We start from the raw sequence: 57268 nt of genomic DNA, 5'->3' as shown, positions 1-57268 counted from the left end.
TGCAGACACCCGTAGCCCACGAGGCCGACCCTGCCCCGCGCAGCGGAATCCGGGCAGTCTTCACCCGGTACCGCCGGGCCTGGCTGATCGCCGCCGGTGCTCTCGTCTTCGTGCTACTGGGCAGTGGAGCCGTCTTCGCCGGAACCCAGACCGGCGCCGCCGAACCGGCAGCGGCATTCGTTGCGTCGTCGCCCGCGGCCACGCCGCTTCCCACTCCCACCATCGATCCGGCTCGACCGGTGCCCGCCGAAGCGACAGCGGCCAGCCGGTTGCGTACCTGCTCGGTTGCCGCGCTCGCCGCCGACGCCCGCCTCGCCGATTTTCAGGCGCAGGTCGTCAATGCCAACACCGGTGAGGTATTGTTCGACCGCGGCGGCACGACGTCGTCGCGCACCGCGAGCGTCATGAAGGTGCTCACCTCGGCCGCTGCCCTCAACGTGCTCGGCAGCGACTACCGGGCTACGACCCGCGTAGTAAAGGGCGCGGAACCCGGTCAGGTCGTGCTCGTCGGCGGGGGAGACCTGACCCTGTCGCGGCTACCCACCGGTCAGGAACCGTTCTACACCGGCGCCGCCCACCTCGACGACCTTGCCACCCAGACCAGGGTCGCCTGGGCCGCCGACCCGACCAATCCGCCGATCACCTCGCTCGTACTCGACGCCTCGTATTTTTCCGGCCCTGACTGGGACGAGGGCTGGGCCCGCACCGAGCTCGGCCTCGGCGCCATGCCCGAGATCACCGCGCTGATGGTCGACGGTGACCGCGACGACCCGACCCGCAGCACATCGGCGCGCAGCGAAGACCCGATTGCCCGGGCCGGCCAGGCCTTCGCCGACGCGCTCGGCGGCGGCCTCAGCATCAATCAGGCCACCGCCCCGGCCGGAACCGCCCAACTCGGTGCCGTACAGTCCGCGCCGGTGTCTACGCTCATTCAGCAGTCCCTGATCGTGAGTGACAACACCATCGCCGAGATGCTCGCCCGCCTCGTGGCCATCGAAAACGGCGCGGGCAACTCTTTCTCCGCTCTGCAACAGGGCATCGTCGGTGGCCTCGCCGCCTACGGCATCGACACCACCGGCATGATCATCAAGGACGGCTCGGGACTCAGCCCCCACAATGCTGTTTCGCCGGCGTACCTGACGGCCCTGTTCCTCAAGGTCAACGCCCGCGAGGGCAACCTCGGCGTGCTCTTCGACGGCCTGCCGATCGCCGGCGGACCGCGCGGTTCCCTCTCCTACAGCGACCGTTTCGCCGGTGCGAATTCTGCCGCCGACGGCGCAGTGTTCGCCAAGACCGGCTGGATCGACACCGGCTACACACTCGCCGGGGTCATTCGCGCCGCCGACGGCACCCCGCTCACCTTCGCCATCTACGCCATCGGCAACGTGAGCTCAAACGCTAAAATCGCCATCGACACCTTGACCACCGGCTTCTTTCACTGCGGTGACAATTTGACGAACAACTAACCCTTTGCAAGGAGACCTCGTGACCCGCGCACTGTTCATCATCGACGTTCAGAATGATTTCACCGAGGGCGGAGTGCTCGGCGTTGACGGTGGGGCAGCGGTCGCGGCGGGTGTGAGTGCGCTGCTGGCCGAGCATCCGCTTGCCTATGAATATGTCTTCGCCTCGCGTGACTGGCACGATATCGGCAATGACAACGGTGGCCACTTCGCGCGCGATGCGGCGCCCGACTACGTCACAACCTGGCCGGTGCACTGCGTGGCCGGCACGACGGGCGCCGAGTACCACAAAGCTCTGACAACGGATGCCGTGACCTTCCACATTCGCAAGGGCCAGGGCCGGCCCGCATATTCCCTCTTCGAGGGCGCCACCGAGGCCGGGCAGACGGTGACGGAGTTGCTGAGCGAGCACGGCGTGACCGAGGTCGACATCGTCGGCCTCGCAACGGACCACTGCGTGCGAGCCTCCGTTCTCGACGCGCTCGAACACGGCCAGCGCGTGCGGGTGCTGACCGATCTCGTTGCCGGTGTCGCCGCGGAATCCACGTTGACCGCCCTCGCTGAGATGGCGCACGCCGGCGCGGTGTTTGCCGTGAGCGACGCCGTCGAGTGACCTTATTCGCAAAAAGACTCGACGGCGTACGTATTGCCTGTGATGCCGCTCCCGGGGAGCGACCGGTTCTGCTCGTGCACGGTTTCGCGTCGACCGCGGCGGTCACCTGGATTGGCTCGGGGTGGGTGCGGGCGCTGGGGGAAGTCGGGCGGGGCGCGATCACGCCCGACCTGCGCGGGCACGGGCGCAGCGACAGGCCGCATCACTGTGCCGACTACCTACCGAGGCAGCTCGCCGCTGACCTCGTGGCGGTGCTCGACACGCTGCAACTTGAGCGGGTCGACGTAATCGGTTATTCCCTGGGGTCGCGGGTCGTGGCCGCCCTGGCCAGGCTGGCTCCTGAACGCGTGCGCAGCCTCGTGCTCGGCGGGGCAGGGCCGCTCGAACTATTCGACACCTGGGATCAGGGCGAGGTCAACCGGTTCCTGCTCTCTGGCGACCTTCCTTCCGACCCGACCATTGCCGCCGTACTCGGGCCGGCGATCACTGCCGGTGCCGACCGGGAGGCGCTATGGGCGTGCGTGCAGGGAATGGCGGGATGCACCCTGGACGTGCCAGTGGGTATCCCGCAATTGTTTGTGGCGGGCGGCGCCGACCAGATTCCGGCGGGGGTAGCCGTGCTCGCGGCCGAACGCGGTGCCGGGTACGTCGAACTGCCCGGCCGCACCCACCTCAGCGCGCTGACCGCCCGCGAGTTCAAGCAAGCCGCCCTGGAGTTCTTGAACTGAGCCGCTGGCTCGTAGCCCGAGCGCAGGGAGCATGAAGTAACCGTGCCGCCGAAGTGTTAATCCGAGCGGCACGGTTGTGATCTACGACAGTTACTCGTGCGTGCTGATGCCCAGCGCAACCCCGCGCGTCTCTTTCACAAGGGTCACCGCGACGAAGGATATCGCGGCGAGCGCCATGAGGTAAATGCCGATCGAGATGGACTGTCCGGTCTGATCGAGCAACAGTTGCGCGATGAGCGGGGCGAACGCGCCACCGAGAATCGCGCCGAGCGCGTAGCCGATCGAAACGCCGGAGTAGCGCACCTGGGCCGGGAACATTTCGGCGTAGAGCGCGGCCTGCGGGCCGTAGGAGAAGCCGAGCCCGCTCGCCAGGATGATGAGCGAGAGCGCAAACCAGACGATGTCGCCGGTGTCGATGAGCAGGAACATGGGGATCGCCCAGATGAAGAGGAACGCGTAGCCGAGCTGGAAGGTGCGCACGCGGCCGATTTTGTCGGAGAGGATTCCACCGAGCATGGTCGACGCGAGCCAGAACGCGGCGGCGACGGTGCTGGCGATGAGCACCGGGGTGCGCTCCATGCCGAGTCCGCCAGCTTCAGCGGGCTTGGTGGCGTACGAGCCGAAGAAAGCGATGAGCATATAACCGGCCGCGTTGTTGGCGATGAAGATCAGTGCGGTTAGGATGACCTGACGCGAGTGGTTCTGGAAGAGTTGCTTGAGCGGGGCGGCAGATTCCCTCTTGCGGGTCTGCATCTCTTTGAAGACCGGGCTTTCGGCGACCGCGCGGCGGATGACCCAACCGACGACGATGAGCAGCACAGAGACGAGGAACGGAATACGCCAACCCCAGCTGAGGAATGCTTTGTCGCTCATCGAGGTGGTCACGATGATCATGACACCGGTGGCGAGAATGAGGCCGACCGGAACCCCGATCTGCGGGTAGGCACCAAAGAATCCGCGCTTGTTGATCGGTGCGTGCTCGACGCTCATGAGCGCCGCGCCGCCCCATTCGCCGCCGGCCGAGAAGCCTTGCAGGATGCGAAGCACGATCAGCAGGATCGGTGCCGAGACGCCGATCTGGTCGAAGGTCGGCAACAGGCCGATGAGGGCAGTGGCCGCGCCCATCATGACGAGTGTGAAGACCAGCATCGCCTTCCGACCGATGCGGTCGCCGAGGTGCCCGGCGACGATGGCGCCGAGCGGGCGGAATAGGAAGCTGATGCCGAGTGACGCCCAGGCGATCAGCTGGGCGAGCGGCTCGTTTTCGCCGGCGAGCGGGGCGAAGAACAGGCCGGCCAGTACGAGGCCGGCGGCCTGGGCGTAGATGAAGAAGTCGTACCACTCGATTGTGGTGCCCACCATCGTGCCGGCGAGGACCCGCCGTTCTTCATTCCGTTTGGCGCTGATTGCCTGCGTGCGCTCGGTCGTTAAGGCCATGGAATACTACCTTGTATCTCACTGCGGTGCTGGGTCGGGTACTGCTGCAAAGTGTGGGTATCGTGCGGAGAAAACCGGCACGGGGGCAGTATGGCAGCAAAACCAAAGATTACCTACCTATTGGTCAGTATTGTGTGGGATCGTTACTTGTGCGGGATGTGGAGCATGATCGCACCTTGCACGCACGATTGACGCGCAGTGGCGCGTGTAACGCGCAGAGCGGGTCAACTGAGCTCGGCGACGATCGTGCGCGCAGCCTCGGTGAGGGCTGCACCGATGTCGGTGGGGGAGTGCGGGCTCGAGATATAGACGACGGCGATGGCGGCAGGCGAATCCCCGGGCACGGGCAGCGGCACGGCGATCGACGACAGGCCGGGAATGACTTCGTCGTGGCTGGAGGCATAGCCGACAGTGGAGACCTCACCGGCCTCGCTCCGGCGGGTTTCGGTGAGACCGAGCGCGGCCCACTGCTCGGCGTTCAGCGCGGACTGGATGGCGATCCCTGGTGCCCCCACGTGCAGCGGATGCCGTGTGCCGGGCCGCTGCACCACCGTCGCGTGGGGCTGGCGCGATTCGATGCTCACGAGCGTGACCACCTCGCCCTGGTCAAGCACGGCGACGAACGCGGTCATGCCGAGCTCGTGGGCAATGCGGGTGAGCACGGGCAGTGCCGCGGCCTGCAGGTCGCGGGACACCCCGCGGGCCAGGGCGGCCAGGCGGGGGCCGAGCCGCACCAGTCCGGCCGGGTCCCGTACGACGAGGCCGTGATCTTCCAGGGTGCGGAGGATGCGATAGGCGATCGAACGGTGCACGTCGAGGGCGGCGGCGAGTTGGAGGATACTCATCGGTTCGTCGGATTCAGCGAGAATCTCCAATATGCGAATGCCGCGCGACAGGGTTTGCGAGTGCGCGGCGGGCGCCGAGGCGGGGCTGCCGGAGGTCTCGGCGAATTCGGGGATCGACACCCTCTCATTCTCGCATTCGGCCTGGGCGCTCAGTAACTCGGCCGTGGGACGGCATCGACGGCAGGGCCCGTGGTGCCGGGTTTGATGAACGTCGCGGCGAGTTTCTCCGAGGCCCGGGCGAGAACGGCCACGTCGGCACCGACGAGCACGAAGCGGGCGCCCGCCGCGAGGTAACGCTCGGCGGTTGCGGGTTCGAAGGCATTGACGCCGGCGGGTTTGCCGAGCGCCGACACCGTGCGGATACACTGCTCGACCGAGGCGACGACGTCGGGGTGGTCCTGCTGGCCGAGCAGGCCCATCGACGCGGCGAGGTCGGAGGGGCCGATGAACAAGCCGTCGATGCCGTCGACGGCGGCGATCTGGGCGATGTTGGCCACGGCATCCGTCGTCTCGATCTGCACGAACAGTGAGATCGTGTCGTCGGCGCGGGCCAGGTAGTCGTCGATACGGTTCCACCGGGACGCCCGGGCGAGGGCGCTGCCGACGCCGCGAACGCCGAGCGGCGCGTAGCGCACCGCGGCGGCCATCTCGCGGGCCTGCTCGGCGGTGTCGATCATGGGGATCAACAGGTTCTGAGCGCCGAGGTCCAACAATTGCTTCACGATGACGCGCTCGCCAGCTGGTACGCGTACCAACGGCACGATCGGGTAGCCGTGCACGGCCTGAAGCTGGTTCAAAGTTGACTCGAGGCCGTTCGGGCTGTGCTCGGTATCGATCAACAGCCAGTCGAGACCGCTGCCGGCGCAGATTTCGGCCACCAGCGCGCTGCCGGAGCACACCCACATTCCTATCTGGGCACGTGCGGTGCCGGCGAGAACGTCGCGGAAGGTCGGCTCTGCTGCTACTCGAATCGGCATGTGATTGCTCCCAATGGTCCGTAGTCGGCGTGCACCGTGTCGCCCTGTTCCACCCACATCGGGCGGGTGAACGAGCCGGCCAGGATGATCTCGCCGGCCTCGAGCCTGGTTTCGTGCTGGGCGAGCTTGTTCGCCAGCCAGTAGACGCCGGCAGCGGGGTGGCCCAGCACGGCCGCGGCCACGCCGGATTCCTCGATGGTCTGGTTGCGGTAGAGCAGCGCCGACACCCAGCGCAAGTCGATGTCGCCGACTTTCACCGGCGTACCGCCCAACACCATTCCGCCCATCGCCGCGTTGTCGGAGATGGTGTCGACGATGGTACGGCCGGCCATTTCGATGCGTGAGCTGAGGATTTCCAGCGCCGGAACGACGTAGTCCGTGGCATCGAGCACGTCGAACAGGGTGCAGTTCGGGCCGGACAGTGACCTGCCGAGCACGAACGCGAGTTCGACTTCGATTCGCACGTTCGAGAAGCTGTCGAAACGGATGCTCGCGCCATTCTCATAGACCTCGTCAGCGAAGATCACACCGTAATCGGGTTCGGTGATGCCGGTGGCGTTCTGCATGACCTTGGAGGTCAGGCCGATCTTGTGGCCGACGAGACGGCGGCCGGCCGCGATACCGCGCTCCCTCCATAGGCTCTGCACGGCGTAGGCATCGTCGACGGTCATGCCGGGGTAGCGGGCGGTGAGGAGGGAGACCGTCGACCGGGTTCGGCCGGCCGCGACGAGTTCGTCGGCGATCTCTTCGATGACGCAGTGATCAAGCATGGGCGCTGCTCCTAGAGGGTGGTGCCGAGTTTGAAGCCGGTCAGCTCGTCGTCTTTGCGCGTGTACGAGAAGCCGTCGGCGCCGACGGTCACGGCCATTTCGCTCGACTCGGTGCGCTCGATTACCGGCTGGGGGTTGCCGTCGAGGTCGAGCACGAGCGAGGCATCCGTGTACCAGCTGGGGACAACGGGGTTGCCCCACCAGTCGCGCCGCTGGTTGTCGTGCACGTTCCAGGTGACAACAGGGTTGTCGGGGTCGCCGGTGTAGTAATCCTGCGTGTAGATCTCGACGCGGTGGCCGTCGGGGTCACGCAGATACAGGTAGAACGCGTTCGAGACGCCGTGACGACCGGGTCCGCGCTCGATCAGATCGCTCTTGCGCAACGCGCCGAGTTTGTCGCAGATATAGATAATGTTGTGCTTCTCGTGCGTGGCGAAGGCGATGTGGTGCATACGCGGCCCGGTGCCGCCGGTGAGGGCGGTGTCGTGCACGGTGTCCTTGCGGCGCATCCACGCCGCGTAGGTGACGCCGTCTTCGTCTTTGATGTCTTCTGTGACACGAAAGCCGAGATCTTCGAGGTATCCACGGCCGCGGCCGACGTCGGGGGTGACCTGGTTGAAGTGGTCGAGGCGCACGAGCGCGCCCGGACCCTGCAGGTCGTAGCGCCAGGCGAGTCGTTCTACGTGGGTGGTCGCATAGAAGAATTCATAGGGAAAGCCAAGCGGGTCTTCGACGCGTACGCTGTCACCGATGCCCGTCACGAAGCCATCGGTGCGGCGTTCGGTGCGGCAGCCGAGCTCCTGATAGTAGGACTCGGCGAGGTCGACGTCTTCGGGGCTGCGCACCCGAAAGGCCATCGCGGCGACGGCGGCGATGGGCCCCTGGCGCAGTACCAGGTTGTGGTGGATGAATTCCTCGAAGCTGCGCAGGTAGATCTCGGTGCCGCTCTCCTCGGTGACAACGAGGCCGAGAATATCGACGTAGAACTCGCGTGACTTAGCCAGGTCGGTCACGACGATGTCCATGTAGGCGCAGCGGAGGATGTCGGGCGGGGGGTTGGTGGGGGTGGGAATGGGATTGGTCATGGGGTTCTCCTCGTTGAGATAACGGATGCGTGGGGCGGAGTCTTGACACAGCCAGCGTTGGTCGAATGGCTGGTGCCGACCCCACCCGGGAGCGGGGCTAGTTGCCGCCGAAGCGGGGCGTGTGCACCGGGGCGAGCGTGATGTGCACGGCCTGCGAGTCGGTATAGAAGTCGATCGATCGGTAGCCGCCCTCGTGGCCGAGGCCGGAGGCCTTGACTCCGCCGAACGGGGTGCGGAGGTCCCGCACGTTGTGCGAGTTCAACCAGACCATCCCGGCATCAACAGACTGGGCGAAGTTGTGCGCGCGACTGAGATCGGTGGTCCAGATGTAGGCCGCCAACCCGTACTTCACACCATTGGCCAGGGCGAGGGCTTCGGCATCCGTTTCGAAGGGGGTGATGGTCACGACCGGGCCGAAGATCTCCTCCTGAAAGATGCGGGCGGTCGGGGCGACGTCGGCGAACACCGTGGGGGAGACGTAGTTGCCCCGTGCCAACCGTTCGGGAAGTCCGGCGGGGCGACCGCCGCCGGAGAGCAGACGTCCCTCGGTCTTTCCGATCTCGACGTAGCTCATGACCTTGGCGTAGTGCTCGGGGTGCACGAGCGCGCCGACCTCGGTCCCGGGGTCGTGCGGGTCTCCGACGACGATGCACGCTGCGCGGGCCGCGTAGCGTGCGCAGAAGTCATCGTAGATAGAGCGCTCCACCAGGATGCGGCTCGACGCGGTGCACCGCTCGCCATTCAGCGAGAACACACCGAACAGGGTCGAGTCGATCGCGGCGTCGAGGTCGGCGTCGGCGAAGACGACGGCTGGTGATTTACCGCCGAGTTCCATGGACATGCCCTTGAGGTTCGCGGCGCAGTTGCGGTAGATGGTCTGGCCCGTGGTGGTTTCGCCGGTGAAGGAGATGAGCGGCACGTCGGGATGCTTGACCAGCGCATCGCCGGCCTCCTCGCCGATGCCGTTGACCAGGTTGAACACGCCGTCGGGAACGCCCGCGGTGCGAAAGATCTCGGCCCAGAGGCTTGCTGACAGCGGCGTGAATTCGGCCGGTTTCAGCACCACGGTGCAGCCGGAGGCGAGCGCGGGCGCGAGCTTCCAGCTTTCAAGCATGAATGGGGTGTTCCACGGGGTGATCAGCCCGGCAACCCCGACCGGCTTGCGGTTGACGTAGTTGATCTGCTTGCCGGGTACCTTGTAGGTGTCGTCGGCCTGCGCCACGATCAGGTCGGCGAAGAAGCGAAAGTTCTCGGCCGCCCGTTGCGCCTGGCCGAGCGCCTGCGTGATCGGCAGCCCGGTATCGAAGGTTTCCAACTCGGCGAGCCGGGCATCCTGCGCCTCGACGGCGTCGGCGATGCGGTTCAGCACCCGGGCGCGGGCGCGGGGCAGCATGCGCGGCCACGGTCCGTTGTCGAAGGCGTCCTTCGCGGCCGCGACAGCCAGATCAATGTCCGCCTGCTGGCCGGCGGCCGCGGTGGCATAGGTCTGGTTCGACACCGGGTCGAGCACGTCAAACGTTTCGCCGCCGACGCTGTCGACGAATTCTCCACCGATGAAATGACGGATGCTGGTGGGCAGGTCGGCCGGTACGTAGTGTGCGGTCTGGGCAGACGTCTGTGTCATTGGTCAGGCTCTCTTTCTCGGGACGGGTCGGATGCCGGCTGGGGGTGCTGCGACTTCTGGTACACGAGGAAGGCGTCCAGTGTGCCGGTGCGGTGGGCGCGCGCGGCCAATTCGAGCGTGAGCGCGTCGGCGCCCGACTCGATCAGCTGCAGCAGGTTGTCGTGCTCCGCTACTGAGTCGCGGGCGCGGCCGGGCACGAAGCTGAAAGTGGAGTCGCGCAGCACCTTCATGCGGTTCCAGCCGCGGTGCACCAGATCGAGGATGTGCGGGTTCGGGCAGCTCTCGAACAGGATCGAGTGGAATTCGAGGTTGAGTTCGGTGAACCGGTGCGGGTTGAGGTCTTCGAGGGAGGTGATCATGGCCTGGTTGACCGTGCGGGCGCGTTGGATGTCAGCGGTGGTGATGAATGGCGCCGACAGGGCCGTCGCGACGCCCTCGACCACGCTCAGCGTTTGCATCGTATAGAGATATTCGGTCTCTTCGAGCATGGCGACCTGCGCCCCGACGTTGCGCTCGAAGGTGACCAGCCCCTCCGCTTCGAGGCGACGGATCGCCTCGCGCACCGGTACGACGCTCACGCCCAGATCCTTACCGATCGCGCCGAGTACTAAACGGTAGCCCGGCGTGAAGGTTCCGTCGGAGATGCGCGCCGTGATCCATTGGTAGGCGAGTTGGGACTTGCTCACGCCGATGGGCGGGAGCGTCACTGGGGCAACCATTTTTGGTACCGCCCTTTCCACGTGGCGTTCATCGGGTATAGCCCGTCGATGCCCTCGCCCGCGGCAACCATCTCGGCGATGAAGGTCTCCTCACGCTCCTGCTCGATCGCGTCGGTGACGACCTCCTCGATCAGGTGCGGCGGAATCACCAGGACGCCGTCGGCGTCTCCCACGATCACATCGCCGGGTTGCACGGCCGCACCACCGCAGGCGATGGTGAGGTCCGTGTCCCACGGCACGTGACGACGGCCGAGAACGGCCGGATGCGCGTTGGCGAAGTACGTGGGCATCTCGAGGGCGGCCACGGCGGTCACGTCGCGCACCCCGCCATCCGTCACCAGACCGGCTGCGCCGTTGACCTGCGCGCGAAGGGCGAGGATGTCCCCGACGGTGCCGGTGCCGGTCTCGCCGCGAGCCTCGATCACGAGCACATCATCGGGGCGGAGCGAATCGAAGGCGCGCTTTTGCGCGTTGTAGCCGCCGCCGTGGGCGATGAAGAGGTCCTCCCGGTTGGGAATGAATCGCAGGGTTCGGGCGAGCCCCACCAGACGTTTGGTGGGACGAGTGGACTGGAGTCCGTCGATCGAGACGTTGTTCAGGCCGCGTTTGCGCAGTTGAGAGCTGAGCGTGGCCGTTCCGACCGAGTTAATCTTCGCTTTGAGTTCGTCGGTCAGAACGCTGGCTGAGCTGGCCGAAGCTGTCAGCCCGGCCGCTTGGGATGAACCCCACGCCTCAGCTCGCTGCAGATCGTCGATCTTCGGGCTGGCGCCGTATTCGGCCATCGCGACCGTACCGGCGATGACCGGGGTGACCAGTCGCCCGCTGCTCGGCGCGCCCGGCGCAGTCGGGGCATCCACTTCGACCTCGACCACGTCGCCGGGCTGCACCACGGAGGACCCAGCGGGGGTTCCGGTGAGAATCACGTCGCCCGGCTCGAGCGTCATCAGCTGGGAGAGATCGGCGACCAGACGGCCGAACGGGAAGACCACGTGCGCAGTGGTGTCTTCCTGCACCAACTCGCCGTTGACCCAGGTGCGCACCCGCAGGGCATCGGGTTCAACGCCTCTGGCGTTGATCACGTTCGGGCCGAGAGGGGTGAAGCCGTCTCCGCCCTTGGACTTCAGATTCGACCCCTTGTCGGCGTAGCGCAAATCGTAGACGCCGAAGTCGTTTGCGGCGGTGACGCCAGAGACGGCCGCCCAGCCCTGTTCCGGGCTCACTCGACGGACCCTGTGGCCGATGATCAGGGCGATCTCGCCCTCGAAGGCGAGCAGTTCGGTGCCGGCCGGGCGGTCAATCGGGGTGCCGGACGCGCTCACCGAGGTGCCAGGCTTCAGAAAGTAGGAGGGCTGCTCCGGTACCCGGCCGCGCTGGGCAATGCGCGAGGGATAGTTGAGGTGCAGGGCGATCACCTTGCCGGGGGTACCGGTGAATGATGTGGGCTTCTGCATAGAACGGCCTCTCGCAGCGCTGCGTGTGTATTTGAAATAATATACGATCACGCGAAAGGCGCAACCCCGCAGAAACACGAGCGACCCTGTCGGTGGGCGCCGTTAGGCTACTAGCGTCAGATCGACGGGCAGACACAAGCATGGGAGATGCAATGACAGTTGTTACCGACGCGCCAACGAACGAATCTGAGCTGCTCGCTCGAGTGCCGGGCCAGCTTTACATCAACGGGCAGTGGGTCGCTGCGACCGGCGGGCGCACCCTCGATGTCACCGACCCGGCGACCGGTCGTGTCATCAAAACCATCGCTGACGCGAGCGTGGCCGATGGCGCCGCCGCCCTCGACGCCGCCGACGCCGCCCAGGCCGGCTGGGCCGCGACTCCCGCCCGCGTGAGGGGTGAAATTCTGCGCCGCGCCTTCGACCTGCTGCAGGAACGCGAGCACGAGTTCGCGCTGCTCATGACCATCGAAATGGGCAAGCCACTGCCCGAGGCACTCGGCGAGGTCGCCTACGGCGGCGAGTTTTTGCGCTGGTTCAGCGAAGAAGCCGTGCGCATCAGTGGCCGTTACGGCGCCAACCCCGAGGGCACCGGGCGCATGATCGTCACCCAGCACCCGGTCGGTCCCTGCTTCTTGATCACCCCCTGGAACTTTCCGCTGGCCATGGCGACCCGCAAGATCGCCCCGGCACTCGCCGCCGGCTGCACCGTCGTCGTCAAGCCGGCCGCGCTCACTCCGCTGACCACCCTGCACTTCGTGGCTCTGCTCGAAGAGGTCGGCCTGCCAGCCGGGGTCGTCAACGTCATTACGACATCACAGTCCGGCGCGGTCTCCGAGCCGATCATCACCGACCCGCGCCTCCGCAAGCTCAGTTTCACCGGGTCGACCGCGGTCGGCAAATCCCTCATCAAGCTGTCCGCCGAAAACGTGCTGCGCACCTCGATGGAACTCGGTGGCAACGCCCCCTTCGTCGTCTTCGCCGATGCCGACCTCGATCAGGCCGTTGATGGAGCCATCATCGCAAAGTTCCGCAACATCGGCCAGGCCTGCACTGCAGCCAACCGCTTCATCGTGCACGAGTCCGTCGCCGCCGAATTCACCCGCCGGATCACCGAAAAAGTCGCGGCGTTCCAGATCGGGCGTGGCACCGAGACCGGCATCACCATCGGCCCGCTCATCGACGGCAAAGCCGTCGCCAAGGCAAATTCGCTCGTGCAGGACGCCCTCACCCGCGGTGCGACCCTGATAACCGGCGGCGCTGCAATCGAGCGCGAGGGGTCCTTCTACGCGCCCACCGTACTCACCGATATCCAGCCGGGTAGCGACATTCTGCGCGACGAAATCTTCGGTCCGGTGCTCGCGATCAGCACCTTCACCGACGAAGCGGACGCTGTGCGCCTTGCCAACGACACCGAGTTCGGCCTGATCAGCTACGTATACACGACCGACCTCGCCCGCGGCCAGCGCATGATCGACACGTTGCAGACCGGCATGATGGGCCTGAACACCGGCGTCGTCTCGAACGCGGCCGCACCCTTCGGCGGCGTGAAGCAGTCCGGCCTGGGGCGTGAGGGAGGGCTCGAGGGTATCCAGGAATACCTCTCGACGAAGTACACGCTCACGCCTGTTCCCTAACCTGCTGTTCTTCGGTGGCTGGTCAATCTGCGGCAGGGTGCATCCGTCTTGCTCTCAATGAGAGAACTTAGGGAGTAACTAGTTCCCACCCCGGGAGGGTCACAGTACGCGGCGTCGGGCATGCTGCTGTGGCCCTCTTTGTGCGGCTGCGAAGTCCTGCCTGAGATGAAGAAAACTCACTAAGCTGGTGCGCGCGAGTGTTGATTCCCGAGGGTTCGCGTCTCGCGCCCCTGTCCAGTTTGTGTTTTGACCCCGAGGATCCGCCCCGACGTGAGTGCACCCACCGACGATGACGAGGCCGTGGCCCGCGCGTTTTGCGACGGCGACGAGCGCGCGTTGACCGCAGCATACGCACGCTGGTCACCGCTGGTGTTCACGATCGCCGTACGTTCGCTCGCCAATGCGACCGATGCCGAGGACGTCACCCAGAAGGTGTTCATCGCGGCCTGGCGCGGGCGCGTGGGGTTCGACCCGGCGCGCTCCCGGCTGCCGGCCTGGCTGATCGGCATCGCCCGGCACATGATCGCGGATGCCCACGAGGTGCGCAGGCGACAGCGGCGGCTCGAGGAATGCCTCGCCGCAACCATCCCATCACACCATTCCGATGACAGTGTCAGCGTCGTCAACCGGGTGCTGGTCGGCGACGAAATCAACCGTCTGGAGCCTGTACCCCGCCAGGTAGTGCGGCTGGCCTTCTTCGACGATCTCACCCAGGTGCAGATCGCCAGGATCCTCGGGCTGCCGCTCGGCACGGTCAAGAGCCATATGCGCCGCAGCCTGACGCGCTTGCGCACCCGGCTGGAGGTGTCCGATGACTCCTATTGATGCCGGGCATATAGCTGCGGACGACCTGCACCTCATGGCTCTCGCCGAACTCGATACGCGCGCGGTGAGCTGCACTTGCTCTAGCATCGAAAAACTTTCCGACGGTGCATCCAAAACCCGGTGGGGCAGGGAAGTTGTTAACAGGAAGGCGAAGCCGCCTGCCGTAACGACCCAATGGAGGTAGCAATGCGCAAGTCCATCGCCGTCGGAATATCCGCCGGCCTCCTCGTCGCCCTTGCCGGGTTCGCGCCGGCGCAGGCGGCCGTGCCCGCGGCATCCGCGGCACCGGGCACCGCCTCGGTGTCGGTGCTACACGCCATTCCCGGACTGATCCTCGACATTTCGGTGGACGGCCGTGTCGTTGTCGATGACTTCACGCCGGGAACACTGCTCGGCCCGCTGAAACTTGCAGCCGGCACGCACACCGTCAAGATTTCCGCCATGGATCCCCTCGTGCTCGGCGGCAGTGCCAACGGCAAGCCGACGGTCGACATCGCACTCAGCGGTTCGACCACCGTGACCCTGACGGCTGGCCGCAGCTTCACGGCCGTCGCCCACCTCGGCGACACCGGTATTCCCACCGCCACCCTGTTCAACGACGACACCACGCCGCTAGCTGCCGGGCAGGGCCGTCTCACGGTGCGCCACGTTGCGGCCGCTCCCGCCGTCGACGTTCTCGCGAACGGTGCGGTGGCCGTCGCCGGCTTGACCAACCCGTCGCAGGCCATGCTCGACCTGCCGGTCGGCACGATCAGTGCTGTCGTCGCCGCCGCCGGAACCACGGCGCCGCTGCTCGGCCCGGCCGACGTCACGATCGCCCCGCGCACCAACACCATCGTGTACGCCTGGGGTAGCCTCGCCAAGGGAACCCTTGCCCTGTTCGTACAGACGGTACGCACTCGGGCCGCCGCGCCGGCATCCGTTTCGGTGCTGCACGCGATCCCCGGCGTCGTGGTTGACGTGTATGTCGACAACAAGCTGGTCATCGACAACTTCGAACCCGGCACCCTCACGAAGACGTTCCGTATTGCGGCCGGCAGCTACACCCTCGCCATCACCGCAGCGGATGCCGCCGACGCGAGTGCTCCTGTGATCGGTCCGGTCGACCTCACGGTCGCATCCGGCTTGAACTACACGGCCGTAGCCCACCTCAGTGAAACCGGAGTACCGACCGCAGCCTTGTTCACGAACGACACTTCCGCGCCCGGCGACGGCCAGGGCCGCCTGACCGTGCGCCACGTTGCTGCCGCCCCCGCCGTCGACGTGCTCGCCAACGGAGCCCCGGCCATTTCCGGCCTGACCAACCCGAACGAGTCCGTGCTCGTGCTACCGGTCGGTACCATTTCAGCAGCGGTCACCGCTGCCGGAACCACCGAGGCCCTCATCGGTCCCGCCGACGTCGACATCGCCTCGAGCACGAACACCATCGTGTATGCCTGGGGCAGCCTGGCCGACGGCACGCTCGCCCTGGCCGTGCAGACGGTGTCCACCAAGTAGATCCAGCCTGACTCGGGGCATAACTCCTGCAATTTGATTCGTGTTCCTGTGTGTGCCGGGGAATTCCGGGGCCCGCACGCAGGCCGTCTTGAAACTGCAGGAGTTATGCCGTCGAAGGGGCCGAGGTGGCCGCTCGTTAGACTTTGCGGATGCCCCTGATCGCTATCGATGACCTGAGCGACCCACGACTGGTCGACTACGCCCACCTCACCGACGTGGCCTTGAAGAAGGCCCGCGGCACCGAACACGGGCTGTACATCGCCGAGTCGGCCCTCGTGCTCGAGCGGGCCCTCCGCGCCGGGCATGCTCCGCGATCGGTGCTCGCTCTCGGCAATACGGCCGACGAGGCACTCACGGTGCTCGGCGACTACGCCGCCGAAATTCCGGTGTTCGTCGGTCCTGGCGACCTGCTCGCCGATCTCACCGGGTATGTTCTGCATCGCGGTGTGATCGCAGCGATGAACCGGCCAGAACTGCCGGACGCCGATGCCCTGCTGGCCGGAGCGCGCCGCATCGTCATCCTCGAAAACGTGTCGGACCCGACCAACGTCGGCGCCATCTTTCGCTCGGCCGGGGCCATCGGGGCGGATGCGATCCTGGTCACGCCCCGCTGCTCCGACCCGTTCTACCGCCGGGCCATTCGCGTGTCCATGGGTACCGTGCTGCAGGTGCCGTGGACCCGGGTCGGCGACTGGATGGAGACCCGCGCCCTGCTCACCCGGCACGGGTTTCACATGGCCGCCCTCGCCCTCACCCCCGACGCGGTCAGCCTGCGCGATTTCGATGGCACCGGGCATGAGCACCTGGCCCTGCTGCTCGGCGCCGAGGGAGAGGGGCTCACGCCCGAGGCGCTCGCCGCATCGGACAGCGTCGTGCAGATTCCGATGAAGCACGGCATCGACTCGCTCAACGTGGCCGCGGCGAGTGCCGTCGCGATGTGGGCGCTGTCCCAGTAGTCGAATGCCGCCTGCCTGCTGTTGTCTCCCCGGCGGGCCTAGGCTGGGGTCATGAGCAATGAAGCTGTCATCGTGGACGTTCTGCGCACCCCGTCGGGCCGGGGCAAGCCCGGGGGAGCTCTCGATGGTATTCATCCGGCCGACCTTCTGGCCACCGTGCTGCGCGAACTGGTCAGCCGCAACAACCTCGACCCGGCGCTCGTTGACGACGTGATCGGCGGCTGCGTCAGCCAGGTCGGCGAACAGAGCAACAACATCACCCGCACCGCTCTACTGAGCGCCGGGTTTCCCGACACCGTTCCCGGCACTACGATCGACCGGCAGTGCGGGTCCAGCCAGCAAGCTACCGCCTTCGCCGCCCAGGCCGTCATGAGCGGCAGCGCTGACGTCGTCATCGCCTGCGGCGTCGAGTCTATGAGTCGCGTTCCGCTCGGGTCATCGGCCAGCTCCCAAGACCCATTTGGCACGCTCATGCATGAGCGCTATCCCGACGAACTGGTGAACCAGGGCGTCTCCGCCGAGCTCATCAACCAAAAATGGAACCTCGGCCGCGACGCCCTCGACAACTACGCGGCCCGCTCCCACCGGCGCGCAGCAGCGACGGCCGAACGGGGAGATTTCTCCGGCGAAATCGTGACCGTCACCCGGCCGGATGGCAGCGTGGTCAGCGAGGACGAGACCATTCGCGCCGGCACGTCGCACGCCTCGCTGGTGGGCCTGCTGCCCGCCTTTCGTACCGATGCCCTCGCGGCCCGGTTTCCGAAGCTTGGCTGGCATGTCACGGCCGGCAACTCCTCGCCGCTGACCGACGGCGCCTCGGCGACCCTGATCATGAGCGCCAAGCGGGCCGACCAGCTCGGCCTCAACGCCCGCGCCCGCTTTCACAGTTTCACCGTGGTGGGAAGTGACCCGTTGCTCATGCTGACCGGCGTGATTCCGGCGACCCAGCGCATCCTCTCGCGGGCCGGACTGAGTATCGACGACATCGACGCGTATGAAATCAACGAGGCCTTCGCGAGCGTGCCGCTGGCGTGGCTACACGAGCTTCACGCCGACCCTGATTGCCTCAACCCGCGTGGCGGCGCCATCGCCCTGGGCCACGCGCTCGGTTCCTCGGGTACCCGCCTGCTGGGGACCCTGCTCAATCACCTCGAAATGACCGGTGGTCGATGGGGCCTGCAGGCCATGTGCGAGGGCGGCGGCATGGCCAACGCCACCCTGATCGAGAGGCTCTGATGCACGCCGTCAATGTGCTCAATAGCGGATGCTCCGCGCTCATCACCGGAGGCGCCTCCGGCCTCGGCCTGGCCTGCGTTCGCACCCTGCACGAAGCCGGGGCATCCGTGGTGTTGCTGGATCTGCCCGGTGCCCCCGGCGAGGAGATCGCCGCCTCCCTTGGCGACCGGGCCCGGTTCGTCGCCGGCGATGTGACGAGCGCCGGCGATGTGCAGTCCGCCGTCGACGCCGCGGTGGCCCAGGGTCCGCTGCGCATCGTGGTCAATTGCGCCGGCATCGCGCCGGGCGCTCGCACGGTCGGCCGCGATGGGCCGCTGCCGCTCGAAGACTTCGAACGCGCCATTCGCATCAACCTCGTGGGTACGTTCAACGTCGTGCGACTGGCCGCCGCGGCGATGCAGCGCACCGAACCCGTCGGTGACCCGGACCGCCAGGGCGGCGCCGAACGCGGCGTCATCGTGAACACGGCATCGGTCGCCGCGTTTGACGGGCAGATCGGGCAGGCGGCCTACGCTGCCTCCAAGGGTGGCGTCGCCGCGATGACCCTTCCGCTGGCCCGCGAGTTCGCGCAAAGCCTGATTCGGGTCATGTCGATTGCGCCTGGAATCTTCGATACTCCCATGCTGCAGGGGCTGCCGCAGCCGGTGCGGGACTCCCTGGGCGCCCAGGTGCCGCACCCGTCCCGACTCGGCGACCCCGACGAATTTGCATTCCTGGTGCGGCATATCATCGAAAATCCCATGCTCAACGGAGAAACCATCCGTCTCGACGGGGCGATTCGGATGCAGCCGAAGTAGTCATTGGCGGCCTGGCCGCCCTCGCACATAGGCCTGCTGGTTTTCGGCGTTTCGCTCATGCACAAAGAGTGGGGTGATTCGGCGTATCTGATTGTCGGGATCGTCCCCGTTTTGCCACTTATCTTCGCCCTGTGGCGCAATGGGCGTCTGCCGGCTGACGCCTGATCAGGCCGTCCCGGAGCGGCTGGCATCCGCTTTGAAAATTCTGGCGGCCCGCACGTTCCCGGGGTGCTTGCTGAGGGTGAGTTCGGGCAGAAAGACGATTCGGGCACTGGCCTCGGCGGCCAGGCGGATGCCCTCGGCCAGCTCAGCCCGCAGCGTCGCCTCGTCGGCGTGCCAGCGCTGCTGCACGAGGCCGACGCACAGTGGGAGGCGGTCGGGCGCCTGCACCCGCGTGGGCGAGGATGGGCACGACGGGGCCGTAATCAGACGCATGTTGTTCCCCAGAGATTCTGAGCGATCAACTACCGATTTCACACTAAAGGGCGCCGCTACGCCGCTACTTCGCCACGCCGCTACTTCGCCACTCCGCTACTCCGCCGCGTGTGCCTCGAGGAACGCGTACACCTCGGAGTCGTCAACGCCTGGAAAAGTTCCGGACGGCAACGGCGACAACACGTGCGCGTGCAGCCGGGCGCTCGGCCAGGCCCGCCCAGCCCAGCGGGCGGCGGCATCCGAATCGGGCCGACGGCAGCATGACTCGTCTGGGCAGCGCGATACCGTGCGCTGCGTGGTCTCCCGCCCGCGAAACCACTTGGCCTGCGCAAACGGAACGCCGACGCTGATCGAGAACTCGCCGGCATCCGTTGACCCGGTCTGCGTCGCCGACCAGTACGTGCCGGCCGGGGTGTCGGTGTACTGGTAATACTCGGTGGTGCGGTTGGTGTGGGTGAAGGCGCTGCGGGCGCTCCACTGCTTGCAGACGTACTGCCCTTCGATCGACCCGGTGACGTCCACCGGAAACGGCAGGTCGTCGTTCTCGTACCCCTTCTGCAGGGCGCCGTCGCCGTTGACCCGCAGAAAATGCAGCGTCATGTCGAGGTGGGACGTGGCGAGGTTGGTCAATCGCAACGCCGCCGCCTCATGGGTCACGCCGAAGGCGTCGCGAAAGTCTTCCACGGCCAACTCCCGCTCCTGCTTGGCATGTGCAAGAAAGGCAACGGACGCTTCGCGCGGCATCAAACACGCCGCCGCGAAGTAGTTGATCTCGAGTCGCTGCCAGAGGAACTCGGCGTAGCTGACGGGCCGTTCGTGCCCGAGCAGCCGGTGGCCCATCGCCTGCAACGCCATCGAACGCAGGCCGTGCCCGCCGGGAATCGAGGCCGGCGGCAGGTAGATGCGACCGTTGGCGAGGTCGGTGACCGACCGGGTGGAGCCCGGCAGGTCATTGACATAGATCAGGCTGAAGCCGAGCTGATCGGCCATGACACTGACCTCGCGGTGGGTGAGGGCGCCCGAGGTATGCCCGCTGGCGCGCACCCGCTCCTCCACGAGCTCCTCGATCTCGGGCATGTAGTTGCCCTGCTCGCGCATCCGTTCGCGCAATTCGGTGTTCGCGCGGCGCGCCTCCTCCGGCGTTGCGATGGCTTCGCTGGCCCGGCGCGACAGCTCCCGGTGCAGGCCGAGAAGCGACTCGATGGCCGGCAGCGGCATCCCCTTCGTAACTTTGACCATTGGCAGTCCCAGCGCCCCGTAAAGCGGATTCTTCTGCGCCCGATCCAGTTCGATCTCCAGCGCCGCACGGTTATTGGGCGCTTCCCGGCGCAGCAGCTCGGCCAGATCGACCGACAACGCGGTCGCGAGGTCCTGCAGGGTCGACAGTTTCGGTTCGCGGCGGCCATTCTCGATCAGGGACAGCTGGCTGCCGGCGAGGCGGACCCGCTCACCGAGCTGGTCGAGCGTCAGACCGCGCTCACCGCGAAAATGGCGGATGCGATGGCCGAGGGTGATCAGATCGGAACCTTGAGGCGACATTCCTTAACGATATCTAAAGAATGACGATTCTTAACTCGCAATATCGCGGTTTCTCATTGGGAGGAAGGCCACTCTGAAGTTGTGGCCAAAATTCTGGCCGTACGCAGCGTCATTCACGCAACGCAGCCCGGCGTTCCACAACTTTGCACCTACCCGAGTAGTACAGAAAGGCCAGACGATGACCCTCACCCATTCCCGCCAGAGCACCGGGGACGCCGACCCGAGTCGCACGGGTAGCACCGACCCCAACCTGCAAGCCTGGGTCGACGAGATTGCGCGCCTGACCGAACCCGACGCGATCGTCTGGTGCGACGGCTCCAAGCGCGAGGCCAATGACCTGTCCAAACTGCTCGTCGCCTCCGGCCAACTCATCCGGCTGAACCCGGAATGGCGCCCCAACAGCTTTCTTGCTCGCACCAATCCGAAGGACGTCGCCCGCGTCGAGAACCGCACTTTCATCTGCTCCAACGATGAAGCGGATGCCGGCCCCACCAACAACTGGGCCGAACCGTCCGCCATGCGCGCCGAACTGCGCGGGGTCTTCGCCGGCTGCATGCGCGGTCGCACCATGTACATCGTGCCGTTCTCGATGGGCCCGCTTGGCGGGCCTATCTCGCAGCTCGGCGTCGAGATCACCGACTCTCCCTACGTCGTCCTCAACATGGGCATCATGACGCGCATGGGTGAGACCGTGCTGACCATGATCGAAGCCGGCGAACCGTGGGTGCACACCGTGCACAGCGTCGGCTACCCGCTCATCGACCAGTCGGGCATCACTCGCCCCGAGGTGGAGTGGCCCTGCAACGACGACAAGTACATCGTGCAGTTTCCTGACACCCGGGAGGTCTGGTCCTACGGTTCCGGCTACGGCGGAAACGCCCTGCTGTCGAAGAAGTCCTTCGCTCTGCGCATCGCGTCGGTCATGGGCCGAGACGAGGGCTGGCTCGCCGAGCACATGCTGCTCATCAAGCTGATCTCCCCCGAGGGCGGCGTGTTCCACATGGCGGCCGCGTTCCCATCGGCCTGCGGCAAGACAAACCTGTCGATGTTGCGCCCGACCATCCCCGGTTGGAAGGTCGAGACCATCGGCGACGACATCGCCTGGCTGCGCCAGGGCGAAGACGGTCGCCTGTGGGCGATCAATCCAGAGGCCGGCTTCTTCGGCGTCGCCCCCGGCACCGGTGAAACCACCAACCCGACCGCCGTCTCCACCATGTGGGGCAACACCATCTTCACCAACGTCGCTTTGCGCGACGATGGCGACGTCTGGTGGGAAGGCCTCACCGACAAGGCTCCCGACCACCTGATCGACTGGCAGGGCAAGGACTGGACGCCCGATTCCGGCCGCACCGCCGCCCACCCGAACTCTCGCTTCACCGTTGCGGCCGCCCAGTGCCCATCGATCGCCGACGACTGGGAAGCCGCCGGTGGCGTACCGATCGACGCCATCGTGTTCGGTGGCCGCCGGGCGACGAACGTTCCGCTGGTTGCGCAGGCGCGCAGCTGGAAACACGGCGTGTTTATGGGAGCCACCATTTCGTCTGAGAAGACCGCAGCCGCTGACGGCATCGTTGGCGAGCTGCGCCGCGACCCGTTCGCCATGCTCCCGTTCTGTGGCTACAACATGGCCGACTACTGGGGCCACTGGCTCAAGGTCGGCAAGGAACTCGGCACCAACGCCCCGGCAATCTTCCAGGTCAACTGGTTCCGCAAGGGCCCGGACGGCGCTTTCATCTGGCCCGGTTTCGGCGAGAACTCGCGGGTACTCGAATGGATGATTCGCCGCATCCAAGGCACCGCCGACGCCATCGATACCCCGATCGGCCTGCTTCCGGCCGAGGACGGCCTGAATCTCGACGGTCTCGACCTGTCGAAGGAAGCCGTCGACCAGTTGTTCGCGATCGACCAAAACAGCTGGCTCGCCGAGTGTGACCTGACCGAGGAATACTTCGACAAGTTCGGTGACAAGGTTCCGCCGGCGCTCCGGGCCGAGCTCGCGAGCGTGCGGTACCACCTGAAGGACTAGTTTCTGCAGCAGAAACAGCCCTGTCGCCTCACGCGGCAGGGCTGTTTCGTGCTTTCAGTCCGACTCCGGTAGCTGAGACAAGCCGATACCGGTTTGAAGCATCCTGACGGCGCGGCTGGCTAGACCAGAAGCTGGTGCTTGGCGAGATCCCGGTACAGGGGCGTCGAGACGACGAGTTCGGAGTGCGTGCCGACGCCGACGACCTGGCCATGATCGAGCACCACGATCTGGTCGCTGTCAACGACGGTCGACAAACGGTGCGCGATGACGATGAGCGTGCGGTCGGCCGCAACGGCATCGATGGCTTCGCGCATCATCTGCTCATTTTTACCGTCGAGGCTCGACGTCGACTCGTCGAGTAACAGAATCGGTGGCGCCGCGAGCAGCGCCCGCGCGATGGCGAGTCGCTGGCGTTCGCCACCGGAGAGTTTGACTCCCGATTCCCCGACCGCGGCGCCGAGCCCCGCCGGGTCGCGCTCGAGCACCTCACCGAGATTGACGGCGTGAAGCACGGCGATGCACTCGTCATCGGTGGCGTCGGGAGTTGCCAGAGTGAGGTTGTCCCGCAGCGATCCGGCGAGTACCGGGGCGTCCTGTTCCACATAGCCGATCTGGGCGCGCAGCGCGGTGCGGTCCAGCGAGCGGATGTCCAGCCCGCCGAGTCGCACGGTGCCATCCGTGACGTCGTAGAACCGCTCGATCAGGGCGAGAATCGTGCTTTTGCCGGCGCCGCTGGGCCCGACGAGCGCCGTGCGCAGGCCGCGCGGTGCGTTGAACGAGACTCCCGTGAGCACGGGACGGGGTTTTGTGGAGGCGGGAGCATCGGTCGGGGATGCCGGGACTGTGTCATCGGGGGCAACGGCAGGGCCAACCAGACCGGCGGCATCCATGGCATCTGTGGCCTCGGTGCTGCCCGGGTCGGACTCAACCGGGGCGACCGAGTAGCCGAAGTGCACATTCTCGAAGCTGATTGCAGCGGCCTCGGGGCGTACCTTTTCGTTCGCGGCACCAACGGTCATCGCGAGCGGGGCGATGTCGCGATCGAACTGGTCCTCAGCGGGCAGATCGATGATTTCCTGGATGCGGCCCAGCGCGCCGAGCGCGGAATTGACCGAGGTGATCGCGCCGAAGAACTGCCCGAGCGGCATGATCATCATGAAGAGAAAGAGAATGAACGCGACCAGATCGGCAATGGTGATGGCGTCGCTGGCGACGCGAAAACCGCCGACGCCGAGCACGACGAGGAACGACACCTGCAGGGCAATCCCGGCGATCGGTACGACGAGGGCGCTGATCTTGGCGACCTTGATACCCATGCGCCAGGCACCGCGGGCGTCCTCGTCGATCACGGCGACTTCACGTTCGGTTGCATTGGCGGCACGAACGGTGCGGATGGCGCTGATCGCCCGTTCGACGCTGGCCGCAAGGTCACCGACCTTGACCTGGGCTGCCGTGCTCGCAGTGCGGATGCGACGCGACAGCAGGATGACGGTGACCACCGATACCGCGATGACGAGCACGGTCAGTCCGAGCAGCACCGGGTCGATGATGAGCATTGCCACGAGTGCACCGATGAAAGTGAGTGATCCGCCGATAGCTTCGACCAGGCCCTGGGTGAGCACCGCGCGCAGCAGGGTGGTGTCGCTGCCGACGCGGGAGACGAGGTCTCCGGTGCGACGCGCGTCGAACTCGCTGATCGGCAGGCGCAGCAGACGCCCGACCAGTTTGCGGCGGCTCGAAAGCACAACCCCCTCACCGGTGCGCTGCAACAGGTAGTGCTGGTAGCCGCTGATCAGGCCCGAAATGACCACGAGGGCGATCAATAGGCCGACGAGGGATCCGAGCGGATCGTTAGCCTGCACGATCGTGATGACCTGGCTGACGAGCAGAGGCTGGGCCAGGCTCGCGGCAGCGCCGAGCACGCTCAGTACGATGACGACGCTGAGCACCTTTTTGTGCTCGAACAGGTAGGGCAGCAACTGGCTGAACGTCGCCCTCGGCCCGCTGGGGGCGGGGCGGCCACGACGGCCGCGCGGCGGCTTCGCTGCGGTTGGCGAAGCGGGGGCAGCGGAGGTTTCGGGCGCACGGCTAGCGGTAGTCACTCATAAATCTTAACCGTCCCGGATGCGAACCATCCCCACCGAAGCGGGGGCGGTCTAGGTTAGAACTGTGCCAGCGACTGTCATTGCCACCCAGAATCTCGTCAAGAGTTATCCGGTCAAAAACTCAAAGGATTTCGTCGCCGTCGACGGCATCAGTTTTGAGGTCGCGCCGGGAGAGTCCTTCGGGCTGCTCGGCCCCAATGGCGCGGGCAAGTCCACGACGATGCGCATGATCGGCGCGGTCTCCACCCGCACGAGCGGTGACCTCGACGTGCTCGGCCTCGACCCGAACCGCTATGGTCCCGAGATTCGCTCGCAGCTCGGCGTCGTGCCGCAGGAGAACAACCTCGACATGGAACTGAAGGTGCGCGAGAACCTGCTGGTCTACGGCCGTTACTTCGGGCTGCCACGCGCCCGCGTCGCCCGCCGCGCCGACGAACTGCTCGAATTCGCCCAGCTCGCCGACAAGGCCGGCGCCAAGGTCGATGACCTCTCTGGGGGCATGAAACGCCGCCTCACCATCGCCAGGGCCCTCATCAACGACCCGCGCATCCTGCTGCTCGACGAACCGACGACCGGCCTCGACCCGCAGGCGCGCCACATTCTGTGGGACCGTCTGTTCCGCCTGAAGGAGCAGGGCACGACGCTGCTTCTCACCACCCATTACATGGACGAGGCTGAACAACTCTGCGACCGCCTCGTCGTGGTCGACAAGGGTCGCATCATGGCCGAGGGCTCCCCGGCCGACCTCATTCGCCGCTATTCCTCCCGTGAAGTACTCGAAGTGCGCTTCGGTTCTACCCAGAACGCTGAGGTCGCCGGTCGCATCCAGAGCTACGGTGAGCGAGTCGACGTGCTGCCCGACCGCATTTTGGTCTACAGCGACAGCGGCGAAAACGAATTAGAGCGGATGACCGCTGCCGGCCTCCGCCCGATCACCAGCCTCGTACGCCGCTCCAGCCTGGAAGACGTATTCCTGCGGCTCACCGGCCGAAACCTGATCGAGTGAGCGGCCCAGTGGACGACATCAGCGACGAAATGCGCGCAGAGACGCGCGCGGCGGCCGTCGCAGCCGCGGCGCGCACCCGACGTTACGGCTCCTGGTATGTGGCCGAGCACCGGTTTCGGGTCATGCGGTCGTATGCCCAGACCGTGCTCTTCACCGCCGTCGGCAGCCCGCTCGTCTACCTGTACGCGATGGGCGTGGGCCTGGCCAGCCTCGTGGACGGCAATCTCGGGGATGACGCCATCGATGGGGTGAGCTACCTCGCCTTTCTGGCGCCGGCGCTGCTGGCAAGCAGCGCGATCGCCGTAGCCTCCGAGGAGTTCACCTACCCGATCATGCTCGGCTTCAAGTGGAACCCTACCTTTTTCGGTATGAATGCGAGCTCCATCCAGCCCGGCCAGATCATCAACGGCCTCGTCATCTCGGTCGCGGCACGCATGCTCGTCACCTGCACTATTTTCTACGTCTTCATGCTCGCCTTCGGGGCGGTGCCCGGCCGGCTCGGGTTCGTCGCCGTGCCGGTGGCGCTTGTGACCGGGCTGGCCTTCGGCGTGCTTGTGATGGCCTACACGGCCACCCTGAAGGACGACACCGGACAGCTGGCCATGGTGCAACGCTTCGTGATTTTGCCGATGACCCTGTTTTCGGGCACGTTCTTTCCGCTCGACGTGCTGCCGCCGTATCTGCAGTGGATCGGCTGGATCTCCCCGCTCTGGCACGGCACGGAGCTTTCTCGCGTCTTTGCGTACGGCCTGCCGGAGCCGATCTGGCTCAGCCTGGTGCACGTGCTTTATCTGGCCGCCCTGCTGGCCATCGGCTGGGTCTGGGCCCGCCGCCTCGCGACCAGACGGCTGAACAAATGACCGGGCCGCAGCTCTCTCCATCGACCGTAGCGGTGTCCGCTGCCTCGCCGCGCCGGTTTGGCAGTCTGTATGCCGGCAACGCGCGCAGCGTGATGGCGCGCGGCTGGCGGGCCACACGCAGCACCAACTCGCTCGTGGTGCTCAGCGGATTCGTCGAGCCCATCTTCTACCTGCTGTCGATGGGCCTCGGCCTCGGAGCCCTGATCGGCCAGGTGCAGACCGCTGACGGCACGCAGATGCCCTACGCGGCGTTCATCGCCCCGGCCCTGCTCGCCGTCGCCGCGATGAACGGCGCGATCTACGACTCGACCTGGAACGTGTTCTTCAAGATGCAGTTCGCCAAGCTCTACGAGGGCATGCTGTCCACATCGCTTGGCCCGCTCGACGTGGCGCTTGGCGAGATCTCGCTCGCCCTGCTGCGCGGGCTGCTTTACGCGACCGGATTCCTGCTCGTGATGCAGGTGCTCGGGCTCAACTTGTCGTGGTGGGCGCTTCTGGCCCTGCCGGCGGTCTTGCTCATCGCGTTCGGCTTCGCGAGCATCGGGATGGCGGTGACGAGCTACATGAAGACCTTCCAGCAGATGGACTGGATCAACTTTGTACTGCTGCCGATGTTTCTGTTCTCGGCCACGTTCTACCCGCTCAGCGTCTACCCGCAGGGCATCCAGTACGTGATCCAGGCGCTGCCGCTCTGGCACGGTGTCGAGCTCGTTCGTGGCCTGACTACCGGGCAGATCGACCCCGGAATGCTCTGGCACGTGCTGTACTACGCCGTGATGATCGTGATCGGCCTGGTCTTCACCACTCGCCGCCTCAAGGCCCTCTTCTTGAACTGACGACACGCACCCCCTCCTCGCAATCGCGAGAGGGGGTGCGGATGCTGTGCAGCGACAACCTAGCGGTGCAGGTCGAGGTCCTTCGTTTCGCGGCTGAGGACCAGCGCGATCAGGGTGATGACAGCCATGACCGAGAGATAGATACCGACCCAGAACGGGCTTCCCGCACCGAGGGTCCACAGCCAGATGGCGATGAATGGGGCGACGGCTGCGCCGAGAATTGAACTCATGTTGTAGGCGAAGGCTGAGCCGGTGTAACGCACGCTGGTCGGGAACAGCTCGGGCAGCAGCGCGCCCATCGGGCCGAAGGTCATGCCCATGAGCGAGAAGCCGACGATAAGGAACAGCATCACGCCGGGAAAGCCCGCGCCGAGCAGTGGTACGAACAAGAGGCCGAACACGATGATGAACAACGTCACGATGATGAGCGTCTTACGTCGTCCGTGCTTGTCTGCCCAGGGTCCAGAGGCCAGCGTGAAGATTCCGAAGAACACCACGCCGAGAATCATCATGAGAATGAAGTTGTTGTAGCTGAATCCCAGGCCGGGAACCGGGGCATCCGTTGCGGCCCGGCCGTAGCCGAGCGTGAACGTGGTCATCAGGTAGAACAATACGTAGGTCGCGAGCATGATGAACGTGCCAAGGATCAGTTCGCGCCAGTTGGACTTGAACACCGCCGCGAGCGGCAGCTTCTCGACCCGGTCTGCCTGGACGACCTTGGTGAAGACTTCACTCTCTACCAGGCGCAGCCGCACCCAGAGTCCGATGATGACCATAACGGCCGAGAATAGGAACGGGATGCGCCAGGCCCATTCGAGGAATGCCTCGGACGGACGGGTCGGGTCGGTCGACGGCAGGGCGAGGGCAAGGCCGAGGAACAGGCCGTTGGCGATGATGAAGCCGAGCGGCGCGCCGACCTGCGGGAAGGTGCCGTACCAGGCGCGCTTGCCTGCCGGTGCGTTCTCGGTCGCGACGAGTGCTGCGCCGCTCCACTCGCCGCCGAGGGCGAAGCCCTGGGCGAGACGCAGGAGGACGAGCATGAACGGCGCCCACCAGCCGATCATGTCGTAGGTCGGCAGCAGGCCGATCAGGAAGGTCGCGATGCCCATCGTGAGCAACGCGCCGACCAGGGTGGCCTTGCGTCCCTTGCGGTCACCGAAGTGACCGAAGAACAGCGCCCCAATCGGGCGGGCGACCATGGCGGCGCCGAACACGGCGAAAGAGGCGAGCAGCGCGGTGGTCTCGTTGCCCGTCGGAAAGAACAGGTGCGGAAAAACGAGCACGGCCGCGGTCGCGTAGACGTAGAAATCGTAGAACTCGATGGTCGTGCCGATGAGGCTCGCCATGATGACGCGGCTCTTCGGGTTGAGAGGCGTGGTCGGCGTCGAAACTGACGCTGTGGATGTTGACATGGGGGTGAAACGCTCCGGAAGGTGGCTGGGCGCCAACGAAACCCGCAAGTCGATCTGACTTCCCGCGGAAGCGTTTACGCACGAATAGTGGTGTGACCTCGTGTAGAGGTCACATCGCAGTTTACCCCCGGGGGCTATCGCCTCGAAGACCCGTTACTTCCAGAGCACCGCGATCACGACGTTGGCGAAGGTCAGGGCGCCGATGGCCCACAGTACGAGGGACGACACGGTCGGCTTCTTGCGATTCACGATCACGAGCACGGTGATAACGATGAGCACAAGCAGCTTGATGCCGATTTTGGTGTTGTCGATATAGCCGAGCGAGCCCATCTCGATGACGCCGACGAGCAGCAAACCGGTGACCAGTTGGGTCAATGCACCGTGAAACATCGCGGTGACAATCGTGCCCTTGCCGGCAATGATCGGCTTGATCTGCACGAGGAAGCCACCAAGCAGTGAGGCCAAACCGACGAAGTGCAGAATAAGCAGAATGTTGCGTAGAAGGTCCATGCGTTCAGCCTAGGCACTCAAACGCGCCCCCAGTTACCCGATGTGCCCGCGTAACTCCTGCAGCACCAGCGCGGTGGCCAGAGCGGCGGATGCCGCCTCCGCGCCCTTGTCTTCCTTCGAACCGGGTAGTCCGGCCCGGTCGAGGCCCTGTTGCTCGTCGTCCAGGGTCAGCACCCCAAATCCAACCGGTTTGCCGGTATCGAGCGCGACGCGGGTGAGGCCATCCGTTGCCGCATTCGACACGAAGTCGAAGTGGGGAGTGCCGCCGCGAATGATCACACCGAGGGCGATGACAGCATCAGCACCGCTGTCCAGGGCGACCTTGCAGGTGACGGGCAGCTCGAAGCTGCCCGGTACCCGCACGAGCGAGAACTCAGCGTTGCTCGCTTCGAGTACCCGGGTGGCACCGGCGATGAGACCGTCGGTGATCACGTCGTGCCAAAGACCTGCCACGATGACCACCCGCAGGCCTGCCGCGTCAACCGAGATTGTGGGTCCTGTTCCAGCCATTAGGCGATTCCATTCATAATTTCGATGTTGGAGATATGGTGCCCCATGCGGTCACGTTTGGTGGCAACGTACTTTTCGTTGAACTCCCCGATGCCGACGATAAGCGGTACACGCTCGGTCACGGCAATGCCGTGCAGCTCGAGCTGGCGCACTTTTTCGGGATTGTTGGTCAGCAGCCGTACCTCGCGCAATCCCAGATCGTGCAGAATGCCCGTGGCCGCGCCATAGTCGCGGCTGTCACCGGGCAGACCCAGCGCTAGATTCGCATCCAGGGTGTCCAGGCCGTCTTCCTGCAGCGCATAGGCCCGCAGCTTGTTGATGAGGCCGATGCCGCGCCCTTCCTGGCCGCGCAGGTAGACGACCACGCCGCCCTCCGCCTGGATGATGTCGAGCGAAGCGCTCAGCTGCGGTCCGCACTCACACTTGAGCGAGCCGAACGCTTCGCCGGTGAGGCACTCGGAGTGCACCCGCACGATGGCGCCGTCGACCGGCGTGCCCGCCACGAGAGCGACGTGGTCAGCACCGGTCGAGCGGTCCCGGTAGGCGCGTATCCGAAAAGTTCCGTGCCGGGTGGGCACCGTGGTCTCCACCTCGAAGTCGACCCGTGGCGCCTCGGTGAGCGGGGCGATTGTCGGTAGGGGTTCATTCGGGTGGAACTCATTGAGGTAGCTGATCAGGTCTTTGATCGTGATGACGAGCAGGCCCTCGCGCTCACCGAGTTCGAGCAGGCCGGGGAGGCGCATCATCTCACCGTCTTCGCCGACGATCTCGGCGATGGCCGCGACTGGAACCAGACCGGCCAGTTTCATCAGATCGACACCGGCTTCGGTATGGCCGCCACGCTCCCTCACACCGCCGTCTCTGGCGCGCAGGGGCAGGATGTGGCCGGGGCGGTGCAGACTCGCCGGTGCCGACGCGGGGTCGGCGAGCACACGCAGGGTGTGGGCTCGGTCAGCGGCGCTGATCCCGGTCGACAGCCGGTCGGCGGCGTCGACGCTTACCGTGTAATTGGTGCCGAGCGGATCTTCGTTGTTCACGACCATCACCGGCAGATCGAGCTGGTCGGCGAGCTCGTTGGTCATCGGGGCACAGATGAAACCGGAGGAGTAGCGCACGGTCCAGGCGATCCATTCCTGGGTGGCGAGCTGGGCCGAGATGATGACGTCGCCCTCGTTTTCGCGGCCCTCGTCGTCGGCGACGATGACCGGTCGGCCGAGGCGTAGGGCGTCCAGTGCGGCAGGAATGTCGGCGAGGTTCATGATGCGCTCCTTGGTGCGGTTGCGTGCTGGGGTTCTGGGGTTTTTGCGGCGGCGCTGAGGGCCAGCATTCGCTCAACGTGGCGGGCCAGAATGTCGGTCTCGATGTTGACCTGATCGCCGACCCGGCGCTCGCCGAGCGTTGTCGCGGCGAGGGTTTCGGGGATGAGGGACACCTCGAACCACTGGGTCGCGTCGGTGGCCGGGCTGATGTTGCTCACCGTCAGGGAGACGCCGTCGATTGCGATCGAGCCCTTGTCGACGACGAGTTTGGCAAGCTGGAGGCTGACGCTGAATCGCAGCACTCGCCAGGCTTCGCCCGGAGTGACGGCGAGCACGGTGCTCGTGCCGTCGATGTGGCCCTGCACGATGTGACCGCCGAGGCGCCCGCCGACGAGCGCTGCGCGTTCGAGGTTGACCGGGGAACCGACGCGGGCCTCGGACAGTGTCGACATGTGCAGGGTCTGCGCCATCACGTCGGCGGTGAAAGTCGAGGCGGTGCGCTCGACCACGGTGAGGCAGACCCCCGAGACGGCGATCGAGTCGCCGTGACCGGCGCCATCGACCACGAGCGGGCCGTGGATGGTGAAGCGGGCAGCATCCACTGTGGTCTCGATGCGCGCGATCTGGCCGAGTTCCTCGATTATTCCGGTGAACATGGGGTTCCTTAGGTAGTGAGGGGTCTGGCGACGATGAGAACATCGTCGCCAATCCGGTTGAGGGAATGGATGGAGAGACGGCGCTGCTCGCCGATGGTGGTCACGCCGAAGTCGCCGAGAGCGAGCTGGGGGCCACCGAGGAGCGTTGGTGCGAGGTAGACGAGGTACTCGTCGACCAGCCCGGCGGCGACGAACGCGCTCGCCACGGTCGGCCCGCCCTCGATGAACACGGTGCGCACAGCCCGCTTGTGTAGGTCGGCCACCAGGCCAGGCAGGTCGAGGCCGTCGAAAAGTAGTGGCGGGTGCGGGTGTGCGTAGACCGCAGCGGATGCCGGCAGCGCTCGGCGTCCGACGACCACGGGAATGGGCTGTCGGGCGAGGAGGTCGCCGGCGAGGTCGCGGGCGGTCAGCGCCGGGTCGTCGGCGAGCACGGTGCCGGTGCCGACCAGGATCGTGTCGCTGGCGGCGCGACGCCGGTGCACGTCGAGCCGCGCTGCCGCTCCCGTGATCCAACGGCTGGAGCCGTCGGCAGCGGCCGCGCGACCGTCGAGGCTGGAGGCCCACTTCAGCGTGATGAAGGGCCGGCCGAGGCGGGCGGCGACAAGCCAGTCGCCGAGAAGGGCTTCCCCGTCAGTGGCGAGCAGGCCGCCCTCCACCTTGATGCCGGCCGTGCGCAGCCGCGTGGCACCGCCGCAGGAGTGCTCGCCCGGGTCGGTTACGGAATAGACGACGCGGTCGACGCCGGCGTCGATCAGAGCGACCGCGCACGGACCGGTCCGGCCGACATGGTTGCACGGTTCGAGCGTGACGACGACGGTGCTGCCGCGGGACAGGCCGGGGGCGAGATGGGAGAGCGCGTCGACCTCGGCGTGCTGGCTGCCGGCACCGCGATGCCACCCCTCGGCGAGGGTGTCGCCGTTGGCGCTCAGGATGACGCAGCCGACCCGTGGGTTCACGCCGGTGGCCGGACCGCGGGCGGCGAGTTCGAGGGCGCGGCGCAGTGCGCTAGCCAGTACAGCGCTATCCAGGCCGACTGCCGCGTTGTTGGTCATCCCGCCCTCATCCGTATGGGACGAGCTCCGGGGGTATGGGGTGTGCAGCATGCACAAACCCGTCGGTCGACCATAGGGGCCAACCAACTCGTGCGCCTCCCGTCCGGACTTTGACCGTCGGTGCTGGAGTTTCACCAGCTCAACCGCTGGTCCCTCGATGGCGCTGGGGGACTAACGGGTCGCGGACTTTAACCGCCGGTTCGGAATTACACCGACCCCGGAGCACGTGTATTGCAAGTTCTTCTTCTAGTTATAGTGCAACAGCCTGCGTGCCGTGTTATTCCCGGCGACAAGGGCTGTCACGATACCGACGTCAGGGGGCCTCGACCAACGCGCGGGCGGTGCTCTCATCGACGAATAGGTCGGTGATGAGCGACGCGGCGAGGGCGCCGCGCAGACTAGCGAGCTTGGAACGGCCAGCCACGACGCAGATGCGGCGCGGCGTGCGGCGCAGCACGGTGAAGTCCGGTCCGGTGGACCGCTCGTTCAAAGCGATACCGTCGGCCGAGCCGTCGGCGCGGTAGAACACTGTCGCCACATCGCCGACCACGCCGGCTGCGCCGAGCGCATCGAATTCAGCCTGTTCAAGGTAGCCGCCCGCGTAGACGCGGCTGACCACTCCAGAGAAAGGAGAACCGAGGCCGAATAATGCGATGTCCATGATGGCCTGCATCTCAAGCAGGCGACTGACGCTGCGCTCCCGCCACAATGCGTGCTTGGTCGCCGGGTCGTCGAAAAAGGCGGGCACCGGAAACTGCTGCACGTGCGCGCCGAACGCCGTGCCGAAACGGCCGAGAATTTCGCTCGCGTAACCCAGGCCTGTGGTGCGCATGTTTCCGGCACCGTTCAACTGCACGATCTGGGAGTTGTGGGTCTGCTTCGGGGTGATGTGGCGGCTGATCACGTTCATGGTGGAACCCCAGGCGATGCCCATAGTCATGTTTGAGTCGAAGTATTGACCGAGAATCCGTGCAACCGAGAGGGCGACACGCTCGAGCCGATCGACGTCACTCGCGCTGTCCGGCACCGGAACGACGTGAGCGGTGATCTGAAATCGAGCCTCGATCTGCTGCTCGAGTTGACTCGGGGCATCCAGTGGAGACTTGATCTGAATATCGACCAGGCCGGTCTCGCGCGCGTGGCTGAGCAGGCGAGAGACCGAGGAACGGGAGGTGTGCAGCTCTTGGGCGATGGCATCCATCGTGAGGTCCTGAATGTAATACAGGTGCGCGGCGGTGAGGGCGTCGCGGCTGCGATCAGACTGTGCGGGATCGGTGTCGAAGATCACGGGGCTCCTTGCACGTATGTTCAATCCAGTTGAGAAATTGTGTCGGACTGTCAGACTACATCTATTCATACGGCTTGCCCCGTGCAGATTATCGGGCAATCCCCGAGACAAAGGTGACAACAATGTCGTTCCTCAACTCACAGACTTCGACCGCAATCGCCGATCGCCCGAGCGCCCAGGTGCTCATCATCGGTGCCGGTATCAACGGCATCGCAACCTTTCGTGATCTAGCCCTGCAGGGCGTCGACGTGGTCATCGTTGAGAAGAACGATTACGTCTCCGGCGCCTCGTCGGCCAGCTCGCACATGATTCACGGCGGCGTGCGCTATCTCGAAAATGGCGAGTTTCGCCTGGTCAAGGAGTCGGTCGAGGAACGCAACGGCCTGCTCAAGATCGCGCCGCACTACGTCAAGCCATTGCAGACGACCATCCCCATCTTCTCGACCTTTTCGGGTGTGATGGCCGCGCCGCTACGTTTCCTCACTCACAAGCAGGGCGCCAAGCACGTCGAGCGCGGCGCGATGCTCATCAAAATCGGCATGATGATCTACGACGCCTTCTCCCGCGACGGCGGATCGGTACCCCGCCACGAATTCAGGGGCCGCACCAAGGCACTCGCCGCCCTGCCGCTGCTGAACCCAGGCCTGAAGTACACGGCCACCTACTATGACGCCGCCATGCACGACCCCGAACGCCTCGCCCTCGACGTGCTGCGCGACGGCCTCGACGCCGGCCCGCACGCTCGCGCCGCCAACTATGTCGAAGCGGCCGGCATCACGGAAAACGGTGTACTGCTTCGCAACAGCATCACCGGCGAAGAATTCTCCTTTCGTGCAGACATCATCGTCAACACGAGCGGGCCGTGGACCGACCTGACCAATGACGCTCTCGGCCAGCCGAGCACTTTCATGGGCGGCACCAAGGGTTCCCACGTCGTGCTCGACAATCCGCAACTCCTCGCGGCGACGGGAGGCCGAGAGATCTTTTTCGAGCACGAAGACGGCCGCATCGTGTTGATCTACCCGCTCAAGGGCCGCGTTCTCGTCGGCACCACCGACCTCGAGCACGACATCACCCAGCCCATTCGCTGCACCGAAGACGAGATCGATTACTTCTTCGATCTGGTCGCGCACGTTTTTCCAACGGTACCGGTCGATCGTTCGCACATTGTGTTCCGCTTCGCCGGCGTGCGTCCGCTACCGCGACACGACGATGAAACACCGGGTTTCGTCTCCCGTGACTACCGCATCGAGTCCCGTCCGCTGCCCCGCACCGACGCCGCTGATGGCACCCTGCTCAGCCTGATCGGCGGTAAGTGGACCACCTTCCGCGCCCTCGCTGAGAACCTGAGCACGGACATCCTGAAACTGCTCGGCCTGCCGCGCACGGTTTCTACCGAGGGGCTCGCTATCGGTGGCGGCCGCGACTGGCCGGCAACGGATGCCGCCCGCCTGGTTTGGGTCACAGCCCACGGCGACGAGGTGGGTACCGATCGCGCCGCAGCCCTGCTCGCCCGCTACGGTACCAGAGCGAGCGAGGTCATCGACTTTCTCATCGATCCGGCCGGTCCAGAGGACGCCCCCCTCGTGCACGACACCGACTACACGCGGCGTGAAATCGAGTTCCTGGCCGGGTTCGAGGGCGTTGTGCGGCTGAGCGACGTGCTGTTGCGCCGCACCAGCATGGCCTTCGTCGGCGCCGTGACCACTCCTCTGATCGAGGAGATCGCCCGCGTTGTCGCCCCTGTTCTCGGCTGGAATGCCGCACGCCGCGCTGAAGAGATCGAGCTGGCTCGCGCCAACCTGATGGACGTGCACGGGGTCGACCTCGCCCCGGTCGCCGAAGCCGGTGTTCTGATCGACTGACCCACTCGGACTGATGATTATTGACAATCTGCACGAACGTGCACGAGAAACCTGCTCACTCCGGCCCGGTCACCGCTACGTTTTAGACATCACGCACGACAGCCGGACTCAACAACACTGTTGGGTGCGGTGAACAGCACTCCATCTGAAAGGTCAATGTGGACAATCTCGGTGTCGTCTTTATGTCAGAGGTCGTGGGAACGGCCATCCTCGTATTACTCGGCTGTGGTGTGGTGGCCAACGTCGCGCTCGCCAAGAACAAGGGCTTCGGCGGTGGCTTTCTCATGGTCACGATCGGCTGGGGCCTCGCGGTCTATGCCGGTGTGATCGCCGCGTACAACTCCGGTGCCCACCTGAACCCCGCCGTCACGCTCGGCCTTGTCGCGAGTGGGGTTGATACCTTCGGGTCCGGCGTTCCGGTCAATGTCGCCTCGACGCTCGCCTACATCGGCGCGCAGATGATCGGCGCTATTCTCGGCGCCGTCGTGGTTTGGCTCGCCTACAAGCCGCACTTCGATCAGGAGCCGGACGCAGCAAATAAGCTCGGTGTCTTCGCGACCGGGCCGGCCATCCGCTCTTACGGGTGGAACCTCGTCACCGAGATCATCGGCACCTTCGTGCTCGTCTTCGTCGTCATCGGATTCGGCCGCAACGGCGATGCCGGCGGGCTCGCCGCGCTCGGCGCGCTCCCGGTGGCGCTGCTCGTGATCGCCATCGGCGCCTCGCTCGGTGGGCCGACCGGGTACGCTATCAACCCCGCACGTGACCTCGGTCCCCGCATCGCGCACTTCCTGCTGCCGATCAAGGGCAAGCGCGGCAGCGACTGGTCCTACTCGTGGGTTCCGGTTGTCGGTCCTATCATCGGCGGCGTGCTCGCCGGAGCATCATCGGGCGTGCTGCTGCCGGTTTTGGGCTAATCCTTCCGACGCAGTCCGCGGCATCCGCTTTCGTTATCGTTTCAACACCGTATTTCTCACCTGGAACAACAAAGGAGTTACACATGGCCAAGTACGTTCTCGCCATCGACCAGGGGACCACGAGCTCCCGCGCGATCATCTTCGACAAGGCCGGGTCGATTATTTCGACCGGCCAGCTCGAGCACGAACAGATCCTGCCACAGGCTGGCTGGGTTGAGCATGACCCGAAGGAAATCTGGGACAACACCCGTGAGGCCATCGGGCAGGCGCTGTCGAAGGCGAATATCACCCGCCACGACATCGAAGCCGTCGGCATCACCAACCAGCGCGAAACCGCTGTCGTCTGGGACAAGGCCACCGGCGTGCCCGTCTATAACGCCATCGTCTGGCAGGACACCCGTACCCAGCCGATCGTCGACCGGTTGGCAGCGGATGGCGGCGTCGAGCGGTTCAAGTCGACCGTCGGCCTGCCGCTGGCGACCTACTTCTCCGGGACCAAGATCGTCTGGATCCTGGAAAACGTCGAGGGAGCACGCGCTAAAGCGGATGCCGGCGACCTTCTGTTCGGCACCACCGATTCCTGGGTGCTGTGGAACCTGACCGGCGGCACCGAGGGCGGCGTGCACGCAACCGACGTCACCAATGCGAGCCGCACCATGTTCATGGACCTCAAAACTCTGCAGTGGGATGACGAGATTCTCAGCATTTTCAATGTGCCGAAGTCGATGTTGCCCGAGATCAAGTCGTCCTCAGAGGTGTACGGCACTGCCAGCGGACACAGCCTGCTGCGCGAGGTGCCGATAGCCGGCATCCTCGGCGACCAGCAGGCCGCGACCTTCGGCCAGGCTGCTTTCGACCAGGGCGAAGCGAAGAACACCTACGGCACCGGAAACTTTCTGATCTTCAACACCGGCACCGAGATCATCCACTCGAAGAACGGCCTGCTCACCACCGTGGGGTACAAGCTCGGCGATGCCCCGGTGCACTACGCGCTCGAGGGTTCGATCGCGGTGACCGGCTCGCTCGTGCAGTGGATGCGTGACCAGCTCGGCATCATCAAGGACGCCTCCGAGATCGAAGACCTAGCCAAGACGGTCGACGACAATGGTGGGGCCTACTTCGTGCCGGCCTTCTCCGGCCTGTTCGCGCCGTACTGGCGGTCGGACGCGCGCGGGGCGCTCGTGGGACTCACGCGCTACGTGAACAAGGGCCACATCGCCCGGGCGGCGCTCGAGGCCATCGCGTATCAGACGCGAGAGGTGCTCGACGCGGTCAACGCGGACTCCGGGGTGCCGCTGACCGAGCTCAAGGTCGACGGCGGTGCCACGGTCAACGACCTGCTCATGCAGTTCCAGGCCGACATCATCGGCGTGCCCGTCGTGCGCCCGGTCGTCGCCGAGACCACCGCGCTCGGCGCCGCCTACGCGGCCGGCCTCGCCGTGGGCTTCTGGAGCGACCTCGACGACCTGCGCTCCAACTGGCAGGAAGACGCCCGCTGGGAGCCATCCATGGAGCCAAAGGAAGCTGCTCGTCTCCTGCGCAACTGGAAGAAGGCCGTCACGAAGACCCTCGATTGGGTCGACGAGGACGTGAAGTAGTTCACACCTCCCTCCCCGCCCGCCGCTTCCCCCTCCCGGGGCGCATAACTCCTGCAATCTGCCGCGATAAATTTTTGCTGGTCCGTGTTTTGGCGGTCCGTAGACACAGCCAGTGCAATCTGCAGGAGTTATGCCTCGGTGACTGCAGGAGTTATGCCTCGGTGACTGCCGGTGATCGGTGATCCGTGATCGGTGATCGGTGATCGGTGAACACGGCTCGATCGCCCTTCTGGGTGATCGTTGTCACTTTGGGATGGCCCAATCGCGTAACTCCTGCAATTTGATCTCTCCGTCCGGCCGACCCGAGTGCTTCCGGGTTAGATTGCGGACGAGTACGGAGATTGCAGGAGTTATGCGCTTAGGCGAGAGGTACGACACGAAAGAGTGATCACGGAAAAGTAAGCACGGAAAAGTTATGCACAGGCGGCTGCAAGCGCTGTCCCCAGATTGGTTGCGGGGAGGTCTTAGTGACTGGAAAATGACGACGATCGTCTGCATGAACCCATTTCTGACCTCCCTCGCTGGCCAGTGCCGCATCGTCAGCCGACAAGACCTATTGAACAGCGGCATGCGAGCCAAACACATCACGGCGGCAGTGCGTAGCAATACGCTCATCCGAGTCCGCCGCGATCACTACGCTCTGCCGGGAACCGATCGACACACGCTCGAGGCGGTTCGCATCGGCGGGCGCGAAGCCTGCGTTTCGGCGGCCCGGGAGATCGGCTTCTTTGCCTTCGACACGCAATTCACCCACGTGCATATCCCGCGGGAGGGCTCCCGCCTGCGCAGTCCCCAAAGTCGTCACGTTCCGCTGGCGGCCGCCCCGCGGGACGGCGTCGAGCTGCACTGGTGGCCGCTCATCGACAGAACTGATGGCACCGAGTACTGCGTCGGGCCCCGCGACGCCCTCGCCCAGATCATCCAGTGCCAGGAACCTCGCTTCGCTCTCGCGGCGCTCGACACAGCCCTGCACGAGCATAAGATTCGGGGAGCTGACCTCGATGAGATCTTCGCCCATGTCCCCGATAAGCATGGCGGGCTGCGGTCCCGCATCGATGCGCGAGTGGATGCCGGCCAGGAGTCCGTTCTACGCGACCTGTTCCGGTCCGCCGGGTACCGCTGTGACATTCAGGTGCACATCGACCGGGTCGGCCGCGTCGATGTCCTGGTTGAGGGCTGTGTAGTCGTTGAGGCGGACAGTCAGAGTCATCACAAAGCCTGGGAGGAGCACATTCGCGACCGCACCCGAGACCGGTTGCTGGCAACCCTCGGCTATGTGACGCTCCGCGTGCTGTATCAGGACATCATGTTCGATCCGGAGGGCGTGCTTCGGGCAATTCAGAAGCTCGTCGACATTTGCCGGTATGGGAGCCCCCGAGTCTTCACTGCCGCCCAAGCAACGGGAATCCGCGGCGCATAACTCCTGCAAATTTCGAATGACCCAAAATACAAGGCCCACAATTCGGGGCCTTATCGAGCACAGGCTGCAATTTGCAGGAGTTATGCTCCCGGGTGGGCAGCAAACAGGCCCGGCAGGCTGGCGAGAGTGTCGATGCGGAGAACTCCGAGGCGTGTGGCATCGTCTGTGTCGGCAACGCCATCGGCAACGCCAACGCCTTCGGCAACGCCAACGCCTTCGCCAACGGCAACGCCTTCGCCAACGCCAACGCCTTCGCCAACGGCAACGCCTTCGCCAACGCCTTCGCCAACGCCAACGCCAACGCCATCGGCGGCAGCGGATGCGCCGGCGCGGTCCAGCCAGACCCCCGTCAGCCCCGCAGCGGCCGCGCCCAGGGCATCCGTGCGCAGCCGATCTCCCACGTAAACCGCTTCCTCGACGGGCACGCCAAACAGCGCGCAGGCGTGCTCGAAGATGCGCGTGTCGGGCTTGGCAAAGCTGAGCGCGCCCGAGGCGATGACATGCTCGAACCGGTCAGCCAAGCCGACGCGACGAATCTTCTCGCCCTGAAAAACCGGGTCGCCATTCGTGATGAGGCCAAAGCGCACCGCGGGAATCACCTCGGCCAGCGCATCGAAGCAGGGGAGCGCATCGTCATGCAGCTGCCACCGGGACCGGTAGCTTTCGAAATATTCGTCAAACCACGCATCTGCTTCGGCGTCGGTCAGCACGATGCCGAACGAGGCCGTGAAATCCTGGGCGCGGGCGCGGCGCTGGCCGGCAAAGGTGAGAGTGCCCGCGAGGTAGGAGTGATAGTGCTCCTCCTCGAGCGCACTCCACACCACCGTCGCCGCTTTCCGGTCGGCGGTCGCGAAGGCACCGCCGACCCGGTCGAGGTGGAGCAGAATACCGGCAGCGACCGCGTCCCGGTGAGCGAACAGGGTGTCGTCGAGGTCGAACAGTACGACGCGCGGCACGGTCATCGGGCGAGGGCCGCTGCTGGCCAGCCGGGCTGCCGGCTGCGGTCATCGCCGGCTGCGAGGTGGCCGTGCCAGGAGTCGGGGAAGGTTCCGTCCCGGTAGGCGGTGACGGATGGCCCCGTGCCGGAATATCGAAATCCCGACTTCCATGCCGCTCGGGCCGACGCGACGTTTCCGACCAGGCATTCCCAGTGCAACACGTCGATGATTCCTGCCGCGAACGCCCAATCGGCGACGAGCCGCTGAGCTTCGGGTATGAGGCCGCAGCCCCGGTACGGGGCGCCCAGCCAGAAGCCGATGGAGCCCACCCGGTGAACGGATGCGTCCGCCGCGACGGATTCCCCGCTCAAGCGCAGACAGATCACGCCCAGCAGGTCTGGGCCGGCAGGGTCCCGCAACGCCCAGGTATATTCCCGATCCGACATCCATCCGGAGGGGACATACTCAGCGAGGAAACCTTCGGCGTGCTCCAGATGGTAGGGCCACGGAACGGTCAGGTAGCGCTCAAAAAGCGGGTCCTGGCAGTACTCGAAGACCCGGTCAACGTCTCCGACGACGGGCGCATCAAGTAGTGCCAGCGGGGAGGAGAGCGAGAACGGCTGCATTAGCGAGGGGGGAGAAAACCGACGCGGTCGTAGACGGTGGCCAGGGTCTCATTGGCAACATCAGAGGCCCGGGCCGCGTTGGACGCGAGAACCCGGTCGAGCTCGGCCGGGTCATCCAGCAGCTCGGCCACGCGCTGGCGGATCGGGTCGAAGGTACCCAGAACCACCTCGACAAGCCCCTTTTTCAGGTCACCATACCCACGGCCAGCGTATTCGTTCTCGATCGACTCGATCGATTCGCCGGCCAGCACGGAGTAGATCGTGAGCAGGTTGGCCACACCGGGCTTGTTCTCGCGGTCGAAGATTACGCCGCCGTCGGCATCCGTCACGGCCCGCATGATCTTCTTCTTGGTGACGCCGGGCTCATCGAGCAGCCAGATGATGCCCGCGTGCGACTCGGCGGACTTCGACATTTTCGACGTGGGATTCTGCAGGTCGTAGATCTTCGCGGTCTCCTTCACGATCGCCACTTCGGGAATCGTGAAGGTGTCGCCGAAGCGTGAGTTGAAGCGCAGGGCGAGGTCGCGGGTGAGTTCCACGTGCTGGCGCTGGTCTTCCCCGACCGGCACCACCTCGGTTTGGTACAGCAGGATATCCGCCGCCATCAGCGTCGGGTAGGCGAACAGGCCAACCGACGTAGCGTCGGCGCCGTGCCGCACGGACTTGTCCTTGAACTGCGTCATGCGACTCGCCTCACCGAACCCGGTGATGGTGTTGAGCACCCAGGCCAGCTGGGCGTGCGCGGCGACGTGCGACTGCACGTACAGCGTTGACGCCGACGGGTCGATACCGGCCGCAATGTACTGCGCCGCCGTGCCACGCGTGTTCTCGCGTAGCTTGGCCGGCTCCTGGGCGACGGTGATGGCGTGCAGGTCGACGATGGAGAAGAACGCGTCGTGCGTCTGCTGCAGCGACTTCCAGTTCAAAAGCGCGCCGATGTAGTTGCCGATCTGCAGGGACTCGGCCGAGGGCTGCATACCCGAATACAGGCGGGGTTTGGTCATGAGTGTGCTTCCTTCGCGAGGTCATAGTCGACCACGACGGGGGAGTGGTCGCTCCAGCGCTGGTCGTACGCAGCGGCCCGGTCGACCGCATAATTCAGAACGGATGCCGCCAGCTTCGGGCTGGCCAGATGGTAATCCAGGCGCCACCCGGTATCGGTATCGAAAGCCTGCCCGCGCTGCGACCACCAGGTGTACGGTCCTTCAACCTCGCCGGCCCACTTACGGCCGACGTCCACCCAGCCGAGTCCCGCCCCCGTGTTGTACTCCGGCTCGCCTTCGCCGCCGAGGATACGGTCGAAATACTCACGCTCCTCCGGCAGGAAACCCGCGTGCTTCTTGTTGCCGCGCCAGTTCTTGATGTCGAGCGTGCGATGGCCCACGTTGAGGTCGCCGAGCACGAGAGCGAGCGGGCTGTGCTCGGTCAGCTCAGGCATCCGGGCAATCATGGCATCGAGAAATTTATACTTCTCGATCTGCTTCGGGGTGTCGGTCTCGCCGGAGTGCACGTAGGTGCTCACGACGGTGACGATCTGTCCGTTGACCTCGTAGTCCGCCTCGAGCCAGCGGCCGGCGCTGTCGAATTCTTCAGCGCCGAGAGCGACGCGATGAATGGATGCCGTGGCCCGGCTGGCCAGGGCGACACCGGCCCGGCCCTTGGCGGTGGCGGCGTCGTGCAGAATATTCCAGTCCGGCCCCAGCAGACCCTCGAGGTCTTCGGTCGAGGCGCGCACCTCCTGGATGGCCAGGATGTCCACGTCGCGCTTGTTCAGCCAGTCGCCCATTCCCTTGCGGTACGCGGCTCGTACCCCGTTTGTGTTGATGCTGGCAATGCGGAGCGGTTTGGCAGAAGACATGGGTCAAGTCTAGTTAGCGCGCATCTGCCGAATCGGCCAGGGCGTACTCCGCCACCCGCGCTTTCGCCGCCTTCAGGCGGCGGCCGGCGGCCCACCGGGCATACCACGGCGATGTATCGAGGCCGGCCTGGGCTGCTGTGAGCTCGGCCTGCGCGGTCAATCGGAGGGCGTCCCGCATCCGTTTCTCGTGCCGGTTGGCAGCCTCGTCGGCGCTGAGTGTGTGCGGCGGAATGCCCGCGTCGGCCATGCCGACCGCGATCCACGAGGCGGCGATGAGTGTCACGGAACTCACGAGGTTGAACCAGACCAGCAGACCGATGATCACGGCGAAGGTTGCCAGCAGTGGGTTGCGGCTGGCGCCACCGAGGAGCACTCCACCGAGAATTTTCAATAGTCCGAGGGCGACACCGCCGAGCAGTGCCCCGGCGAACAGCCGTCGCACCGGAATACGCACCCGTGACAGCACCCGGAACAGGCCGGCGAGGGTGAGCGTGTCGATGACGAGTACGACGGCCAGGCCGATGCCGCGAGCAGACGCCTCGTAGAAGAACGAATCCTGCGCAATCTGAAAGAGGCGAAACAGGGCGCCGAGCAGCGCGGTACTCGCGAGGGAGACGAGCGCTGACACGACCAGGGCGAGCCCGAAGATCAGCCCCAGGCCGAGCTCGCGCAGCTTGACCCAGATGAAGAATGTGGTTTGTGGGGGCATCCCGAAGACGGTGCGCACCGCCTGTGCGGTGGTCGAGAGCCAGCCGAGGGCGGTCAGGAGCAATCCCGCCAGGGCAATGGCGCCGGTCCAGGTGAGTACGCCGGCGGTGGCGAGTACCTTCGGATCGATGATGGCGTCGGTGCCGATCAGGCCCGGAACCGACTGGTTGATGATCGCGTACAAGGCGTTCAGCAGTCCCTGATTCGCGGTAAGAAACAGGCCGGCGATGGAGAACCCTACCCAGACTGCCGCAAAGATGGCGAAGATGGCCTGGTACGACATCCCGCCGGCGAGGATGCCGCCACCCACATTGGTGAAGTGGGCGAACACCCGCACCGGACGCCACGCTTGGATGCGCGCCAGAAACTCTTCCACGAGCTACAGCTTAACGACGAGGACGCCTCGTTCACCAGCGAAGAGTGACTGACGCACCCGGCAGTGCGTGGGTGTCCTACCGGAGCAGCCAAGCGGTCGCTGCGCCGGGAAGTAATCCAGCAGTCAGGGGCGAGCTGGTCACCAGGACGGTGCCCTCTGGCAGCGCGACCGGTGCGACGCCGAAGTTTGTCACGCTGGTCCACCCGTTTGGCCGGCTGAACGCCAAAACATCGGGTAGTTCGGTGTCGATCCATTCGAGACGCTCGTCCGTCTGGAACTCGCGGCGCAGCTCGAGCGCCCGGCGGTACAGGGTCAGCGTTGAATTCGTGTCGTGTTCCTGTGCCTCCACGGACAGGCCGTGGAACCACGCCGGTTGGGGTAGGTGCGCGGCACCGGCACCGAATCCGAATGAGGGACCTGTTTTCGACCAGGGCAGCGGAACGCGGCATCCGTCGCGTCCGACATCGATACCCTGACTCCGGAAGAACACGGGGTCCTGGCGGTCATCGGCTGGGATATCAGCGACCTCGAGCAAGCCGAGTTCTTCTCCTTGATACAGGTAGGAAGATCCCGGCAGCGCCAGTTCGAGCAGCGTGGCTGCGCGAGCTCGACGAAGTCCGAGTTCGGCGTCGAGGGCCGGCGTTGTTCCGCCGCTGAGTAGCCATTCCGTGCCTTGTTTCACGGTACTTCCGGCACGAGGAGGAAGGCCATAACGCGTCGCGTGGCGGACGACGTCGTGATTGGAGAATACCCACGTCGTCGACGATCCAGACTCTGCAGCCAGCTCGAGGTTGAACGTGATGACATCACGGAACGCCGTGGCGTCGAAATCCGCTTCGAGGAGGTCGAAGTTGAAGGCCTGCCCGAGACCTTCTGCACTGGCATAGCGGGCGCGGCGGGAGGGGATGACCCACGCCTCAGCGACGGCGGTGCGAGGAGGGTCATAGGAGTTGAACACCGTGCGCCACTCGGCATAGATATCGTGCACGTCGTCACGGTCCCACATGGGATGCGACCCAGCTTCGTGCGGGGCGTCGAGGTCGGCCTGTGACGGTAGCGACTGAGGGAGATCTTTCGCGAGACCGTGTGCAACATCGATACGGAAGCCGTCGACACCCCGATCCGACCAAAATCGCAGTGTGTGCACGAAATCTGCTCGAACCTCGCTGTTCTTCCAATTGAGGTCGGGTTGTTCCGGCGCGAAGTAGTGCAGGTACCACTGGCCGTCACCAACGGGTTCCCACGCCGGGCCGCCGAACGTGGACGTCCAATCGGCGGGTGGCTGAGTACCGTTTGTGCCGAGGCCGTCGCGGAAGATGTATCGAGCGCGGGCCGCGGATCCGCGGGGTGACGCCAGCGCCTCGCGGAACCATTCGTGTCGGTTTGACGTGTGGTTGGGCACGATATCGACGATGAGGCGCAACCCGGCGTCATGGAGTGCCGTGACCATGTCGTCGAAATCGGCGAGGGTTCCCAGTTTGGGGTCGACGTCGCGGTAGTCGTCGACGTCGTAGCCGCCGTCGGCGAGGGCGGATGGATAGAACGGACTGAGCCAGACCGCGTCCACTCCAAGGGTCTGAAGATAGGGAACCCGCGTCGTGATGCCGGGCAGATCGCCGATGGCGTCGCCGTTCGAATCCGCGAATGAGCGTGGGTAGATCTGGTAAACGGCCGCCTGTCGCCACCAGGCGGCGGCGCTGTTGGCATCGATCGTGTCGGGTTGGGCGTCGAGGACGTTGGTCATGATTTCCTTTGTGAGGGTGGTTGGTCAGGTCGTTATTTGATGGCGCCTTGCGTGACTCCGGACATCACCCAGCGCTGCGTGAAGAGGTAGACGATGATTGCGGGAGCCAGGGCGAGGAGGTATGAAGCGAACGCAACGTTGTAGTTGTTGCTGAACTGCGTCTGGAAGATGCTTTGCAGAACGGGGAGAGTCTGTAACGACGGATCGGACGTGATGAGCGATGGCATCATGAAGTCGTTCCACGACACGAGGAACGCGAAAATTCCGACGGTAGCGCTCATCGGTGCCAAAAGCGGAAACACGATTTTCCAAAAGACTTGCCCCGTCGTCGCCCCATCGAGCCGCGCGCTTTCTTCGAGCTCCTCGGGGAGTGACCGGAGGAAAGCCGTGAAGAGCAGGATGCTGAACGACAGCTGAAACATGACGTGCAATATGGCCACGCCGATCGGGTTATCCAGCCCGACGAGTCCGGTGAGGGTGACCTGGGACAGGGCGAGAACGGGGAAAGGCAAGAACATCGCCGTCGCGGGGTGAGAATTTTCGAGAACACGTCTTTGTCTCCTAGATGAATCGCAGCGCACCGGCCGATAAACAACCAGTACTAAATCTAGGATATAGATTTAGTTAGAAAAAGCCAGTTTCGTTTTCAGGATCGGTAAAGTCACATCAATGGAGCAATCACTTGGCGCGGTGTCGACGCAATTGCTGCGACGTATCAACGCCGGACGAGTCGTGCAGTTTGCCTGGGACACGGGTGCCTTCACCGCGAGCGACGCAATCGTTGCCTCCGGGCTGACCAGATCAACCGTTTTACGGGTATGTGACGAGCTCATCGTGAAGGGGTGGATTCACGAATTGAGTGACACCCGCGAGGCCGGGGCGTACAGCAAAGGCCGGCCAGCGAGGCGTTACGCTTTCCGCAGCAGCGCTGCCCACGTTGTCGCGGTCGACGCTGGGCAACATCATGTTTCGGCTTGGGTGACCGACCTGCAAGGTAGCGTGCTGGCGTCATCGCCCGAGCCGATCACCCCTCGATCGGATAGCGCTCTCGACCGGCGGCGCGCCGTGGAAAGGGCCGTGAATCTGGCCGTCGACGGCGCCGGCGCATCGGAGCGATCCGTGCTCGCCGCAGTCATCGGCGTCCCTGCACCCACGGACGAAAACGGTGTGTCACCGCGGGGAGATGACGGCTTCTGGGCACGGATGAATCCGGGTTTCGCACAGCTGTTCGGCCAGCGTGGCTGGAGCGTCGTGGTAGAGAACGACGCAAACCTGGCGGCAATTGCGGAGGGCGCGATCGGGGCAGGAGCCGGGGTATCCTCCTTCGTGAATCTGCTCTCCGGAGCCCGGTTCGGCGCGGGGGTCATGGCGAACGGAGCCCTCGTGCGGGGTGCCCGGGGTGGAGTCGGCGAGCTTCACCTTCTCGACCTCGTCGATGGCGTTGGATCTGCCGATGGACTGGGTCGACTCGCGGTGGCCTGGACTGACGCGGCACGGGTCAAGGGCACAATCCCGATCACGAGTCCGCTCGCCGCGGGCCAGGTGGAGGCTTTGGACGTGTTCGCGGCCGCTCGAGCTGGCGATGCGACCGCAGTGGGTATCGTCGACCGGTTAGCGGCGCGTCTCGCCCGGGTGTGTGCGGTGCTGGGTGGCCTGTTGGACACAGAACGCATCATCATCGGCGGGGCCATTGCTCCGGCTGCGGACCTGTTGATTGAGCGGGCCGAGCCCATTCTGGCGGCGTTCATGCACGGTCAGGTTCCAACGCTCGTAGCTTCTCCGCTGGGCGCTCGCGCCGTCGGGCTGGGCGCAATCCACCGCGGCCTCGAACTCATTCGCAGCGACCCGTTGCGCTTTTCCCTCAATACGTAGACTGAAAGTGACTTTCGGCCACGGTGTCACGTTTGAAGTGAATGAGATCGAGGCCCGCCAGCGGGCCTGGGTGACAGTTACGCCTTGCCGCGCATGATGGCCTGCTTGACCTCGGAGATGGCCTGGGTCACTTGGATGCCGCGGGGGCAGGCCTCCGTGCAGTTGAAGGTCGTGCGGCAGCGCCACACGCCCTCCTTGTCGTTGAGAATGTCGAGGCGCACGGCCGCATTCTCATCGCGGGAGTCGAAGATGAAGCGGTGCGCGTTGACGATCGCGGCCGGGCCGAAGTACTGGCCGTCGGTCCAGAACACCGGGCAGCTCGACGTGCACGCTGCACACAGAATGCACTTGGTGGTGTCGTCGAAACGGGCGCGCTGGGCGACCGTCTGGATGCGTTCCTTGCCCTTGACCGGGGTGACGCTGTTCATGAGGAACGGCTGCACCGCCTTGAACGAGTCGAAGAACGGCTCCATGTCGACGATGAGGTCCTTCTCCAGCGGCAAGCCCTTGATGGCCTCCACGTAGATGGGCTTCGTGACGTCGAGGTCCTTCATGAGCGTTTTGCAAGCGAGACGATTGCGGCCGTTGATGCGCATGGCATCCGAGCCGCAGACGCCGTGTGCGCACGAGCGACGGAAGGTCAGCGACCCGTCCTGTTCCCACTTGATCTTGTGCAGCGCGTCGAGCACGCGGTCGGTCGGGTAAAGCTGCACATCGAAATCCTGCCAGTGCGGCTCGTCGTCGACCTCCGGGTTGAACCGACGAATAATGAGCGTCACCGTGAAGGACTTGATCTCCTCGGGAACGACGGGCTTCTGATCAATCGTGGCGGAACTCACTAGTACTTCCTCTCCATCGGCTGGTAACGGGTGATGACAACCGGTTTCCAGTCGAGTTTGATGTGGTCGGCGGCATCCGCGCTCATGGCGTCACCCTTGAGGTAGGCCATGGTGTGCTTGAGGTAGTTCTCGTCGTCGCGCACGAGGTAATCCTCACGCTGGTGTCCGCCGCGGCTTTCCTTGCGGTTGCGGGCGGAGTAGACGACAACCTCAGCGAGGTCGAGCAAGAAACCGAGTTCGACCGCCTCGAGCAGGTCGGTATTGAACCGTCGGCCCTTGTCTTGCACGCCGATGTTCTTGTAACGCTCACGCAGCAGGTGGATGGTCTCGGTGACCTCGGCGAGGGACTCGTCGGTGCGGAACACCTGGGCCTTCTTGTCCATCTCCTCCTGCAGAATCTTACGCAGCACGGCAATGCGTTCGGTTCCAGTCGATGAGCGGATGCCTTCCAGCAGTTCGCGCACCTCTTTGGCCGGGTCTTCCGGCAGGGGCGTGAACGAGGCCGTCTTGACGTACTCGACCGCGTTGTTGCCAGCACGCTTTCCGAACACGTTGATGTCCAGCAGCGAGTTGGTGCCGAGGCGATTGGAGCCGTGCACCGAGACGCAGGCGCATTCGCCGGCGGCGTATAAGCCGGGAACGACCTCTTCGTTGTTGCGCCAGACTTCGGCCTTCACGTTGGTGGGGATTCCGCCCATCGCATAGTGCGCGGTCGGCATGACCGGCACCGGTTCGGTGACCGGGTCAACGCCGAGATAGGTGCGGGCGAACTCGGTGATGTCGGGCAGCTTGGTCTCGAGCAGTTCCTTGCCGAGGTGCGTGCAGTCGAGGTACAGGTAGTCTTTCTCCGGCCCGGCGCCGCGACCCTCAGCAACCTCCTTGAGCATGCAGCGCGAGACGATGTCACGCGGGGCGAGGTCCTTGATGGTCGGCGCGTAGCGTTCCATGAAGCGCTCTCCGGAGGCGTTCCGCAAAATGGCGCCCTCACCGCGGGCTCCCTCAGTCAAGAGGATGCCCAGCCCGGCCAGGCCGGTCGGGTGGAACTGGAAGAACTCCATGTCCTCGAGCGGAAGGCCCTTGCGCCAGACGATACCGACGCCGTCACCGGTGAGGGTGTGCGCGTTCGAGGTGGTCTTGTAGATTTTTCCGAAACCGCCGGTGGCGAAGATGAACGCCTTGCCCTGGAAAACGTGCAACTCGCCGCTCGACAGGTCGAGGGCGACCACGGCCGATGGCTGGTCGACGCCGTCGACGCTGGTCATGACGAGGTCGAGCACGTAGTACTCGTTGAAGAAGTTAATGCCGCGCTTGACGCAGTTCTGGTACAGCGTCTGCAGAATCATGTGGCCGGTGCGGTCGGCGGCATAGCAGGAGCGGCGAACCGGGCTCTTGCCGTGGTCGCGGGTGTGGCCGCCGAAACGACGCTGGTCGATCTTGCCCTCCGGCGTACGGTTGAACGGCAGGCCCATGTTTTCGAGGTCGATGACCGCGTCGATGGCTTCCTTGGCCAGGATCTCGGCAGCGTCCTGGTCGACCAGGTAGTCGCCGCCCTTGATCGTGTCGAAGGTGTGCCATTCCCAGTTGTCTTCCTCGACGTTGGCCAGGGCCGCGGCCATGCCGCCCTGTGCCGCACCGGTGTGCGAACGCGTCGGGTAGAGCTTGGAGATGACCGCTGTACTGGCGTGGGGGCCGGCTTCGATGGCGGCACGCATACCAGCCCCACCCGCTCCCACAATGACGATGTCGTGCTGGTGGTAGTGCACGCCGTCTACGACGGTGGACTCCGGAGCCGGATTGGGAACGGCGGGTGAAGTAGAAGAAGTCATATGTGTGTGTGCAGCTCCTAGAGGGACGTACAGAACGAGGCAACGAGGTCGGCGGGCGCACCGGCGGGGCAGGGATCGAAGGTGAACACCACGAGGGTGCCGAGCACGATCAACGAGACAACACTGACCAGAATGGCAACCTTGAGGATGCCGCGGCTGATTCGCGAGGTCGCGTAGTCATTGACGAGGGTGCGCATACCGTTGCCGCCGTGAATCAGGGCGAGCCAGAGCATGATGACATCCCAGACCATCCAGAACGGGTTGGTCAGCTTGCCGGCCACGAACGCGAAGTTCAGGGCGCTGACGCCCTCGCCGATCATGAGGTTGACGAACAGGTGGCCGAAGATGAGCACGACCAGCACGACGCCGGAGACACGCATGTAGATCCAGCCCCACTTTTCCCAGTTGACACCGCTCTTCTTGGTGGAGTGGCTGTATGGGCTGCGGGGAGCTTCGATTGTTGAAGTCATAATGTCGCCCCCTAGTGGCTGAATACGTTGATGAGGTGGCGCGGCACGAAGCCCAGCATGGTGACGACCCACAGGCCGATGACGACGTAGAACAGCACCCGCTGGTACTTGGCGTTCCAGAAGTCGATCAGAATGATCCGCAGCCCGTTGAACGCGTGGAAGACGATGGCTCCGACGAGTGCGACCTCACCGAGGCCCATGATCGGCGTCTGGTACTGCGCGATAACCGCGTTGTACGCTTCGGGACTGACCCGCACGAGCGCCGTGTCGAGAATATGAACGAGCAGAAAGAAGAAAATCGCGACGCCCGTGATGCGGTGCAATACCCACGACCACATCCCCGTGTTGCCCCGATACAGGGTGCCGGCGGGGCGACGTGACGTCGTCTTCTGCTGAGAATCTAGGGTTCCTGCCGTCTGTGGCATGAACAACCCTCCCTGGCTGAATAATGGCTCTTTAGTGAGACCGAGAATGCGCTATAAGCACATGCCATTATTCTACAAGCGTGCCGCCCGCTCGTGTCAGTTAGGTTGCCCTAACGTTGCATCGAGGGTGGTATGTGCGTACCGGCGCGCACGGCCAGTCGCTCGTCGACGACTTGCTCGTAGTACTCGACCAGTTCGGCGCAGACCGTCGGCCAGGAGCGCCCAAGCACTGTGCGTCGCCCGGCTTCGCCCATGCGTGCCCGCAACATCGGATCACGTGCGAGCTGGTACACCCAGTGCCGCAGGTCGTAGTCGTCGTCCGGTCGAAACAGGTACCCGTTCACGCCGTGCGTCACGAGGTCGATCGGTCCGCCAGCGTGCGGGGCCACGACGGGCAGGCCGGCGGCGTGCGCCTCCTGCAGCGTCTGACCAAAGGTTTCTTCGGTACCCGCGTGCACGAATACGTCAAAGCTCGCGTAGGCAATGGCAAGTTCGCGGCCCGACAGGCGTCCCAGCCAGGTGACGGGCATACCCGAGAGAGCGCGCCGAATCGAAGGGACGCTCGGCCCGTCTCCGACGAGAGCTAAACGAATGCCCGGCACCCCGCGCAGCGCACGCAGTCGCTCCACCTGCTTCTCCGGCGCCATCCGGCCGACATACCCGACAATCACGTCAGGCTCAGCGCCATTGCGCGTGAAGGCGTCGTGCTGCGGCGCAATTCGTTCCCGCAGGGCGGCGACCGCCGGGTCATTCTTCAGATTCGGGTGGAACCCGGCGAGATCGACTCCGCGAGTCCACATCGCCAGGCGGGGAACGCCGAGGCGCAGCAGGGCAGCCATCGACGACGACGACGGCACGAGAGTGCGGGTGGCGCCCTCGTGCACCCACTTCACGAACCGCCAGGCCAGGGCGGTGGCGGGGCCGAGGTGGTTTCGGTGCGCGTAGCCGGCGACATCCGTCTGAAAGATCGCGACGGAGGGAATGTCGAGCCGGTTGGCGGCGCTGATGCCCTGGGCGCCGAGCAGAAACGGGGAGGCTGCGTGCAGGACATCGGGGCGAAAGTCAGCGAGCAACTTCTGCACCTGCGGGCTCGGCATGCCGACCGGAAACTCACGGTAGTTGACCGCCGAGACGGTGTGCACCGGAAAACCGGCATACTCGACGGGGGCGCCGTGGGGGGCGATGACCATGGCCTCGTGACCGGCGGCGGCCAGGTGCTCGAGCACCCGGCAGACGCTCGTGGTCACACCGCTGACGGTGGGGAGAAAACTTTCGCTGATTACTGCGATCCGCATGGTCTGAGAGTAAACAACGAGCATTGCCGCCGAGTAACGGGCGCATGAACAGTGGTCTCGCGCCGTCGTAGTGCGGGCGCCGGATAGTCTGGGCCCATGATTACGTCCTCTGAGCCCATCGACCGCTTGTACAGTGTGATTCCCGCCGGCGGCATCGGCTCCCGACTGTGGCCGCTGTCGCGAGCGGATGCCCCCAAATTTTTGCACGACCTCACGGGGTCTGGGCACACCCTGCTGCGCGACACCTGGGATCGCCTCGTTCCGCTTTCGAGCGAGCAGCGCATCATGGTGGTCACCGGGCGGGCGCACCGTGCTGCCGTTGAACAGCAGTTGCCCGAACTGACCGACCCGAACGTCGTACTCGAGAGCGAACCGCGCGACTCGACCGCCGCGATCGGCCTCGCTGCGGCTATCTTGCAGCTGCGTGAACCCGGCGTGATCATCGGGTCGTTCCCCGCCGACCATGTCATCAAGGGCGACGCGCTGTTTCGCTCGGCGTTGCTGGAGGCGGTTGTCGCAGCGGATGCCGGCTATATCGTCACGATCGGCATTCAGCCGACCGAGCCCGCGATCGGTTTCGGTTATATCAAAAGCGCTGCTCCTCTGGCGATCGATGGGGCACCGAGCGCCCTGGCCGTTGACTCCTTCGTCGAAAAGCCCAGCCCCGATGTTGCGGAGCGTTACCTCGCCGACGGCCATTACTTGTGGAACGCCGGCATCTTCATTGCCCGTGCCGACCACCTGCTGGCCGAGATTGAGGCGGCCGAGCCCGAGCTGTACGCCGGGCTCATCGAACTGGCTGCCGCCTGGGATACCCCGGCCCGCGGCGCCGTCGTCGACCAAGTCTGGCCGCGCCTGAAGAAGATCGCCATCGACTACTCGGTCGCTGAGCCGGCCGCCGCCGCCGGCAAGCTCGTGGTGATTCCCGGCCAGTTCGACTGGGACGACGTGGGCGACTTCGCCTCGATCGCCAAGCTGCATTCGGGCGGGCGCAAGGCCAACCTGGCCATCCTCGGCGAGGGAGCACGGGTGCTCGCCGACTCGTCGAGCGGCATCGTGGTCAGCCACACCGGCCGCATGATCGCGCTGATCGGCGTCGAAGATATCGTCGTGATCGACACGCCTGACGCGTTGCTGGTCACCACGAGTGCGAACGCCCAGAAGGTCAAGGCGGTCGTCGACGCGCTGAAGCTCTCGGGTTCGAGCGACGTGCTCTAAACCTGTACCGGTGTTCGGCTCGCACTGAGTAGAATTCCAGTTCATGCTAAAGGGAGTGTCTTTATGCGTCACTTGATTGCTGTTTCTGCTCTCGCGGCATCCGCTCTGCTGCTGGCCGGTTGCGCGCAGGCGCCGACACCGACCGCGACAACGGATGCAACAGCGCCGGACTACTGCGCCCGTATGGTCACGAACTCGGGTGGTCTCGACGACCGGTCCTTCAACCAGTCCAGCTGGGAAGGGCTGCAGGAGGCGGCGACGAAGTACAGTATCGATACCGAGGCGATCGTGTCGACGTCGGAGACCGATCTGGCACCCAATGTGAGTCAGGCCGTTGCGACCGGATGCCAGTTCGTTCTCACCGTCGGCTTTGAACTCGCCGATGCCACGCTCGCCGAGGCGACGGCCAACCCCGACGTACACTTCGCGATCGTCGACGAGGTCGTCGATGCGCCCAACGTGAAACCGATCGTCTTCGACACCGCGCAGGCGTCCTTTCTGGCCGGCTACCTTGCGGCCGGCGTGAGCAAGACCGGCATTGTGGCCACGTTCGGTGGTGGCAACCAGCCGCCCGTCACCCTGTTCATGGACGGTTTCGTCGACGGCGTCGCCATGTACAACGATAAGCACACAGCTGCGGTGCAGGTGCTCGGCTGGAACAAGGACACCCAGGACGGCAGCTTCACCGGCGATTTCGAAGACGTCAACAAGGGCAAGGCCTTTGCCCAGGCGTTCATCGACCAGGGCGCTGACATCATTTTGCCGGTGGCCGGCCAGGTTGGGCAGGGCGCCGCCGCCGCCGCCGTTGAAACACCGGGAGTCTCTATTATTTGGGTCGATAACGATGGCTATGTCACCTTGCCGGCACAATTCCAGTCCGTCGTACTCACGAGTGTGCTGAAGAACACTTCGGCCGCTGTTGTGGAAACCATCGGGTCCGACCTTGACGGTACCTTCGACAACACGGCTTTCGTGGGTACGTTGAAGAACGGCGGCGTCGAGATCGCCGACTTCCACGACCTGGCCTCGCGGGTCACGCCTGAACTGAGTGCCGAGCTCGACCAGATCAGAGCCGCGATCGTAGCCGGGATCATCGCCGTAGAAGGCCCCAGCACACCCCAATAGGGGGAAAGTCGTCTCGGCAATGTCGCGGCTTGGTAACGACTCGCGCGCGCACCCACAATGCTCATCCGCGCACCGTCACATTGGGTAACGTGGATCGCACCACGCCCGTGCGATCTCGCTGGGCAGCACCCTGGAGGTCCTCTTGACAATTTCGACCCGTAAGGCCGCACTTGCCGGTCTTGCAATGTTCGGTACCGTGGCGATGCTGGCCGCCTGTGCTCAGGCGCCCGCTACGACCGACAACACCAACTCTGCCGCCGCCAGCGACTTTCTGCCCTGCATCGTGTCGGACTTCGGAGGCTTCGACGACAAGTCGTTCAACCAGTCGAGCTTTGAGGGCATAAGCCAGGCCGCCGACGAAATCGGCGTGGAGTTCAAGCAGGCGGAATCCAAGTCGGCCGACCAGTACGTGAGCAACGTGAGCAGCATGGTCGATCAGGGCTGCAACTTCATCCTCGACGTAGGGTTTGCGCTGGCCAACGCCACCCGCGATGCGGCCAAAGCCAACCCCGACGTGCAGTTTGCGCTGATCGACTCGGCGATCTCCAACGATGACTTCAGTCCGCTCGTGCTCGACAACGTGAAGCCGGTGCTCTACGACACCGCCCAGGCCGCCTACCTCGCGGGCTACCTCGCCGCCGGCACCACCAAGACCGGAACCGTCGGCACCTACGGCGGACAGCAGTTCCCCTCCGTCACCATCTTCATGGACGGCTTCGTCGACGGCGTCGCGCACTACAACGAGGTCAAGGGCGCAGACGTCAAGGTTCTCGGCTGGGACAAGGCCGCGCAAGCGGGCTTGTTTGCAGGCAGCTTCGACGACATCGCCAAGGGCAAGACCATCAGCCAGGGCCTCATCGACGCGGGCGCTGACATCATCCTGCCCGTCGCCGGACCGCTCTTCCAGGGCACCGCGCAGGCAATCCAAGATTCCGGCAAGGACGTCGCCATCATCGGCGTCGACTCCGACCTCTTCGAGACTTCGCCCGAGTTCGCCTCCATGTACCTCACCTCGGTCATGAAGCAGATGACGGATGCCGCCAAGAGGATCACCGTGGACGCCTCCAAGGGTGACTACACCTCGGAGGCTTACGTCGGCACCCTGGAGAACAAGGGAGTGCTCCTCGCGCCCCTGCACGAGTGGGAGTCCAAGGTCGACCCGGCAATCATGACCGAGATCGACGCCATTACCGCCGACATCATCAGCGGCGCGATCGTGGTCGAGTCACCCGCCACACCGAAGTAAAACACCGACGACGCCGGGGAGGACAGCTCACGCTGGCCTCCCCGGCGTCGTTCCGCGTTCCCGACCGCGGGTGCCGGTGCGACAGAGTCTCCTCGTCACCCGGCCCCGCTGAACTGAGTCGCCGCGTTGCTGGCGGCGTCCGCTCAATAGAATTGGACTCATGAAGCTCGAACTCCGCGGCATCACCAAGAGGTTCGGCGCCCTGGTTGCCAATGACCGAATCAGCCTCACCGTCGAGGCTGGTGAAATTCACGCGCTGCTCGGCGAGAACGGCGCCGGCAAATCCACCCTGATGAACGTGCTCTACGGCCTGTACCGGGCCGAAGAGGGCGAGATCCTGCTCGACGGTGTGGCCCAGCACTTCAGCGGGCCCGGAGACGCCATGAACGCGGGCATCGGGATGGTGCACCAGCATTTCATGCTCATCCCCGTCTTTACCGTCGCCGAGAACGTGATGCTCGGACACGAGGAAACGCGCTCCGGCGGCCGCCTCGATCTTCCCGCCGCCCGCAAGCGCGTGCGTGAGATCTCGGAACGGTTCGGATTCGACGTTGACCCCGACGCGCTCGTGGAAGACCTGCCCGTTGGCGTGCAGCAGCGGGTAGAGATCATCAAGGCGCTCTCCCGGGACGCGAAGGTGCTCGTTTTCGACGAGCCCACTGCCGTGCTCACCCCGCAGGAGACCGATGAGCTCATGGCGATCATGCGCCAGTTGAAGAGCACGGGCACGTCCATCGTCTTCATTACGCAC

At 65.0% G+C, this 57268-nt stretch carries 51 protein-coding genes, 1 pseudogene and 1 riboswitch (2 of these 53 cut by a window edge); of the genes and pseudogenes, 22 read left to right on the top strand and 30 right to left on the bottom strand.

What is annotated here, in order from left to right; all coding sequences use genetic code 11:
* The 3 genes in view from dacB to CXY83_RS16025 are tightly spaced (at most 19 nt apart) and all read left to right on the top strand, a layout consistent with a single transcriptional unit that may run on beyond the window.
* On the top strand, positions 1 to 1466 hold the 3' portion of the coding sequence (gene dacB / locus CXY83_RS16035; RefSeq protein WP_233201012.1) for a D-alanyl-D-alanine carboxypeptidase/D-alanyl-D-alanine-endopeptidase. It extends 1 nt beyond the left edge of the window; only the last 1466 of its 1467 coding nucleotides appear in the window; only part of the start codon is in view: it crosses the left edge, with 2 bases visible at positions 1 to 2; the stop codon is at positions 1464 to 1466.
* A 19-nt stretch (positions 1467 to 1485) separates the two neighbouring features.
* A complete protein-coding gene (locus CXY83_RS16030) occupies positions 1486 to 2076 on the top strand; it encodes an isochorismatase family protein (protein WP_104198308.1) in 591 nt (196 codons plus the stop codon).
* Entirely contained in the window at positions 2073 to 2804 is a 732-nt protein-coding gene (locus CXY83_RS16025; protein ID WP_104198307.1) for an alpha/beta fold hydrolase, read from the top strand. Before CXY83_RS16030 ends, CXY83_RS16025 begins: the two co-directional genes overlap by 4 nt.
* A gap of 90 nt (positions 2805 to 2894) precedes the next feature.
* Here the strand turns inward: CXY83_RS16025 and CXY83_RS16020 are convergent, their stop codons facing one another.
* The 8 genes from CXY83_RS16020 to CXY83_RS15985 all read right to left on the bottom strand — a co-directional run bounded on the left by CXY83_RS16020 (position 2895) and on the right by CXY83_RS15985 (position 11712).
* On the bottom strand, positions 2895 to 4241 hold the full coding sequence (locus tag CXY83_RS16020; protein ID WP_104198306.1) for an MFS transporter: 1347 nt from the start codon (positions 4239 to 4241) through the stop codon (positions 2895 to 2897).
* Positions 4242 to 4465: 224 nt separating this feature from the next.
* Positions 4466 to 5206, bottom strand: coding sequence for an IclR family transcriptional regulator (locus CXY83_RS16015; RefSeq protein WP_233201010.1), 741 nt, complete (start codon positions 5204 to 5206; stop codon positions 4466 to 4468).
* 29 nt (positions 5207 to 5235) lie between these two features.
* Positions 5236 to 6063 (bottom strand): HpcH/HpaI aldolase/citrate lyase family protein, encoded by an 828-nt coding sequence (locus CXY83_RS16010; RefSeq protein WP_104198305.1) that lies wholly within the window; start codon positions 6061 to 6063, stop codon positions 5236 to 5238.
* The gene (hpaH, locus tag CXY83_RS16005; protein ID WP_104198304.1) at positions 6048 to 6833 is read right to left on the bottom strand and encodes a 2-oxo-hept-4-ene-1,7-dioate hydratase; all 786 of its coding nucleotides are present in this window, start codon (positions 6831 to 6833) and stop codon (positions 6048 to 6050) included. Before hpaH ends, CXY83_RS16010 begins: the two co-directional genes overlap by 16 nt.
* Before the next feature lie 11 nt (positions 6834 to 6844).
* A complete protein-coding gene (hpaD, locus tag CXY83_RS16000) occupies positions 6845 to 7918 on the bottom strand; it encodes a 3,4-dihydroxyphenylacetate 2,3-dioxygenase (RefSeq protein ID WP_104198303.1) in 1074 nt (357 codons plus the stop codon).
* A 97-nt stretch (positions 7919 to 8015) separates the two neighbouring features.
* A complete protein-coding gene (gene hpaE, locus CXY83_RS15995; RefSeq protein WP_104198302.1) occupies positions 8016 to 9542 on the bottom strand; it encodes a 5-carboxymethyl-2-hydroxymuconate semialdehyde dehydrogenase in 1527 nt (508 codons plus the stop codon).
* Complete coding sequence (locus tag CXY83_RS15990; RefSeq protein WP_104198301.1) at positions 9539 to 10261, bottom strand: GntR family transcriptional regulator; 723 nt, start codon at positions 10259 to 10261, stop codon at positions 9539 to 9541. The genes hpaE and CXY83_RS15990 overlap by 4 nt, the downstream gene beginning before the upstream one ends.
* Positions 10246 to 11712 carry a fumarylacetoacetate hydrolase family protein gene (locus tag CXY83_RS15985; RefSeq protein ID WP_104198300.1) on the bottom strand — a complete coding sequence of 489 codons (1467 nt, stop codon included), beginning with the start codon at positions 11710 to 11712 and terminating at the stop codon, positions 10246 to 10248. The genes CXY83_RS15990 and CXY83_RS15985 overlap by 16 nt, the downstream gene beginning before the upstream one ends.
* Positions 11713 to 11864: 152 nt before the next feature.
* On the opposite strand from CXY83_RS15985, the gene CXY83_RS15980 reads away from it, so the two are divergent.
* The 6 genes from CXY83_RS15980 (at position 11865) to CXY83_RS15955 (ending at position 18657) form a co-directional block, all read left to right on the top strand.
* Positions 11865 to 13346, top strand: a complete 1482-nt coding sequence (locus CXY83_RS15980) for an NAD-dependent succinate-semialdehyde dehydrogenase (RefSeq protein ID WP_104198299.1) — start codon at positions 11865 to 11867, stop codon at positions 13344 to 13346.
* Positions 13347 to 13616: 270 nt separating this feature from the next.
* Positions 13617 to 14171 carry an RNA polymerase sigma factor gene (locus CXY83_RS15975; RefSeq protein WP_104198298.1) on the top strand — a complete coding sequence of 185 codons (555 nt, stop codon included), beginning with the start codon at positions 13617 to 13619 and terminating at the stop codon, positions 14169 to 14171.
* 186 nt (positions 14172 to 14357) lie between these two features.
* A complete protein-coding gene (locus tag CXY83_RS18255; protein WP_233201008.1) occupies positions 14358 to 15668 on the top strand; it encodes a DUF4397 domain-containing protein in 1311 nt (436 codons plus the stop codon).
* A 149-nt stretch (positions 15669 to 15817) separates the two neighbouring features.
* Positions 15818 to 16624 (top strand): RNA methyltransferase, encoded by an 807-nt coding sequence (locus CXY83_RS15965; RefSeq protein ID WP_104198297.1) that lies wholly within the window; start codon positions 15818 to 15820, stop codon positions 16622 to 16624.
* Between the two features lie 51 nt (positions 16625 to 16675).
* Positions 16676 to 17860 carry a thiolase family protein gene (locus CXY83_RS15960; RefSeq protein ID WP_104198296.1) on the top strand — a complete coding sequence of 395 codons (1185 nt, stop codon included), beginning with the start codon at positions 16676 to 16678 and terminating at the stop codon, positions 17858 to 17860.
* Complete coding sequence (locus CXY83_RS15955) at positions 17860 to 18657, top strand: 3-hydroxyacyl-CoA dehydrogenase (protein ID WP_104198295.1); 798 nt, start codon at positions 17860 to 17862, stop codon at positions 18655 to 18657. Before CXY83_RS15960 ends, CXY83_RS15955 begins: the two co-directional genes overlap by 1 nt.
* A 165-nt stretch (positions 18658 to 18822) precedes the next feature.
* Here CXY83_RS15955 and CXY83_RS15950 read toward each other — a convergent pair whose 3' ends face one another.
* Both CXY83_RS15950 and CXY83_RS15945 read right to left on the bottom strand, forming a co-directional pair.
* Complete coding sequence (locus CXY83_RS15950) at positions 18823 to 19092, bottom strand: hypothetical protein (protein ID WP_146069961.1); 270 nt, start codon at positions 19090 to 19092, stop codon at positions 18823 to 18825.
* A 96-nt stretch (positions 19093 to 19188) separates the two neighbouring features.
* On the bottom strand, positions 19189 to 20631 hold the full coding sequence (locus CXY83_RS15945) for an XRE family transcriptional regulator (RefSeq protein WP_104198293.1): 1443 nt from the start codon (positions 20629 to 20631) through the stop codon (positions 19189 to 19191).
* Between the two features lie 178 nt (positions 20632 to 20809).
* Here CXY83_RS15945 and CXY83_RS15940 point away from each other — a divergent pair, with 178 nt between their 5' ends.
* Positions 20810 to 22657: a phosphoenolpyruvate carboxykinase (GTP) gene (locus CXY83_RS15940; protein ID WP_104198292.1), complete on the top strand. Its 1848-nt coding sequence runs from the start codon at positions 20810 to 20812 to the stop codon at positions 22655 to 22657.
* Positions 22658 to 22776: 119 nt separating this feature from the next.
* Here the strand turns inward: CXY83_RS15940 and CXY83_RS15935 are convergent, their stop codons facing one another.
* On the bottom strand, positions 22777 to 24759 hold the full coding sequence (locus CXY83_RS15935; RefSeq protein WP_104198291.1) for an ABC transporter ATP-binding protein: 1983 nt from the start codon (positions 24757 to 24759) through the stop codon (positions 22777 to 22779).
* Positions 24760 to 24826: 67 nt separating this feature from the next.
* Between CXY83_RS15935 and CXY83_RS15930 the strand changes: the two genes are divergently transcribed.
* The 3 genes from CXY83_RS15930 to CXY83_RS15920 are packed head-to-tail and all read left to right on the top strand — an operon-like array spanning position 24827 to position 27464.
* A complete protein-coding gene (locus CXY83_RS15930) occupies positions 24827 to 25768 on the top strand; it encodes an ABC transporter ATP-binding protein (RefSeq protein ID WP_104198290.1) in 942 nt (313 codons plus the stop codon).
* A complete protein-coding gene (locus CXY83_RS15925; RefSeq protein ID WP_233201006.1) occupies positions 25765 to 26628 on the top strand; it encodes an ABC transporter permease in 864 nt (287 codons plus the stop codon). The genes CXY83_RS15930 and CXY83_RS15925 overlap by 4 nt, the downstream gene beginning before the upstream one ends.
* Positions 26625 to 27464 (top strand): ABC transporter permease, encoded by an 840-nt coding sequence (locus tag CXY83_RS15920; RefSeq protein ID WP_104198289.1) that lies wholly within the window; start codon positions 26625 to 26627, stop codon positions 27462 to 27464. The genes CXY83_RS15925 and CXY83_RS15920 overlap by 4 nt, the downstream gene beginning before the upstream one ends.
* Positions 27465 to 27523: 59 nt before the next feature.
* Here the strand turns inward: CXY83_RS15920 and CXY83_RS15915 are convergent, their stop codons facing one another.
* The 7 genes from CXY83_RS15915 to CXY83_RS15885 form a co-directional block, all read right to left on the bottom strand.
* Complete coding sequence (locus CXY83_RS15915) at positions 27524 to 28876, bottom strand: MFS transporter (protein WP_104198288.1); 1353 nt, start codon at positions 28874 to 28876, stop codon at positions 27524 to 27526.
* A 153-nt stretch (positions 28877 to 29029) separates the two neighbouring features.
* The gene (locus CXY83_RS15910; RefSeq protein ID WP_104198287.1) at positions 29030 to 29386 is read right to left on the bottom strand and encodes a hypothetical protein; all 357 of its coding nucleotides are present in this window, start codon (positions 29384 to 29386) and stop codon (positions 29030 to 29032) included.
* A gap of 33 nt (positions 29387 to 29419) precedes the next feature.
* Positions 29420 to 29896, bottom strand: coding sequence for a 6,7-dimethyl-8-ribityllumazine synthase (gene ribH / locus CXY83_RS15905; RefSeq protein ID WP_104198286.1), 477 nt, complete (start codon positions 29894 to 29896; stop codon positions 29420 to 29422).
* Entirely contained in the window at positions 29896 to 31155 is a 1260-nt protein-coding gene (gene ribA, locus CXY83_RS15900; RefSeq protein WP_104198285.1) for a GTP cyclohydrolase II, read from the bottom strand. The genes ribH and ribA overlap by 1 nt, the downstream gene beginning before the upstream one ends.
* Positions 31152 to 31811 carry a riboflavin synthase gene (locus tag CXY83_RS15895; RefSeq protein ID WP_104198284.1) on the bottom strand — a complete coding sequence of 220 codons (660 nt, stop codon included), beginning with the start codon at positions 31809 to 31811 and terminating at the stop codon, positions 31152 to 31154. The genes ribA and CXY83_RS15895 overlap by 4 nt, the downstream gene beginning before the upstream one ends.
* Before the next feature lie 8 nt (positions 31812 to 31819).
* Entirely contained in the window at positions 31820 to 32863 is a 1044-nt protein-coding gene (gene ribD / locus CXY83_RS15890) for a bifunctional diaminohydroxyphosphoribosylaminopyrimidine deaminase/5-amino-6-(5-phosphoribosylamino)uracil reductase RibD (protein WP_104198283.1), read from the bottom strand.
* A gap of 87 nt (positions 32864 to 32950) precedes the next feature.
* Positions 32951 to 33092, bottom strand: a riboswitch (FMN riboswitch).
* An 84-nt stretch (positions 33093 to 33176) separates the two neighbouring features.
* Positions 33177 to 34064: a sugar-binding transcriptional regulator gene (locus tag CXY83_RS15885; protein WP_233201034.1), complete on the bottom strand. Its 888-nt coding sequence runs from the start codon at positions 34062 to 34064 to the stop codon at positions 33177 to 33179.
* 209 nt (positions 34065 to 34273) lie between these two features.
* Between CXY83_RS15885 and CXY83_RS15880 the strand changes: the two genes are divergently transcribed.
* From CXY83_RS15880 to CXY83_RS15865, 4 genes are all read left to right on the top strand, one after another.
* Complete coding sequence (locus CXY83_RS15880) at positions 34274 to 36016, top strand: glycerol-3-phosphate dehydrogenase/oxidase (protein WP_104198281.1); 1743 nt, start codon at positions 34274 to 34276, stop codon at positions 36014 to 36016.
* Positions 36017 to 36198: 182 nt separating this feature from the next.
* Positions 36199 to 36933 (top strand): MIP/aquaporin family protein, encoded by a 735-nt coding sequence (locus CXY83_RS15875; RefSeq protein ID WP_104198498.1) that lies wholly within the window; start codon positions 36199 to 36201, stop codon positions 36931 to 36933.
* An 83-nt stretch (positions 36934 to 37016) separates the two neighbouring features.
* Complete coding sequence (gene glpK, locus CXY83_RS15870; protein WP_104198280.1) at positions 37017 to 38531, top strand: glycerol kinase GlpK; 1515 nt, start codon at positions 37017 to 37019, stop codon at positions 38529 to 38531.
* A 478-nt stretch (positions 38532 to 39009) separates the two neighbouring features.
* Positions 39010 to 39951 (top strand): endonuclease domain-containing protein, encoded by a 942-nt coding sequence (locus CXY83_RS15865; protein WP_233201005.1) that lies wholly within the window; start codon positions 39010 to 39012, stop codon positions 39949 to 39951.
* Positions 39952 to 40031: 80 nt separating this feature from the next.
* On the opposite strand, the gene CXY83_RS15860 is transcribed toward CXY83_RS15865, so the two are convergent.
* The 7 genes and pseudogenes from CXY83_RS15860 to CXY83_RS15830 all read right to left on the bottom strand — a co-directional run.
* Positions 40032 to 40913, bottom strand: coding sequence for an HAD family hydrolase (locus CXY83_RS15860; RefSeq protein ID WP_104198278.1), 882 nt, complete (start codon positions 40911 to 40913; stop codon positions 40032 to 40034).
* The gene (locus CXY83_RS15855) at positions 40910 to 41515 is read right to left on the bottom strand and encodes a GNAT family N-acetyltransferase (protein ID WP_104198277.1); all 606 of its coding nucleotides are present in this window, start codon (positions 41513 to 41515) and stop codon (positions 40910 to 40912) included. The genes CXY83_RS15860 and CXY83_RS15855 overlap by 4 nt, the downstream gene beginning before the upstream one ends.
* On the bottom strand, positions 41515 to 42519 hold the full coding sequence (gene trpS / locus CXY83_RS15850; RefSeq protein ID WP_104198276.1) for a tryptophan--tRNA ligase: 1005 nt from the start codon (positions 42517 to 42519) through the stop codon (positions 41515 to 41517). Before trpS ends, CXY83_RS15855 begins: the two co-directional genes overlap by 1 nt.
* Positions 42516 to 43373 (bottom strand): exodeoxyribonuclease III, encoded by an 858-nt coding sequence (locus tag CXY83_RS15845; protein ID WP_104198275.1) that lies wholly within the window; start codon positions 43371 to 43373, stop codon positions 42516 to 42518. Before CXY83_RS15845 ends, trpS begins: the two co-directional genes overlap by 4 nt.
* A gap of 13 nt (positions 43374 to 43386) precedes the next feature.
* Positions 43387 to 44457 (bottom strand): YihY/virulence factor BrkB family protein, encoded by a 1071-nt coding sequence (locus tag CXY83_RS15840; RefSeq protein WP_104198274.1) that lies wholly within the window; start codon positions 44455 to 44457, stop codon positions 43387 to 43389.
* A gap of 76 nt (positions 44458 to 44533) precedes the next feature.
* Entirely contained in the window at positions 44534 to 46201 is a 1668-nt protein-coding gene (locus tag CXY83_RS15835; RefSeq protein ID WP_104198273.1) for a glycoside hydrolase family 13 protein, read from the bottom strand.
* A gap of 32 nt (positions 46202 to 46233) precedes the next feature.
* A pseudogene (locus tag CXY83_RS15830) lies at positions 46234 to 46722 on the bottom strand (carbohydrate ABC transporter permease); the annotation flags it as partial.
* Between the two features lie 148 nt (positions 46723 to 46870).
* Between CXY83_RS15830 and CXY83_RS15825 the strand changes: the two are divergent.
* Positions 46871 to 48073, top strand: a complete 1203-nt coding sequence (locus CXY83_RS15825; RefSeq protein ID WP_104198272.1) for an ROK family protein — start codon at positions 46871 to 46873, stop codon at positions 48071 to 48073.
* Between the two features lie 77 nt (positions 48074 to 48150).
* On the opposite strand, the gene CXY83_RS15820 is transcribed toward CXY83_RS15825, so the two are convergent.
* The 5 genes from CXY83_RS15820 to CXY83_RS15800 form a co-directional block, all read right to left on the bottom strand.
* The gene (locus tag CXY83_RS15820) at positions 48151 to 48912 is read right to left on the bottom strand and encodes a succinate dehydrogenase iron-sulfur subunit (RefSeq protein WP_104198271.1); all 762 of its coding nucleotides are present in this window, start codon (positions 48910 to 48912) and stop codon (positions 48151 to 48153) included.
* A complete protein-coding gene (sdhA, locus tag CXY83_RS15815; protein WP_104198270.1) occupies positions 48912 to 50738 on the bottom strand; it encodes a succinate dehydrogenase flavoprotein subunit in 1827 nt (608 codons plus the stop codon). Before sdhA ends, CXY83_RS15820 begins: the two co-directional genes overlap by 1 nt.
* Before the next feature lie 17 nt (positions 50739 to 50755).
* Entirely contained in the window at positions 50756 to 51208 is a 453-nt protein-coding gene (locus CXY83_RS15810) for a succinate dehydrogenase hydrophobic membrane anchor subunit (RefSeq protein WP_104198269.1), read from the bottom strand.
* Between the two features lie 11 nt (positions 51209 to 51219).
* On the bottom strand, positions 51220 to 51633 hold the full coding sequence (gene sdhC / locus CXY83_RS15805) for a succinate dehydrogenase, cytochrome b556 subunit (protein WP_104127400.1): 414 nt from the start codon (positions 51631 to 51633) through the stop codon (positions 51220 to 51222).
* A 110-nt stretch (positions 51634 to 51743) separates the two neighbouring features.
* Entirely contained in the window at positions 51744 to 52928 is a 1185-nt protein-coding gene (locus CXY83_RS15800; protein WP_104198497.1) for a glycosyltransferase family 1 protein, read from the bottom strand.
* A gap of 96 nt (positions 52929 to 53024) precedes the next feature.
* Between CXY83_RS15800 and CXY83_RS15795 the strand changes: the two genes are divergently transcribed.
* The 4 genes from CXY83_RS15795 to CXY83_RS15780 form a co-directional block, all read left to right on the top strand.
* Positions 53025 to 54146: a mannose-1-phosphate guanylyltransferase gene (locus CXY83_RS15795; RefSeq protein WP_104198268.1), complete on the top strand. Its 1122-nt coding sequence runs from the start codon at positions 53025 to 53027 to the stop codon at positions 54144 to 54146.
* 63 nt (positions 54147 to 54209) lie between these two features.
* Positions 54210 to 55271, top strand: coding sequence for a BMP family protein (locus CXY83_RS15790; RefSeq protein ID WP_104198267.1), 1062 nt, complete (start codon positions 54210 to 54212; stop codon positions 55269 to 55271).
* 142 nt (positions 55272 to 55413) lie between these two features.
* Positions 55414 to 56517 carry a BMP family protein gene (locus tag CXY83_RS15785; protein ID WP_104198266.1) on the top strand — a complete coding sequence of 368 codons (1104 nt, stop codon included), beginning with the start codon at positions 55414 to 55416 and terminating at the stop codon, positions 56515 to 56517.
* A gap of 160 nt (positions 56518 to 56677) precedes the next feature.
* On the top strand, positions 56678 to 57268 hold the 5' end (the start) of the coding sequence (locus tag CXY83_RS15780; protein WP_104198265.1) for an ABC transporter ATP-binding protein. The gene runs 972 nt beyond the window's last position; the window shows 591 of its 1563 coding nt (coding positions 1-591); it begins with the start codon at positions 56678 to 56680; its stop codon lies beyond the right edge, outside the window.

It is taken from the genome of Cryobacterium sp. M15 (assembly GCF_002929675.1).
GTDB classification, from domain to species: Bacteria; Actinomycetota; Actinomycetes; order Actinomycetales; family Microbacteriaceae; genus Cryobacterium; species Cryobacterium lyxosi.
This window is presented reverse-complemented; position numbering and strand designations above follow the sequence as displayed.

Coding starts and splice junctions, on each gene's coding strand:
- CXY83_RS16020 (WP_104198306.1), bottom strand. CDS start 4,241: ATGGCCTTAACGACCGAGCGCACGCAGGCAATCAGCGCCAAACGGAAT.
- CXY83_RS16010 (WP_104198305.1), bottom strand. CDS start 6,063: ATGCCGATTCGAGTAGCAGCAGAGCCGACCTTCCGCGACGTTCTCGCC.
- hpaH (WP_104198304.1), bottom strand. CDS start 6,833: ATGCTTGATCACTGCGTCATCGAAGAGATCGCCGACGAACTCGTCGCG.
- hpaD (WP_104198303.1), bottom strand. CDS start 7,918: ATGACCAATCCCATTCCCACCCCCACCAACCCCCCGCCCGACATCCTC.
- hpaE (WP_104198302.1), bottom strand. CDS start 9,542: ATGACACAGACGTCTGCCCAGACCGCACACTACGTACCGGCCGACCTG.
- CXY83_RS15990 (WP_104198301.1), bottom strand. CDS start 10,261: ATGGTTGCCCCAGTGACGCTCCCGCCCATCGGCGTGAGCAAGTCCCAA.
- CXY83_RS15985 (WP_104198300.1), bottom strand. CDS start 11,712: ATGCAGAAGCCCACATCATTCACCGGTACCCCCGGCAAGGTGATCGCC.
- CXY83_RS15980 (WP_104198299.1), top strand. CDS start 11,865: ATGACAGTTGTTACCGACGCGCCAACGAACGAATCTGAGCTGCTCGCT.
- CXY83_RS18255 (WP_233201008.1), top strand. CDS start 14,358: ATGCGCAAGTCCATCGCCGTCGGAATATCCGCCGGCCTCCTCGTCGCC.
- CXY83_RS15965 (WP_104198297.1), top strand. CDS start 15,818: ATGCCCCTGATCGCTATCGATGACCTGAGCGACCCACGACTGGTCGAC.
- CXY83_RS15960 (WP_104198296.1), top strand. CDS start 16,676: ATGAGCAATGAAGCTGTCATCGTGGACGTTCTGCGCACCCCGTCGGGC.
- CXY83_RS15955 (WP_104198295.1), top strand. CDS start 17,860: ATGCACGCCGTCAATGTGCTCAATAGCGGATGCTCCGCGCTCATCACC.
- CXY83_RS15950 (WP_146069961.1), bottom strand. CDS start 19,092: ATGCGTCTGATTACGGCCCCGTCGTGCCCATCCTCGCCCACGCGGGTG.
- CXY83_RS15945 (WP_104198293.1), bottom strand. CDS start 20,631: ATGTCGCCTCAAGGTTCCGATCTGATCACCCTCGGCCATCGCATCCGC.
- CXY83_RS15940 (WP_104198292.1), top strand. CDS start 20,810: ATGACCCTCACCCATTCCCGCCAGAGCACCGGGGACGCCGACCCGAGT.
- CXY83_RS15920 (WP_104198289.1), top strand. CDS start 26,625: ATGACCGGGCCGCAGCTCTCTCCATCGACCGTAGCGGTGTCCGCTGCC.
- CXY83_RS15915 (WP_104198288.1), bottom strand. CDS start 28,876: ATGTCAACATCCACAGCGTCAGTTTCGACGCCGACCACGCCTCTCAAC.
- CXY83_RS15910 (WP_104198287.1), bottom strand. CDS start 29,386: ATGGACCTTCTACGCAACATTCTGCTTATTCTGCACTTCGTCGGTTTG.
- ribH (WP_104198286.1), bottom strand. CDS start 29,896: ATGGCTGGAACAGGACCCACAATCTCGGTTGACGCGGCAGGCCTGCGG.
- ribA (WP_104198285.1), bottom strand. CDS start 31,155: ATGAACCTCGCCGACATTCCTGCCGCACTGGACGCCCTACGCCTCGGC.
- CXY83_RS15895 (WP_104198284.1), bottom strand. CDS start 31,811: ATGTTCACCGGAATAATCGAGGAACTCGGCCAGATCGCGCGCATCGAG.
- ribD (WP_104198283.1), bottom strand. CDS start 32,863: ATGACCAACAACGCGGCAGTCGGCCTGGATAGCGCTGTACTGGCTAGC.
- CXY83_RS15885 (WP_233201034.1), bottom strand. CDS start 34,064: ATGGATGCCATCGCCCAAGAGCTGCACACCTCCCGTTCCTCGGTCTCT.
- CXY83_RS15880 (WP_104198281.1), top strand. CDS start 34,274: ATGTCGTTCCTCAACTCACAGACTTCGACCGCAATCGCCGATCGCCCG.
- CXY83_RS15875 (WP_104198498.1), top strand. CDS start 36,199: ATGTCAGAGGTCGTGGGAACGGCCATCCTCGTATTACTCGGCTGTGGT.
- glpK (WP_104198280.1), top strand. CDS start 37,017: ATGGCCAAGTACGTTCTCGCCATCGACCAGGGGACCACGAGCTCCCGC.
- CXY83_RS15865 (WP_233201005.1), top strand. CDS start 39,010: ATGACGACGATCGTCTGCATGAACCCATTTCTGACCTCCCTCGCTGGC.
- CXY83_RS15860 (WP_104198278.1), bottom strand. CDS start 40,913: ATGACCGTGCCGCGCGTCGTACTGTTCGACCTCGACGACACCCTGTTC.
- CXY83_RS15855 (WP_104198277.1), bottom strand. CDS start 41,515: ATGCAGCCGTTCTCGCTCTCCTCCCCGCTGGCACTACTTGATGCGCCC.
- trpS (WP_104198276.1), bottom strand. CDS start 42,519: ATGACCAAACCCCGCCTGTATTCGGGTATGCAGCCCTCGGCCGAGTCC.
- CXY83_RS15845 (WP_104198275.1), bottom strand. CDS start 43,373: ATGTCTTCTGCCAAACCGCTCCGCATTGCCAGCATCAACACAAACGGG.
- CXY83_RS15835 (WP_104198273.1), bottom strand. CDS start 46,201: ATGACCAACGTCCTCGACGCCCAACCCGACACGATCGATGCCAACAGC.
- CXY83_RS15825 (WP_104198272.1), top strand. CDS start 46,871: ATGGAGCAATCACTTGGCGCGGTGTCGACGCAATTGCTGCGACGTATC.
- sdhA (WP_104198270.1), bottom strand. CDS start 50,738: ATGACTTCTTCTACTTCACCCGCCGTTCCCAATCCGGCTCCGGAGTCC.
- CXY83_RS15810 (WP_104198269.1), bottom strand. CDS start 51,208: ATGACTTCAACAATCGAAGCTCCCCGCAGCCCATACAGCCACTCCACC.
- sdhC (WP_104127400.1), bottom strand. CDS start 51,633: ATGCCACAGACGGCAGGAACCCTAGATTCTCAGCAGAAGACGACGTCA.
- CXY83_RS15800 (WP_104198497.1), bottom strand. CDS start 52,928: ATGCGGATCGCAGTAATCAGCGAAAGTTTTCTCCCCACCGTCAGCGGT.
- CXY83_RS15795 (WP_104198268.1), top strand. CDS start 53,025: ATGATTACGTCCTCTGAGCCCATCGACCGCTTGTACAGTGTGATTCCC.
- CXY83_RS15790 (WP_104198267.1), top strand. CDS start 54,210: ATGCGTCACTTGATTGCTGTTTCTGCTCTCGCGGCATCCGCTCTGCTG.